The 57,671-nt window shown below is 60.9% G+C and carries 49 protein-coding genes, 2 tRNA genes and 2 pseudogenes (2 of these 53 running past the window's edge); 14 read left to right on the top strand and 39 right to left on the bottom strand.

All coding sequences use genetic code 11. The features are described from left to right. Positions 1–1,620, bottom strand: the 5' portion of a protein-coding gene (locus JBE38_RS09510) for an AsmA family protein (protein ID WP_090367099.1). The gene continues 450 nt to the left of window position 1, outside the view; only the first 1,620 of its 2,070 coding nucleotides appear in the window; its start codon is at positions 1,618–1,620; its stop codon lies beyond the left edge, outside the window. Between the two features lie 356 nt (positions 1,621–1,976). On the opposite strand from JBE38_RS09510, the gene JBE38_RS09505 reads away from it, so the two are divergent. Beyond that, positions 1,977–2,348, top strand: a complete 372-nt coding sequence (locus JBE38_RS09505) for a hypothetical protein (RefSeq protein ID WP_060755070.1) — start codon at positions 1,977–1,979, stop codon at positions 2,346–2,348. A 152-nt stretch (positions 2,349–2,500) separates the two neighbouring features. Next, a complete protein-coding gene (locus JBE38_RS09500) occupies positions 2,501–3,133 on the top strand; it encodes a TetR family transcriptional regulator (protein ID WP_090367101.1) in 633 nt (210 codons plus the stop codon). Between the two features lie 5 nt (positions 3,134–3,138). On the opposite strand, the gene JBE38_RS09495 is transcribed toward JBE38_RS09500, so the two are convergent. Continuing rightward, positions 3,139–3,636: a C40 family peptidase gene (locus tag JBE38_RS09495; RefSeq protein ID WP_205344180.1), complete on the bottom strand. Its 498-nt coding sequence runs from the start codon at positions 3,634–3,636 to the stop codon at positions 3,139–3,141. A gap of 277 nt (positions 3,637–3,913) precedes the next feature. Here JBE38_RS09495 and ureE point away from each other — a divergent pair, with 277 nt between their 5' ends. The 5 genes from ureE to JBE38_RS09470 all read left to right on the top strand — a co-directional run bounded on the left by ureE (position 3,914) and on the right by JBE38_RS09470 (position 7,595). Further along, positions 3,914–4,414 carry an urease accessory protein UreE gene (gene ureE / locus JBE38_RS09490; RefSeq protein WP_060755073.1) on the top strand — a complete coding sequence of 167 codons (501 nt, stop codon included), beginning with the start codon at positions 3,914–3,916 and terminating at the stop codon, positions 4,412–4,414. Continuing rightward, positions 4,411–5,085 carry an urease accessory protein UreF gene (locus JBE38_RS09485; protein ID WP_090367105.1) on the top strand — a complete coding sequence of 225 codons (675 nt, stop codon included), beginning with the start codon at positions 4,411–4,413 and terminating at the stop codon, positions 5,083–5,085. The genes ureE and JBE38_RS09485 overlap by 4 nt, the downstream gene beginning before the upstream one ends. Positions 5,086–5,109: 24 nt before the next feature. After that, positions 5,110–5,724: an urease accessory protein UreG gene (ureG, locus tag JBE38_RS09480; protein WP_003188109.1), complete on the top strand. Its 615-nt coding sequence runs from the start codon at positions 5,110–5,112 to the stop codon at positions 5,722–5,724. A 22-nt stretch (positions 5,725–5,746) separates the two neighbouring features. Then, positions 5,747–6,319, top strand: a complete 573-nt coding sequence (locus tag JBE38_RS09475) for a HupE/UreJ family protein (protein WP_104995367.1) — start codon at positions 5,747–5,749, stop codon at positions 6,317–6,319. A gap of 157 nt (positions 6,320–6,476) precedes the next feature. Then, complete coding sequence (locus tag JBE38_RS09470; RefSeq protein WP_205344179.1) at positions 6,477–7,595, top strand: AGE family epimerase/isomerase; 1,119 nt, start codon at positions 6,477–6,479, stop codon at positions 7,593–7,595. Here the strand turns inward: JBE38_RS09470 and JBE38_RS09465 are convergent. The 9 genes from JBE38_RS09465 to amaB form a co-directional block, all read right to left on the bottom strand. Further along, positions 7,567–8,472: a cation diffusion facilitator family transporter gene (locus JBE38_RS09465; protein ID WP_060755077.1), complete on the bottom strand. Its 906-nt coding sequence runs from the start codon at positions 8,470–8,472 to the stop codon at positions 7,567–7,569. The genes JBE38_RS09470 and JBE38_RS09465 overlap by 29 nt on opposite strands. A 197-nt stretch (positions 8,473–8,669) precedes the next feature. Continuing rightward, positions 8,670–9,434, bottom strand: a complete 765-nt coding sequence (locus tag JBE38_RS09460) for an SDR family oxidoreductase (RefSeq protein WP_090367112.1) — start codon at positions 9,432–9,434, stop codon at positions 8,670–8,672. A 783-nt stretch (positions 9,435–10,217) separates the two neighbouring features. After that, a complete protein-coding gene (locus JBE38_RS09455; RefSeq protein ID WP_060755079.1) occupies positions 10,218–10,934 on the bottom strand; it encodes an ABC transporter ATP-binding protein in 717 nt (238 codons plus the stop codon). Next, complete coding sequence (locus JBE38_RS09450) at positions 10,931–11,806, bottom strand: ABC transporter ATP-binding protein (RefSeq protein WP_060755080.1); 876 nt, start codon at positions 11,804–11,806, stop codon at positions 10,931–10,933. Before JBE38_RS09450 ends, JBE38_RS09455 begins: the two co-directional genes overlap by 4 nt. Next, a complete protein-coding gene (gene livM / locus JBE38_RS09445) occupies positions 11,803–13,080 on the bottom strand; it encodes a high-affinity branched-chain amino acid ABC transporter permease LivM (RefSeq protein WP_060755081.1) in 1,278 nt (425 codons plus the stop codon). Before livM ends, JBE38_RS09450 begins: the two co-directional genes overlap by 4 nt. Before the next feature lie 2 nt (positions 13,081–13,082). Beyond that, on the bottom strand, positions 13,083–13,997 hold the full coding sequence (locus tag JBE38_RS09440) for an ABC transporter permease subunit (protein ID WP_126870625.1): 915 nt from the start codon (positions 13,995–13,997) through the stop codon (positions 13,083–13,085). 200 nt (positions 13,998–14,197) lie between these two features. Further along, positions 14,198–15,334: a branched-chain amino acid ABC transporter substrate-binding protein gene (locus tag JBE38_RS09435; RefSeq protein WP_205344178.1), complete on the bottom strand. Its 1,137-nt coding sequence runs from the start codon at positions 15,332–15,334 to the stop codon at positions 14,198–14,200. A gap of 374 nt (positions 15,335–15,708) precedes the next feature. Then, positions 15,709–16,992, bottom strand: coding sequence for an L-pipecolate oxidase (amaA, locus tag JBE38_RS09430; RefSeq protein WP_205344177.1), 1,284 nt, complete (start codon positions 16,990–16,992; stop codon positions 15,709–15,711). Between the two features lie 172 nt (positions 16,993–17,164). Then, positions 17,165–18,655 carry an L-piperidine-6-carboxylate dehydrogenase gene (amaB, locus tag JBE38_RS09425; RefSeq protein WP_060755083.1) on the bottom strand — a complete coding sequence of 497 codons (1,491 nt, stop codon included), beginning with the start codon at positions 18,653–18,655 and terminating at the stop codon, positions 17,165–17,167. 154 nt (positions 18,656–18,809) lie between these two features. On the opposite strand from amaB, the gene JBE38_RS09420 reads away from it, so the two are divergent. The 3 genes from JBE38_RS09420 to nadE all read left to right on the top strand — a co-directional run bounded on the left by JBE38_RS09420 (position 18,810) and on the right by nadE (position 21,954). Next, positions 18,810–19,700 (top strand): LysR family transcriptional regulator, encoded by an 891-nt coding sequence (locus JBE38_RS09420; protein WP_060755084.1) that lies wholly within the window; start codon positions 18,810–18,812, stop codon positions 19,698–19,700. Between the two features lie 208 nt (positions 19,701–19,908). After that, positions 19,909–21,123: a nicotinate phosphoribosyltransferase gene (pncB, locus tag JBE38_RS09415; protein ID WP_060755085.1), complete on the top strand. Its 1,215-nt coding sequence runs from the start codon at positions 19,909–19,911 to the stop codon at positions 21,121–21,123. Positions 21,124–21,126: 3 nt separating this feature from the next. Next, positions 21,127–21,954, top strand: coding sequence for an ammonia-dependent NAD(+) synthetase (gene nadE, locus JBE38_RS09410; protein WP_090367120.1), 828 nt, complete (start codon positions 21,127–21,129; stop codon positions 21,952–21,954). A gap of 121 nt (positions 21,955–22,075) precedes the next feature. Here nadE and azu read toward each other — a convergent pair whose 3' ends face one another. Continuing rightward, positions 22,076–22,522: an azurin gene (gene azu, locus JBE38_RS09405; RefSeq protein WP_060755087.1), complete on the bottom strand. Its 447-nt coding sequence runs from the start codon at positions 22,520–22,522 to the stop codon at positions 22,076–22,078. Positions 22,523–22,854: 332 nt separating this feature from the next. On the opposite strand from azu, the gene JBE38_RS09400 reads away from it, so the two are divergent. Then, the gene (locus tag JBE38_RS09400) at positions 22,855–23,037 is read left to right on the top strand and encodes a hypothetical protein (RefSeq protein WP_060755088.1); all 183 of its coding nucleotides are present in this window, start codon (positions 22,855–22,857) and stop codon (positions 23,035–23,037) included. A 46-nt stretch (positions 23,038–23,083) separates the two neighbouring features. Here the strand turns inward: JBE38_RS09400 and JBE38_RS09395 are convergent, their stop codons facing one another. From JBE38_RS09395 to rnr, 13 genes are all read right to left on the bottom strand, one after another. Then, complete coding sequence (locus JBE38_RS09395) at positions 23,084–23,974, bottom strand: transglutaminase family protein (protein ID WP_060755089.1); 891 nt, start codon at positions 23,972–23,974, stop codon at positions 23,084–23,086. Then, positions 23,974–26,460 carry a circularly permuted type 2 ATP-grasp protein gene (locus JBE38_RS09390; RefSeq protein WP_205344176.1) on the bottom strand — a complete coding sequence of 829 codons (2,487 nt, stop codon included), beginning with the start codon at positions 26,458–26,460 and terminating at the stop codon, positions 23,974–23,976. Before JBE38_RS09390 ends, JBE38_RS09395 begins: the two co-directional genes overlap by 1 nt. Before the next feature lie 95 nt (positions 26,461–26,555). Beyond that, the gene (locus JBE38_RS09385) at positions 26,556–29,846 is read right to left on the bottom strand and encodes a transglutaminase family protein (RefSeq protein WP_205344175.1); all 3,291 of its coding nucleotides are present in this window, start codon (positions 29,844–29,846) and stop codon (positions 26,556–26,558) included. A 187-nt stretch (positions 29,847–30,033) separates the two neighbouring features. Then, a complete protein-coding gene (locus JBE38_RS09380; RefSeq protein ID WP_090367128.1) occupies positions 30,034–30,483 on the bottom strand; it encodes a hypothetical protein in 450 nt (149 codons plus the stop codon). After that, positions 30,480–31,412 carry a hypothetical protein gene (locus JBE38_RS09375; protein ID WP_060755093.1) on the bottom strand — a complete coding sequence of 311 codons (933 nt, stop codon included), beginning with the start codon at positions 31,410–31,412 and terminating at the stop codon, positions 30,480–30,482. The genes JBE38_RS09380 and JBE38_RS09375 overlap by 4 nt, the downstream gene beginning before the upstream one ends. 211 nt (positions 31,413–31,623) lie before the next feature. Further along, entirely contained in the window at positions 31,624–33,927 is a 2,304-nt protein-coding gene (locus JBE38_RS09370; RefSeq protein ID WP_060755094.1) for a YgiQ family radical SAM protein, read from the bottom strand. Positions 33,928–34,037: 110 nt separating this feature from the next. Beyond that, complete coding sequence (gene dnaB, locus JBE38_RS09365) at positions 34,038–35,435, bottom strand: replicative DNA helicase (RefSeq protein WP_060755095.1); 1,398 nt, start codon at positions 35,433–35,435, stop codon at positions 34,038–34,040. Between the two features lie 110 nt (positions 35,436–35,545). After that, on the bottom strand, positions 35,546–35,992 hold the full coding sequence (rplI, locus tag JBE38_RS09360) for a 50S ribosomal protein L9 (RefSeq protein WP_003171376.1): 447 nt from the start codon (positions 35,990–35,992) through the stop codon (positions 35,546–35,548). A gap of 18 nt (positions 35,993–36,010) precedes the next feature. Continuing rightward, positions 36,011–36,904 carry a hypothetical protein gene (locus JBE38_RS09355; protein WP_060755096.1) on the bottom strand — a complete coding sequence of 298 codons (894 nt, stop codon included), beginning with the start codon at positions 36,902–36,904 and terminating at the stop codon, positions 36,011–36,013. 36 nt (positions 36,905–36,940) lie between these two features. After that, positions 36,941–37,171: a 30S ribosomal protein S18 gene (gene rpsR / locus JBE38_RS09350; protein WP_002551829.1), complete on the bottom strand. Its 231-nt coding sequence runs from the start codon at positions 37,169–37,171 to the stop codon at positions 36,941–36,943. A gap of 28 nt (positions 37,172–37,199) precedes the next feature. After that, the gene (gene rpsF / locus JBE38_RS09345) at positions 37,200–37,622 is read right to left on the bottom strand and encodes a 30S ribosomal protein S6 (RefSeq protein ID WP_003236224.1); all 423 of its coding nucleotides are present in this window, start codon (positions 37,620–37,622) and stop codon (positions 37,200–37,202) included. Positions 37,623–37,932: 310 nt separating this feature from the next. Then, positions 37,933–38,688 (bottom strand): 23S rRNA (guanosine(2251)-2'-O)-methyltransferase RlmB, encoded by a 756-nt coding sequence (rlmB, locus tag JBE38_RS09340; RefSeq protein WP_090367130.1) that lies wholly within the window; start codon positions 38,686–38,688, stop codon positions 37,933–37,935. Then, positions 38,685–41,315, bottom strand: a complete 2,631-nt coding sequence (gene rnr / locus JBE38_RS09335; protein ID WP_090367132.1) for a ribonuclease R — start codon at positions 41,313–41,315, stop codon at positions 38,685–38,687. The genes rlmB and rnr overlap by 4 nt, the downstream gene beginning before the upstream one ends. Positions 41,316–41,539: 224 nt before the next feature. Here rnr and JBE38_RS09330 point away from each other — a divergent pair. Next, positions 41,540–41,626, top strand: a tRNA-Leu gene (locus tag JBE38_RS09330). A gap of 177 nt (positions 41,627–41,803) precedes the next feature. Further along, positions 41,804–41,890, top strand: a tRNA-Leu gene (locus tag JBE38_RS09325). A gap of 124 nt (positions 41,891–42,014) precedes the next feature. Here the strand turns inward: JBE38_RS09325 and JBE38_RS28000 are convergent. From JBE38_RS28000 to JBE38_RS09265, 13 genes and pseudogenes are all read right to left on the bottom strand, one after another. After that, positions 42,015–42,530, bottom strand: a pseudogene (locus tag JBE38_RS28000) (methyl-accepting chemotaxis protein); the annotation flags it as partial. Positions 42,531–42,872: 342 nt separating this feature from the next. Beyond that, positions 42,873–43,070, bottom strand: a pseudogene (locus JBE38_RS27995) (HAMP domain-containing protein); the annotation flags it as partial. A gap of 1,018 nt (positions 43,071–44,088) precedes the next feature. After that, on the bottom strand, positions 44,089–45,378 hold the full coding sequence (locus JBE38_RS09315) for an adenylosuccinate synthase (RefSeq protein WP_060755100.1): 1,290 nt from the start codon (positions 45,376–45,378) through the stop codon (positions 44,089–44,091). A gap of 54 nt (positions 45,379–45,432) precedes the next feature. After that, a complete protein-coding gene (locus JBE38_RS09310; protein ID WP_060755101.1) occupies positions 45,433–46,620 on the bottom strand; it encodes an ATP phosphoribosyltransferase regulatory subunit in 1,188 nt (395 codons plus the stop codon). A gap of 293 nt (positions 46,621–46,913) precedes the next feature. Beyond that, entirely contained in the window at positions 46,914–47,780 is an 867-nt protein-coding gene (gene hflC / locus JBE38_RS09305) for a protease modulator HflC (protein ID WP_060755102.1), read from the bottom strand. Then, positions 47,780–48,955, bottom strand: coding sequence for an FtsH protease activity modulator HflK (hflK, locus tag JBE38_RS09300; RefSeq protein ID WP_090367136.1), 1,176 nt, complete (start codon positions 48,953–48,955; stop codon positions 47,780–47,782). The genes hflC and hflK overlap by 1 nt, the downstream gene beginning before the upstream one ends. 96 nt (positions 48,956–49,051) lie before the next feature. Beyond that, on the bottom strand, positions 49,052–50,353 hold the full coding sequence (hflX, locus tag JBE38_RS09295) for a ribosome rescue GTPase HflX (protein WP_090367139.1): 1,302 nt from the start codon (positions 50,351–50,353) through the stop codon (positions 49,052–49,054). A 12-nt stretch (positions 50,354–50,365) separates the two neighbouring features. Continuing rightward, positions 50,366–50,626 carry an RNA chaperone Hfq gene (gene hfq, locus JBE38_RS09290; protein ID WP_126851502.1) on the bottom strand — a complete coding sequence of 87 codons (261 nt, stop codon included), beginning with the start codon at positions 50,624–50,626 and terminating at the stop codon, positions 50,366–50,368. 94 nt (positions 50,627–50,720) lie between these two features. Continuing rightward, positions 50,721–51,692, bottom strand: a complete 972-nt coding sequence (gene miaA, locus JBE38_RS09285) for a tRNA (adenosine(37)-N6)-dimethylallyltransferase MiaA (protein WP_060755105.1) — start codon at positions 51,690–51,692, stop codon at positions 50,721–50,723. Continuing rightward, the gene (gene mutL, locus JBE38_RS09280; protein ID WP_060755106.1) at positions 51,692–53,605 is read right to left on the bottom strand and encodes a DNA mismatch repair endonuclease MutL; all 1,914 of its coding nucleotides are present in this window, start codon (positions 53,603–53,605) and stop codon (positions 51,692–51,694) included. Before mutL ends, miaA begins: the two co-directional genes overlap by 1 nt. Continuing rightward, positions 53,605–55,026 (bottom strand): N-acetylmuramoyl-L-alanine amidase, encoded by a 1,422-nt coding sequence (locus tag JBE38_RS09275; RefSeq protein ID WP_205344174.1) that lies wholly within the window; start codon positions 55,024–55,026, stop codon positions 53,605–53,607. The genes mutL and JBE38_RS09275 overlap by 1 nt, the downstream gene beginning before the upstream one ends. Before the next feature lie 15 nt (positions 55,027–55,041). Beyond that, positions 55,042–55,512 carry a tRNA (adenosine(37)-N6)-threonylcarbamoyltransferase complex ATPase subunit type 1 TsaE gene (tsaE, locus tag JBE38_RS09270; protein ID WP_090367145.1) on the bottom strand — a complete coding sequence of 157 codons (471 nt, stop codon included), beginning with the start codon at positions 55,510–55,512 and terminating at the stop codon, positions 55,042–55,044. After that, entirely contained in the window at positions 55,500–56,360 is an 861-nt protein-coding gene (locus JBE38_RS09265; protein ID WP_090367148.1) for an NAD(P)H-hydrate dehydratase, read from the bottom strand. The genes tsaE and JBE38_RS09265 overlap by 13 nt, the downstream gene beginning before the upstream one ends. A gap of 63 nt (positions 56,361–56,423) precedes the next feature. Between JBE38_RS09265 and queG the strand changes: the two genes are divergently transcribed. Beyond that, positions 56,424–57,506, top strand: a complete 1,083-nt coding sequence (gene queG / locus JBE38_RS09260) for a tRNA epoxyqueuosine(34) reductase QueG (protein WP_060755110.1) — start codon at positions 56,424–56,426, stop codon at positions 57,504–57,506. On the opposite strand, the gene JBE38_RS09255 is transcribed toward queG, so the two are convergent. After that, positions 57,485–57,671, bottom strand: partial view of a trimeric intracellular cation channel family protein gene (locus JBE38_RS09255; protein WP_060755111.1) — the final stretch only. Its footprint extends 428 nt past the window's final position; the window shows 187 of its 615 coding nt (coding positions 429–615); the start codon falls outside the window, past its right edge — the gene reads right to left on this strand; it ends in the stop codon at positions 57,485–57,487. The genes queG and JBE38_RS09255 overlap by 22 nt on opposite strands.

The raw sequence follows: 57,671 nt of genomic DNA, 5'->3' as shown, positions 1-57,671 counted from the left end.
AAGCCCGGCGATCTCCATCAGGCCACGGCTGATGGCGCCATCGTTGATCAACATCTTCAAGTCGCCGTTGGAGGTGCCCAGCAGCGCCGCCACGGAGTTGCCGCGCCCGGCGATATCCGCGTCGCCGTTGAGTTCACCAAAGCTGGTTTTCATCGGTTCGAAGGTGGGGAATAACTGCTTGAGCTTGAAGTTGCGCGCGGTGAGTTTGGCGCGGCCTTCCATCGGTGTGGTGCGGCCGTTCAGGCGAATCTGCGCATCCAGCTTGCCGCCCGCCACGCCGAAACGCAGGGGTTCGAGGCTGAGCTGGCCGTCATTGAGCACCAGATGCGTATAGAGGTCGGTGAAGGGCAGCTCGGCACTGTGCACGATGCGTTTGCCGGTGAACTCCACGTCGGCATCCATATCGTGCCAGCGGTCGGTGCGGAACTCTTCCACCGGCAGGACCTTAGTTGCCGGCTGCTTGCTCGCGCCGCCACGGGCTTTCTGCTTGGCATTGGAGTCCGCGCCGATCAAGGGCGCGAGGTCGGCCATCAACAGTTGGTTGGAGAGCAAAGTGCCCGTGAGCTTTGGCCGTGGCTGGCTGGCTACATAGCCCAGGTCGCCGTGGATATCGCTGTTGCCGATCTTGCCGTTGAAGTTTTCGTAGCGAAAGGACGCGCCGCTGGCTTCATGCAGCTTGGCGATCAGGTGACCGTCGGTGGAATAGGCCGGGGAGTCCGGCAGGGTTACGCCGGTCAACGGGTACAGGTTGCCCAGGCTGCTGCCGGAGAGTTTCAGGCGCAGGTCAAGGGCGCCGAGGTTCAGCGGATCGGTGAGGGTGCCGGCCAGCGCTATACGGGTGTCGGCCACCTGCACCTGGGCCTGCAACGGGAATGGCTTGGCGGCGTCCTGCAACGCCAGCAGGCCACCGATCTTGCCGGTGCCGTCGAGTTTCTGGCCGTGATACTGGCCTTTGACCTTGAGCCCGAACGCATAGTCCTGGGGCGCCGAGCCTTTTTCCAGGGCCTTCTTGGCATCGGCATCGCCGACAATCTCACCGAAAGGGATGGGTTTACCCAGTGGATCGATGATGACGTCCAGCTGGGTCTTGAGGGTTTGGTCGTCAAGGGTCACATGACCTTTGTCGAAGCCGATGGCACCGATGTCCACCACCCAGCTCGAAGGTTCGGCATTCGGATCCTTGGGGTCGAACTTGAACGTCCAGTTGGCGCGGCCATCGGCCAGGCGTTGCAAGTCGGCACTCGGCTCAGTGAGGTCGATACGCGGGATCACCACGCGCTGCACCAGCAACGCCAGCGGCGAAATACGCAACTCGACTTTCTTGAGCGTGACCATCTGCGGCTTTTTCGACCAGTCGGGGTTGCCCAGGGTCAGGTCTTCGGCGATCACATGAGGCCACGGTACCCAGGCGCGCCAACCACCTTCATCGGGCTCACGCTGCCACACCACCGCGAGGTTGCCGTTGATGGCGAACGGGCGATGCAGTTCTTCGGAGACTTTGGCATTGAGGGGCGGCTTGATACGGTTCCAGTCAAAGAATGCCAGGACCACTACCACCACGGCGATTAACAGAACGAAGCTGGCGCAGCTCCAAACCACAATTTTACGAGTGCGCGTCATTGCACAGGACTCCTGAATACGACTGGCAAGGCAGCTCCTTTGGAGCCGCTTATAAAGCTGTGACTGGCAAACCGCCTGGGGGTTTAACCGGTCTGCGGTTTTAGCCGCAAAAAGCTATTTTTCTGACCGAACAGACAATTTCCATCATCAACGGCGCACCATTGTTACCCGTGTTCGTGTCGAAAATACCCACCACGGTGCAAAAGCGCGGGCTGGAGAGGCCCGCGCTAGAGCCTCTGCACGGAACAATCAATTCCGTTGATTATTACCATTGTGTTTATGAACTTTTATATCGACTTATCAAGAGTAGCATTAGCCCTGTACCCAATTTATCGCCCTCCCAAGGAGCAACTATCATGAAACGCCAAATACTCGCTACCGTACTGCTGTCCGTCCTGGCTTCCAGTGCTTTTGCCTTGCCAGCCGCCGAACAAGCGACTCCACAGAACAAAGCCCAAGCGGTGCAATCCAGCCAAACCCTGGCCCGCAGCGGTTCGCAAGAAGACGAAAATCGCGACTACGCCAAAGGCGCTGTGGCTGAAAATGGTTCGGAACACGCCAACAAACGCGCCTACACCGAAGGCGTTGCTGAAGGTGGCTATGATCGCCTGCAAGAGAAAGGTTTGGTAGAAGGCGGCGCAGAGCAAGCCAACAAACGTGCTTACACCGACGGCGTTGCTGAAGGTGGTGCAGACCGTCTGCAAGAACTGCATCAAGCACAGAGCTAAGCCCGTGGTGGCCCAGAAAAAAGCCCGATCAGCCGATCGGGCTTTTGCTTTTATATAGACCGCGTCACGCATTGTTCTCGCCAAGTTCGACGCCGGCAAAGCGCTTTTGCTAGAGTGCGTCGCTGTACTTGCCGACTTAAGCCCTCCCGCCCATGCTGCCCCGCGCCGAACAGAAGCAACAGACCCGCCTAGCCCTGATGGACGCAGCCCGCCATCTGATGGAGGGTGGCCGAGGGTTTGGCAGCCTGAGCCTGCGCGAAGTGGCCAAGAAGGCGGGGATCGTGCCTACCGGCTTCTACCGTCACTTTGCCGATATGGACCAGCTAGGCCTGGTGTTGGTGAGTGAAGTGGGCCAGACCTTCCGCGCCACGATTCGCCTGGTACGCCACAACGAATTCGTGATGGGCGGCATTATTGACGCCTCGGTACGTATCTTTCTGGACGTGGTGTCGGCCAATCGCTCACAGTTCCTGTTTCTGGCACGCGAGCAATACGGTGGTTGCCTGGCCGTGCGCCAAGCCATCGGCGCACTGCGCGAAGACATCACCCGCGACCTGGCGGCGGACCTCACCCTGATGCCCAAGCTGCAACACCTGGATGCCGAAGGCTTGCATGTGATGGCCGACTTGATCGTCAAGAGCGTCTTCGCCACCCTGCCCGACATCATTGACCCACCCGCCCATGCGTTGCCCGCGCACCTCACGCCCCAGGCAAAAATCACCCAGCAATTGCGCTTTATCTTTATCGGCTTGAAGCACTGGCAAGGCCTGGGCAGCACCGAATGACGCCATCAGCCCGCTGAGTGAAAGCGCTTGGCCGTGGTGTAGTTCTTGTTCCAGTAGCGGTTGCTCAACGAGTCGATGCGGACGTTCTTGCCGGTGCGCGGTGAATGGATGAATTTACCCTCGCCTATATAAAGGCCGACATGGCTGACCTGACCGCGCCCATTGCCTTTGAAAAACACCGCGTCGCCAGGCTTGAGGGCGTTGCGTTTGATGGTTGGAGCCGAGGAGCGGTGCATCGCGGCCGTGGTGCGGGGTATCTGGATCTGGGCTTCTGTCTTGAACAGGTAGACCAGGAAGCTGCTGCAATCGAAGCCCTGTTGCACTGACGTGCCCCCCCATTTGTACGGCGTGCCCAATAGTTCATGAGCGCGGTCGACGATATCGTCGATTGCCGTTTCCTTCAGCGAGGTACTGAAGCTGGGGTGGGGCTGCAACGAAGCCGAAGCCGATGAGATGACAAAAGACAGGCTGATGAGTACTAAACAACACAATGATCTAAACATAATGAACGTCGCAGTGGATTAAACACGACGCACAGCCTAATGATCATGTCGGTAACGTCTTGAACGGCAAATCCTGAGTACCTGTAGGACAAATCCGAAAACGCCCATGACGGGTGCGCCAAGCCTATCAACGCACCAAATTGGACCACTCTCAGAATATTCCGACGCCCTATTAGGTGGCGCCGCCGTACTTACCTACAGGCAATTCCTACTTCCCATCCAGGTTGGCAAGCCCCTTGCTCTAGCTGTTTCATCGCTCTTAGCCGGAAGCTTTCTGATGCTGGTGATCCACCGCCGAATCGCCCCCCAAGCCCTCTGGGCCGCCGAGTTGCTGCTGAATTTTGAAGCGCGCAGCAAAAGCCGCCTGCGCTGTTTCAGTGCCGACGGTGAAGACGTCGGCCTTTTCCTGGAGCGTGGACAGCCACCGTTGCACGATGGCGAATTCCTGCAGGCCGAAGACGGACGCGTCGTACGCGTGTGCGCCAGGCCTGAACAACTGCTGCACGTCACCTGCAGCAGTGCCTTTGAACTGACGCGGGCGGCTTACCACCTGGGCAACCGCCATGTGGCGCTGCAGGTCGGGGACGGCTGGTTGCGCCTGCTCGACGACTACGTGCTCAAGGCCATGCTCGAACAACTGGGGGCGCAGACGCAAACCATCGAAGCGCCCTTTCAGCCGGAGCACGGTGCCTACGGCGGTGGCCACCACCACTCGCGCCATGGCGATGAGGATTTCAACTACCCGCCCAAACTGCACCAGTTCGGCGTGCGCCCATGAACCCAGCCTGGGCCTTGCTGCGCCTGGCCAGTCCGCAATTGCCGATTGGCGGCTACAGCTATTCCCAGGGCCTGGAAATGGCCGTGGAAAATGGCCGGGTGAAGGATGCGGCCAGCGCCCAGCGATGGATCAGCGACCAGTTGCTGCTCAACCTCGCCCGCTTCGAAGCGCCGCTGCTGCTCGCCCATTGCAACGCCGCCGCCGCACAGGATTGGTCGCGCCTCACGCAGCTATGCGAAGAACATCGCGCCAGCCGTGAGACCCGCGAGCTGTATCAGGAAAGCCGCCAGATGGGCTATTCCCTGCAACAACTGCTCAACGGCCTGCCCGAGCTGGATGCCGCCGCTCGTACATTTCTTGAGCCGTGCGCCGAACCGCATCTGGCCCTGGGCTGGGCGCTGGCGGCACGCGCCTGGCACATCAGCCCCGACGACGCCCTCGCCGCCTGGCTGTGGAGCTGGCTGGAAAACCAATTGGCCGTGCTGATGAAAACCCTGCCCCTGGGGCAGCAGGCCGCTCAACGCCTGACCAGCGAACTGCTGCCGTTGCTGCAACAAGCCCAGCAGGATGCCACGCATATCGACCCCAACCACTTCGGCAGCGCCGCGTTCGGCCTGTCCCTGGCGTGTATGGCCCACGAACGCCAGTACAGCCGCCTGTTCCGTTCCTAGGAGCGGTTTATCTTGGAGAGACACATGAACACACAACCCCTGCGTGTCGGTATCGGTGGCCCGGTGGGCTCCGGCAAGACCGCGCTGACCCTGGCCCTGTGCCTCGCGCTGCGCGACCGCTACAACCTGGCGGTGGTCACCAACGATATCTATACCCGCGAAGACGCCGACTTCCTGGTACGCAACCAAGCCTTGGCGCCTGAGCGCATCATCGGCGTGGAAACCGGCGGCTGCCCGCACACGGCGATTCGTGAAGATGCCTCGATCAACCTCGAAGCGGTGGACCAGCTCAACCGTCGCTTTCCTGGCCTGGACCTGATCCTGGTGGAGTCCGGCGGCGACAACCTGTCGGCGACCTTCAGCCCGGAACTGTCGGACCTGACCATCTATGTCATCGATGTGTCCGCCGGCGACAAACTGCCGCGCAAAGGCGGGCCGGGCATCTGCAAATCCGACTTGCTGGTGATCAACAAGATCGACCTGGCGCCGCTGGTGGGCGCCTCGCTGGAACTGATGAACAGCGACACCCAGCGGATGCGCAACGGTAAACCCTTTGTGTTCAGCAACCAGAAAACCGGCGTCGGCCTGGATGACATCGTCGCCTTTATCGAGCGTCAGGGTTTGCTGACCGCCGCCTGATCATCCCTTTAAGGAGCCTTATATGAGCCTCAAGAAACTTTTCGCCGCCGCCAGCCTGCTGCTGGCCCCCGCCCTCGCCTTCGCCCACCCGGGCCATGGCGACAATGGCCTGGTGGCCGGCATCAGCCACCCACTGGGCGGTATCGACCATTTGCTGGCCATGGTTGCGGTCGGCTTGTGGGCGGCGCAGCAAACAGGCAATGCGCGCTGGGCACTGCCTTGTACCTTTGTCGGCACCATGCTGATCGGTGGCTTGCTGGGCTTCGAAGGACTGCAGTTGCCGGCATTGGAAAGCGGGATTGCCGCCTCGGTGCTGGCATTGGGCCTGGCCGTTGCCTTGGCGGTGCGGCCGCCATTGTTCGTGGCCGTGGGGGCGACGGCGCTGTTTGCGTTGTTCCATGGCGTGGCGCATGGCTTGGAACTGCCGGATATGTCCAGCCCTTGGGCGTATGCGGCAGGGTTCGTCGGTGCAACCGCTGCCCTGCACGCTGCCGGTTATGCGGTGGTGCGCTTCCTGCCGGCGGCGGCCGCGCCGTTGGTGCGAGTCGCCGGTGCGGCATCGGCGGCGACGGGGGTGTGGCTGCTCGCCGGCTGAATATTGCAGTGCCTGTAAAGGCGCTATCGGGAGCAAGCCCCCTCCCACACTACCGCTAAGTGTGGGAGGGGGCTTCCCGATAGCGGTAGACCGGACACCACAGAACCCAAGCCTGCTACCATGCGCGCCTACACCCCTGCCGTGACGACGCCAGCTGATGCCCATCGCTTCCCAACCCTCCTTGAATTCTGTGCTCGCGCACTTCCATGACCTGATCGTGCCACTCTGGCAAGGCCCGGGCTGGAATGCCGACCTGGCGCTGCCCTACGAGGCGCTGGACGCCGATCACCGGCCACTGCCCCCGCAACGCTACCGCGCCATGGCCTGTGCCCGGCAGTTGTACCTGTTCGCCAGCCTGATCGGCGAGCCGGGCGCCGCCTTTGCCCAAGAGCGTGCAGCGGCGCTGTTCCGCTCCCTGCAACGGCATTTCCATGACGCCGAGCACGGTGGCTGGTTCTACAGCATCGACCCGACCGGCCAGCCGCTGGACAAGCGCAAAGACCTCTACACCCACGCCTTCATCATCTTCGCCTGCGCCCACTACTGGGCCAAGGTGCGCGAGCCGTTGGTCGAATCCGTGCTGGACGCCGCCCTGTCAGTGGTCGCCGAACGTTTCGCTACCGGCGACGGCCTGTACGACGCGGTCTTGGAGCGCAACTGGTCATCCCTCAAATCCGGCCCGTTGCAAAACCCGCTGATGCACCTCGCCGAAGGCTTCCTCGCGACGCTGGCGGTGCGTGAAGATGCAGTCACCCAAGATGCGCTGCTGGACTTGGCAGGTGCGCTGCACAAGCGCTTTATCGATCCTCAGCACGGCGTGATGATGGAAAAACCGCTGGGCGCTGTGGATAACTGGTTTGAGCCGGGGCACCAGTTCGAATGGTTCTTTTTGCTGGAGTCTTCACCCTTGCTGCGCGGCACGCCGCTGCATGCAGCATTGTCGCGGGCATTTGCCTACGCCGAACTCAAGGGTGTGGATAAAGCCAGCGGCGCGGTCAGCGGCATGCTTGCCCTCGACGGCTATGTGCGCGACGGCACCCAACGGATCTGGGCCCAGGCCGAATACCTGCGGGCACTGACCCTGCGACCGGGCAGTGAGGCAGTGTTGCAACGCCAGTTGCTGGCGCTGCAACAACGCTTCCTGCATGACAAAGGCTGGCATGAATGCCTGGACGCCAAGGGCGACGTGAGCCGACGGGACATGCCGTCGACCACGCCCTACCACTTGGCGACCTGCTACCAGGGCCTCATGCAATCCACTTGCGATCTGCGGTAAAGCTGATCGTCAGCCAGCGCGCCGCATCCGGCGTGCCGAGCCCTGTGGATATCTCTTCGCGCAGCCGATCCAGCGTCGCGATGTTATCCACCGGGTAATCCGCCGGCAGTACCACATGAATCTCGATAAACCGTGCACGCCCGTGCTTCTGTACGTAAGACACGTAGTCGTCGAAACCATGTCGGGCCTGCGCCGCGTCCATCACTTCGCGCACGGTGTCGTCCAACTGGTCCGGGGCGATCCCCAGCACCTCGCGCAGCGCCGGGCGCAGGATCTTCAAGGCCGGGGCCAGCATGCTAAGGGCCAGCAGGATCAGAATCAATGGGTCGACATACACCGCCCACTCGCCATAGCCCTGGGACTTGAGCAACAGGGCAGCGAGAAAGCTGATCAACAAGCCCACCGACAGCATCGCGTCCACCAGCCAACTGATGTTATCGAACTGGATCAGTGACGATTTCAGCCGGCGATTGCGATAGCGCACGTAAAAAAAGTAGGCGAACTCGACGACGGTAAACACCGCCGCATAGAGGATCACCAGCCCCAACTCGATCTCACGCCCGCCATTGATAATGCCGAACACACCGTTGAGAAACGCGTAGATGGCGATCAGCAGCAGGAAGCTGCCTTCGATCAACAGCACCATCGGCTCCAGGTGCCAATAACCGAACTGGAAACGCTCGTTGCTTTTTTTCGCGATCAGCTTGGCCGTGATCAGCATCAACACCTTGATGGCGGTGGCGATCAGCGAGAAAAAGCCGTCGAATAGAATGGATTGGGCGCCAGAAATCACACCCGTGACAATCCCGGCGATCGCAACGGCGAACATCAGGATGGTCGATTGTTTGAGCAGTGCCTGCTCACCTCGGTTACTCACATTTCCTCCCGTCAAAACCTTTAAACCGCACAGTGCGGAGGGGTTTTCAGGGGTGGAGTGTACCTTATGTCGTGTTTTGGCCGATTTGACGCCATCGGGGGCAAGCCCCCTCCCACATTCGACTGAGTTTCAACTTTGAAATACGGTCAAGTGTGGGAGGGGGCTTGCTCCCGATAGCCGCGACACGGTCTAACGCCTTACTTGGCCCCGCGCTCAATCGCAAAACCCGCCCAGGTCTGGCTCACCGGCATCAGCTCCAGGCGGTTGATGTTCACATGCGCCGGCGTGTTCAACACCCAGAAAATGGTATCGGCAATGTCCTGCGGCTGGATCGGCTCGGCACCCGCATAGGTAGCGTCGTACCGTGCCTGGTCACCGCCGAAGCGCACCAGCGAGAACTCACTCTCACACAGGCCCGGCTCGATGTTGGTCACACGCACGCCAGTGCCTTGCAGGTCGCAGCGCAGGTTCAGCGAAAACTGCTTCACGAATGCCTTGGAACCGCCATACACATGGCTGCCCGGGTACGGGTAGTTACCGGCGATGGAGCCCAGGTTGATGATGCCGGCGCCACGCCCGTAGGCAATCAAGCGTGGCAACAGCAGGTTGGTGGTGGTCAACAGGCCTTTGATGTTGGTGTCGACCATGGTTTCCCAATCGTCGAGGTTGCACTTGGGCGCAGGATCGGTGCCCACGGCCAGGCCGGCGTTGTTGATCAGCCCGCGCAGCTTGGCGAACGACGGCGGCAGGTTGGCGATGGCGTCTTCCATGCCCTTGCGGTCCCGTACGTCCACCACCAGGCCATGTACTTCAGTCTGCTTGGAAAGCTCTTCGACCAGCGCGTTCAAGCGGTCGGCACGACGCCCCGTGAGCACCAGTTTCCAGCCGGCGTCGGCAAAACGACGGGCACAAGCTTCGCCAAAACCTGAAGTGGCGCCGGTAATAAACAGCGTGTCGGACATGGTGTTCTCCTTGCGGGCATCGGGGAAAAAGTTGCCAGCAGAATGCCCTTACCCCGACGTTGCAGCAACCATTAAGCAAACAACTTCACGCACAGCTGATCACTTTTTAACCAAACCCAGCAAACCCTTACAAACCGTGGCCTGCAGCCATATGCACGCAGGTTATCCACAACTGCACCCACAGTCTTTGGGGGCAAGTAAAAAACCGCTCGGGCCGCTCAATACAAGGGCTCCAGGGAGTTTTAGAAAGTTTTTTGCTTGACCTGGGCCAAGGCGTATGTAGGCCCTGGTTGAAGGAAAAAGTTCGAGCGATGGCTCCAGGCCAGTCATTTCGGCCTCTGCGGCGGTCTTTCCAGAGTTTAATCACAGACTTATCCACAGGTTTGATCAACACAAAACGGTCATATACCTGTGTCTTTAAACAGGTTGACAAACCCCTTGGGCGGTCGCGAAAAAGTCCCTGATCAAAAAACAATCGACGCGCTGCAGGCCACGCCGTTAAAGGCTTTCAGCCAGCTACTCCCACGTTACCCACAGCCGGTTCCACAGCCGATGGGGACAAGTCAAAACTGTGACAAAACAGGGATTTGCGGCGGCTATATGTCGCGCTTTGGGAGGTGGCTGGATTTGTTTTCCACAATTTGGTCGAGTGCCTGTGGACACCTGATCGTTCCCACGCTCTGCGTGGGAATGCATCCGAAGACGCTCCGCGTCCAAAGCGTGACGCAGAGCGTCACAAGAGGCGCTCCCACGCGGAGCGTGGGAACGATCAGATGACGGGGATCAGTGCCCGCCCAGGTAGGCGTTGCGCACTTCCTCGTTCACCAACAGCTCTTTACCGGTACCTGTGAGGCGAATCTCCCCATTGACCATCACATAGGCCCGGTCCGACAGGCGCAACGCATGGTTGGCGTTCTGCTCCACCAGGAAGATAGTCATCCCGGTGGACGCCAGCTCGCGCAGGGTGGAGAAGATCTGCTTCACCACAATCGGCGCCAGGCCCAGGCTCGGCTCGTCGAGCAGCAACAGCTTGGGCCGGCTCATCAGGGCGCGGGCGATGGCGAGCATTTGTTGTTCACCACCCGACATGGTCATGGCGCGCTGGTTACGGCGCTCCTTGAGTCGCGGGAACAGCTCGAACATGCGCTGCATATCTTCCTGCGCGTACTTGTCGCCAATCGGGATAGTGCCCATCAGCAAGTTTTCCTCGACGGTCATGTCGGGGAATACCCGCCGCCCTTCCGGCGACTGCGCGATGCCGTTGGAGGCAATGTAGTGCGAGGACTTGTGGGTAATGTCGACGCCGCTATAAAGAATCTGCCCCGACTCGGCCCGTGGCTGGCCGAAGATCGACATCAGCAGTGTGGATTTACCCGCACCGTTGGAGCCGATCAGGCTCACGGTTTCGCCTTCGTTGATGTGCAGCGAGACTTTCTTGAGGGCCTGGATCGGGCCGTAGTAGACGTCCAGGTCCTTCATTTCGAGGATGGGTGCGCTCATGCCAGTTCCTCCTCGTCGGCGCCCAGGTAGGCGGCAATCACTTTCGGGTCGTTGCGGATCGCGTCCGGCCCACCTTCGGCAATCACGTTACCGTGGTCGAGCACCACGATGTGGTCGGAAATGCTCATCACCATGCCCATGTCGTGTTCGATCAGCACCACCGTGAGGTCGTGTTCGTCGCGCAGCAGGCGAATCATCGCGCTGAGGGCTTCGGTTTCCTGGGGGTTGAGGCCGGCTGCCGGTTCGTCCAGGCAGATGATCTGCGGCCGTGTGCACATGGCGCGGGCGATTTCCAGGCGGCGCTGCTGGCCATAGGAAAGTTCGCCGGCCAGGCGGTTGGCGCAGTCCACCAGGTCCACCACTTCAAGCCAGTAGAACGCATGGTCCAACGCGTCGCTTTCGGCCTTGCGGTAGCCCTTGGTGTTGAGGATGCCCGCGAGCATGTTGCGGTTGACCCACATGTGCTGGGCCACCAGCAGGTTTTCCACCACCGACATTTCCTTGAACAGACGAATGTTCTGGAAAGTCCGCGCCAAACCTGCGCGGTTCACCAGGTGGGTGCCACCGAACATCTTGTAGTACACCCGGCTGAAGAAGCTTTTCGGCGATACGAAGTCGACAGGCTGGAAGCGCTCGCCGAGCAACTGGATGACGTTGGTCTGCTTGCCACGCACGTTGAGTTCGATCTTGCCGCCGCTGGCTTTATAAAAGCCGGTGAGGCAGTTGAACACCGTGGTCTTGCCCGCACCATTGGGGCCGATCAGGGCGAAGATCGAGTTGCGTTCGACCTTGAGACTCACATCGCTCAAGGCCTTGATGCCACCGAAGTGCATCATCAGGTTTTCCACGGACAGCACGATTTCCTTGCTCATGGTGCGACCCCCTTGCGTGGCGTCACACCCGTGCGGCTGATCCGTATCAGGCCGCGTGGCCGCCAGATCATCATCACCACCATCAACACGCCAAACAGCAGCACGCGGTATTCGGAGAAGCTACGCAGCAGCTCCGGCGCGACCGTCAGCACGAACGCCGCGATGACCACGCCCACCGTCGAGCCCATGCCGCCCAAGACCACGATGGCCAGGATCAGCGCCGACTCGAAGAAGGTGAACGACGACGGGTTGACGAAGCCCTGGTAGCTGGCAAAGAACACGCCGGCCAAACCGGCCGTGGACGCACCGATGGTGAACGCCGAGAGCTTGACCAGTACGTGGTTCAGGCCCATCGAGCGGCAGGCGATCTCGTCTTCGCGCAAGGCTTCCCAGGCGCGACCGACCGGCATGCGGGTCAGGCGGTGCTTGATGTACAGCACGGCCAGCACCACCAGAAACAGCACGATGTAGATGAACATGAACTTGATGTTGGCGTTGTAATCGATACCGAAAAACTCGTGGAACGGAACCCCGCCGTCCTTCGCCTTGCGGCCGAACTCCAGGCCGAGGAAGGTCGGTGATGGCACCGGCATGCCGTTCGGGCCACCGGTGAACGACAGCCAGTTGTTCAGCACCAGGCGGATGATTTCACCGAAGCCCAGGGTCACGATGGCCAGGTAGTCGCCGTGCATTCGCAACACCGGGAAGCCGAGAATGCACCCCGCTAATGCCGCCGCGATAGCCGCCAGTGGCAGCACCGACCAGAACCCCAGCCCCAGGTATTGATAACCCAGCGCCAAGCCATAGGCACCGATGGCGTAGAACGCCACGTAACCCAGGTCGAGCAGACCGGCCAGGCCCACCACGATGTTGAGGCCCAGGCCCAGCAATACGTAGATCAGCCCGAGGATCACCACGGTCAGCAGGTACTTGTTGGCGAAGATCGGGAACACGATGGCAATCACGATCAGCGCCGGGATGATCCAGCGCAGCCGCGACTTGTAGTCCGGCGCCAGCACGTGCACGCCGGAACCACTGGTCTCGAAGCCCTGCAGAATCTTCAGGCCCTTGGAGGTTTGCAGGAACAGGCTCATGGCGAAGCGGCCGACCATCACAATGGCGACCAGCAAGCCCACGCGGGCCGGTTCCAGGTTGAAGCTGTAGCCGTCGAGGACCACGCCGACGATGGGGCCGAACACAACCAGCGCAATCAGCCCGGCAAGGACCGTATCGACCACGCTTTTCTTGATATCGATAGATTTGGCAGCAGACATGTTTACACCTTCGCCACAAGTGGGCGACCAAGCAGGCCCTGAGGACGGAAAATCAGAATCACCACCAGCAGGGAGAAACTGAACACGTCTTTGTAGTCAGAGTTGATCAACCCCGAGAACAACGACTCGGAGATACCGAGGATGATCCCGCCCAGCATCGCCCCAGGCAGGGAGCCGATGCCGCCGAGTACCGCTGCGGTGAACGCCTTGATGCCGATGATGAAGCCGGCATAGAAGTCGAAGGTGCCGTAATTGAGCGTGATCAGCACGCCGGCCAGCGCGGCCATGGCGGCGCCGATGACGAACACGTAGGAGATCACCCGGTCGGTGTTGATGCCCAGGATCGAGGCCATCTTGCGGTCTTGCTGGGTGGCGCGGCACATGCGGCCGAGCTTGGTGTACTTGATCACATAGGTCAGCAGGGCCATGCCCGCGAAGGCGGCGACCAGGATGAAGACCTTGGTGTACGTGAGCTGGACGAACCCGCTGCCGATGTCGACACGCCAGGCCCCGGCCAGCAGGGTGGGAACACCTTGTTGCTTGGCGCCCTGGGCGATCTGCGCGTAGTTCTGCAGGATCAGGGAGATGCCGATAGCGCTGATCAGCGGTGCCAGGCGGGTGGAGTTACGCAGGGGTTTGTAGGCGACACGCTCGATGACCCAACCGTACACGCCGGTGACGACCACGGTGAAGATCAAGGTGCCGAGAATGAGCAGCGGAAAGGATTCGATGCCGAAGTAAGCCAGCAGTGCCAGACTGATCGCCGCGAGGTAAGCGGAAATCATATAAACCTCGCCGTGGGCGAAGTTGATCATGCCAATGATGCCATAGACCATTGTGTAGCCGATGGCGATCAGGCCATAGACCGACCCGAGGGTCAGGCCGTTGACCAGTTGCTGCAGGAAAATACCATCCATAACGCAATCTCACGCGGTGAGCACCTGCACACCGTTGGGTGTGCGGCACTTCTGGAGGAAAAGACAGATCTTGATGACAACACCACTCCCTGTGAGAGGGGGCTTGCTCCCGATGGCGGTGGATCAGGTTTGAACAGGCTGACTGACACACCTCGATCGGGAGCAAGCCCCCTCCCACATTGGAACTGTGGTGCTAATGCTTACTTCTGTTTTTCCAGCTGGTGGTATTTGCCGTCTTTATCCCACTGGTAAACCACGTAGTCGGAGACTTTCAGGTCGCCCTTGGCATCCCAGGCTTTTTCGCCCATGACGGTTTTCACCGGGTGAGCCTTGAGCCACTTGGCGGCGTCTTCGCCCTTGTTGGACTTGGCACCGTTGAAACCGGCAGCCAGGGCCTGGATCGAGGCGTAGGCATACAGGGTGTAGCCTTCTGGCTCGGTGCCGTTTTTGCGGAACTCTTCCACCACTGCCTTGCTGTCTGGCAGCAGGCGCGGGTCAGCGCCAAAGGTCATGTACACGCCATCGACGTATTGCTTCCCGCCGGCGGTAGCCACGAGTTCGTCGGTCACTACGCCGTCATCGGACATGAATTTGACGTCCTTGAGGCCCGCTTCACGAATCTGGCGAACCAAAGGACCGGCTTCCGGGTGCAGGCCGCCGAAGTACACGACATCAGCCCCGGTGGAGCGGATCTTGGTCACCAGGGCGCTGAAGTCTTTCTCGCCACGGGTCAGGCCCTCTTCCAGCACAGGCTTCACGCCGCGCTTGGTCAACTGGGCGGAGGTAGCGTCGGCCAGGCCCTTGCCGTAGGTATCCTTGTCGTTGATGACTGCGACTTTCTTGCCCTTGAGCACGTCGACGATGTAGTCGCCGGCGACGATACCTTGCTGGTCGTCCCGCCCGCACATGCGGAACATGGCGCCCAGGCCGCGTTCGGTCACTTGTGGGTTGGTGGAGCCTGGGGTGATCGCGATGATGCCCGCTTCGTCGTAGACCTCGGAGGCCGGGATGGTGTTGGACGAGCAGAAGTGCCCGACCACGCCGATCACTTTATCCTGGTCCGCCAGGCGGTTGGCCACGGCCACGGCCTGCTTGGGTTCACAGGCGTCGTCACCGGCGACCAGCTTGATCTGTTCGCCGTTGATACCGCCCGCCTTGTTGATCACATCGGCCGCCGCTTGGGCACCCTTCATGTACTGCTCACCGAAAGCTGCGTTGGCACCCGTCATCGGGCCGGCCACGCCAATCTTCACATCAGCTTGAACAAACGTAGAAACACCCAGCGCCGCTGCGACGGCGAGAGCCAGGAAACCTTTCTTGTAAAACGTCTGGGACATGAGTGGTGCTCCGATATTTTTGATTTTTGGCACGACAACTTGCATTCAAACTTTCCACTGAAAGCCCAGAGCAAGGCGCGTGCCATTACGTTTTTATTCTTCAAAAAGACACGGTGTCATTGTTATCACGGGTGTTTCGCCGCCTTTCGCCAGGACGTGCAACCGTCTAGCGTCAGGAGGTGCAACCTTTCACCGCAAAAAGTACAACCCGAGCAGGTCGCACCTGCAACCAGACGGATAAACGACAGTTCCTACACCTGTAACAACGTGCGTAACGGAACTGCACATTTACAGTGCGCGATTGCTACGACTTGCACCAATACAGATTAGTAGCCGGCTAAGAAAATGCAGGCTTTTGACAGGTATCTCGCCGATCAGATCACGATCCGCAGGCACTGCCCCGCGTGATACAGCGAGAATCCGGCCTCATACAGGCAACTGCGCAGGCCCCCCCCGACCAACGGCTGCATCGGCGCAAAGGGAATCGGCAACGCCTGGGGATCCTGGTGACATAAATAGTCGGCGAACGCCTTGCCGACCACGCTACCGGTGGTCACACCACGCCCGTTATAACCCGTGACGGCCACCAGGCCCGGCGCAGGCTCGAACAGGCGCATCAAATGGTCCGGGGTGAAGGCAATACAGCCAGTCCAGGTGTATTCCCACTGCACCGATTTGAGGTACGGGAAGTAATGCTGCTGCACCCGATCGGCCCACGCCTTGAGGAACCACGCCGGCTTCTGATTGCCGTTGCCCAGGCTGCCGAGCAACAGGCGGCCGTCGGCGTCACGGCGGATACTGCTCAACACCTGGCGGGTGTCCCATGAACCTTGCCCACCGGGCAGAATCTGCTCGGCAGCGGCGTCGGTCAGCGGCGCGGAGGCGACCTGATAGTAGTAGCCGGGGAAAAAATTGCGCCGCAGCTCAGTCCACTCACCTTCGGTGTAGGCATTGGAGGCGATCACCACCTGTGCAGCCTGCACAGAGCCCTGCGCGGTCTGCACCGACCAGTGTGAACCTTGGCGCTCGAGCTGGGTGACCGGGGAATGGTCGAACAACTGCCCACCCAGGCCAACCGCGGCATTCGCCAATCCGGTGGTATAGGCCATTGGATTCAAGGTGCCAGCACGCCGATCCAGCAGCGCGGCGGCAATCTTGCGGGTGCCCGTAGCCTGCTCGCACGCCTGCCCGGTGAGCAGCTCAACCGGCGCGCCACGGCGCTTCCATTGTTCTTCACGACTGCGCAAATCCGCCTCGCCACGCGCGTTGTGCGCCATGTGCAAGGTGCCCTCGCGGCGCAATTGGCAATCGATGTTGTATTTGTCGACCAGGCTGAACACCAGGGACGGTGCTGCGCCCAGCATGCGGTTGAGCTGGCTGCCTACCGCTTCGCCGAAACCGGCTTCGATTTCGTCCGGAGGAATCCACAAACCGGCGTTGACCAACCCGACGTTACGCCCCGAACCACCATGGCCGGTGCGATGGGCCTCCAGCACAGCAACGCTCTTACCCTGTTCCAGCAAGTGAATGGCGGCCGACAAACCCGTGATCCCGGCGCCGATCACACACACATCCACCTTGACCTCGCCCTTGAGCGCGGCACGATCCGGCCGGCCGGGGGTGAGGTATTCCCATAAACATGTTTCGCGTAGTGCCATTGCCAGACTCCGATGAGACCCAACAAACAACAATTTTGATATGTAAATACACACAACTGTGGGAGGGGGCTTGCTCCCGATAGCGGTGTGTCAGTCAGCCTATTCCAACCTGATCCACCGCCATCGGGAGCAAGCCCCCTCCCACAGTTCTATCTCACTGCGACTTGAGGTATCAGTCGAAGGTGATGCCCTGTGCCAACGGCAATTCCAGCGAGTAGTTCACGGTGTTGGTCTGGCGACGCATATAGCCGCGCCACGCATCCGAACCCGACTCACGCCCGCCGCCGGTTTCTTTCTCACCGCCAAACGCGCCGCCGATTTCCGCGCCGCTCGGGCCGATGTTGACGTTGGCGATCCCGCAATCACTGCCCACCGCCGACATGAACTGTTCGGCTTCACGCACATCCGTGGTGAAGATGCACGACGACAACCCTTGCGGCACGGCGTTGTTCAGGCGCAGGGCCTCGTTGAAGTCGCTGTAGCCGATCACATACAGGATCGGCGCAAAGGTTTCGCTGCACACCACGTCGCTCTGCTCGGGCATTTCCACGATGGCAGGCGATACGTAATAGGCGTTGGGGAACTTGTCCTCCAACTGACGCTTGCCGCCGAACACCTTGCCGCCTTCGCTCAGGGCCTGCTCCAGCGCGTCCTGCATATTTTCAAAGCTGTGTTTATCAATCAGCGGGCCGATCAGGTTGCCTTCCAGCGGGTGGCCGATGCGCACTTTGGCATAGGCAGCCTTGAGGCGGGTGACGATTTCTTCCTTGACCGACTCATGGGCGATCAGGCGGCGCAAGGTGGTGCAACGCTGGCCGGCGGTGCCGACCGCACTGAACAGGATGGCGCGCACGGCCATGTCCAGGTCGGCGCTCGGGCCGAGGATCATCGCGTTGTTGCCGCCCAGTTCGAGAATGCTGCGGGCAAAGCGTGCGGCGACTTTGGGCGCCACTTCGCGGCCCATGCGGGTGCTGCCGGTAGCGCTGATCAGAGCCACGCGCGGGTCATCCACTAACGCGGCGCCCGCATCGCGGCCGCCGATGATGACTTGGCTCAGGTACGGCGGCGCATCGTTGAAATGCTTCAGGACGCGCTCGAACAGCGCCTGGCAGGCCAGGGCGGTGAGCGGGGTCTTTTCCGATGGTTTCCAGATCACCGCGTTACCGCACACCAACGCCAGGGCCGTGTTCCACGCCCACACCGCCACCGGGAAGTTGAACGCGCTGATCACTCCGACCACGCCCAGCGGGTGCCAGGTTTCACGCATGTGGTGGCCGGGGCGCTCGGAGGCAATGGTCAAGCCGTACAGCTGGCGGGACAGGCCGACGGCGAAATCGCAGATGTCGATCATTTCCTGTACTTCACCCAAGCCTTCCTGGGTGATCTTGCCCGCTTCCCAGGACACCAGTTCGCCCAGGTCGGCCTTGTATTCGCGCAGCACGTCGCCGAACTGGCGCACCAGCTCGCCACGACGCGGGGCCGGCACCTTGCGCCAGGCTTCGAATGCATGCTCGGCGCGACTGACCTGTTGCTCCACCTCGGCGGCACCTTGCCAATGCACGCTGCCGAGACGGCTGCCATCAATCGGCGAATGCACGGGTTGTTTACCCGACTGGTACAACGCCGGGTCTACCCCGAGGCGATCAAGCAATGCGGCAACCATGGGTCGCTCCTTCAATCTGCAGACAGAAAATTCGCGCCGCGCCCAGCACGGCAATCCAGAGCTTATTTGTAGCTGGCCCAAGACTTGCCAACAAACGACGATTAGGCGAGATATCATTCCGTTTATTCATGCAAAGCATCAGACGAGGCGTGCCGTGCTGAACAAAAGACATTTGCCTTCGATCACCGCCCTGCAGTGTTTCGAAGCCGCCACCCGCCATTTGAGCTTCACCCGCGCCGCCGAGGAGTTGAACCTCACGCAGAGCGCGGTGAGCAAGCAAGTGGCGCAACTGGAAGAACTGCTGCAACACCTGCTGTTCCGCCGAGTGCGCCGCCGCCTGCAGATGACGCCGGCAGGGGATCTGTACCTGGTGGAAGTGCGCAAGATCCTCACGCAGGTGGAGATGTCCACCCATTACCTGCGCTCCTACGGCGGCGAGACCGAGGTATTGCGCGTGTCCACGCCGTACACCTTTGGCGCACGCTGGCTGGTGCCACGCCTCAAGGGCTGGCGTTTGCGTCACCCGCAAATCCACCTCGACCTGTGCAACGAGCAGGCCCCCGATGAACTGCTGCAAGGCAAGGCGGACATGGCCTTTTACTTCGGCCAGGGCTCACGCGCCGGCACCGAGAGCCTGAAGCTGTTCAGCGAGGAATTGGTGCCGGTGTGCGCGCCGGAGAGCCTGCCGGCCAAGCCGTTCAGCGATCCGACCCAACTGAGCGAGCTGGTACTGCTGCAAAACGCCTCACGCCCCCAAGGCTGGCACGACTGGTTCGCGAGCCAAGGCTACCAGACCGAACACAGCTACCACGGGCCGCGTTTCGACACCTTCTATATGTGCATTCGTGCGGCACAGGTGGGCTGTGGCGTGGCGCTGCTGCCGCGGTTTCTGGTGGAGGAAGAGCTGGCCGAGGGCAAGCTGGTGATTCCCTGGCAGCATGCGATGCCAAGCCAGGACGCGTATTACCTGGCTTATCCCGAGCACTCGGCAGAGGTGCCCAAGGTGCGCGAATTCGTGAAATGGATGATGGAGCAAGTGGCTTAGTACCCGGGATACCGCAATCGGGAGCAAGCCCCCTCCCACACTTGGAATGCATTCCAACCTGTGGAAGGGGGCTTGCTCCCGATGAGGCCAGTCGTCACACCCGAAAAAATCACTGGCAAAACCCCATGGGTCTATGCGCCACTAGCGCCATTCCTTAATCGTGCGTAACGGCCGGCGCCCCTCGCCGACCCGTCTGGAGATTCCCATAATGAGCGAGAGTGTGTTTGCCGATCGCATCGTGCAGAACCTGCTCGACACCGACTTCTACAAGCTGACCATGATGCAGGCGGTGCTGCACAACTACCCCAACGTGGAAGTTGAATGGGAATTCCGTTGCCGTAACAGCGAAGACCTGCGCCCGTACCTGGCGGAAATCCGCTACCAGATCGAGCGTCTCGCCGAACTGAGCCTGAGCGCTGACCAACTGAGTTTCCTGGAGCGCATCAGCTTCATGAAGCCGGACTTCCTGCGTTTTCTCGGGTTGTTCCGCTTCAACCTGCGTTACGTGCAAACCGGCATCGAGAACGGCGAGTTGTTCATCCGCCTGCGCGGGCCGTGGCTGCATGTGATCCTGTTTGAAGTGCCGATGCTGGCCATCGTCAGCGAAGTGCGTAACCGCTACCGTTACCAGACCGTGATCCTGGAACAGGCCCGCGAGCAGCTGTATCGCAAGTTCGACTGGCTCACCGACAACGCCAGCAGCGACGAGCTGTCGGAGTTGCAAGTAGCCGACTTCGGCACGCGTCGACGCTTCTCGTACCGGGTGCAGGAAGAAGTGGTCAATGTGCTCAAGCATGACTTCCCCGGGCGATTCGTCGGCACCAGCAACGTGCACCTGGCCCGCGAGCTGGGCATGAAACCCCTGGGCACCATGGCTCACGAGTGGATCATGGCGCATCAGCAACTCGGCCCGCGCCTGATCGACAGCCAGATCGCCGCGCTCGACTGCTGGGTCCGCGAATACCGTGGCCTGCTGGGTATTGCCCTGACCGATTGCATCACCACCGACGCGTTCCTCGGCGACTTCGATTTGTACTTCGCCAAGCTGTTCGACGGCCTGCGCCACGATTCCGGCGACCCCGTGCAGTGGGCCGAGAAAGCCATCGCCCACTACCACAAGCTCGGTATCGAGCCGATGAGCAAGACCCTGGTGTTCTCCGACAGCCTGACACTGCCCAAGGCCCTGGAGATATTCCGTGCGCTGCGCGGTCGGATCAATGTGAGCTTCGGCATCGGCACCAACCTGACCTGTGATATCCCAGGGGTTGAGCCGATGAGCATCGTGCTTAAAATGACGGCCTGCAATGGCCAGCCGGTGGCGAAGATCTCTGATGAGGCGGGCAAGACCCATTGCACCGACCCGAATTTCGTCGCCTATTTGCGTCACGTTTTCAAAGTACCTGCCCTATCCAGCAAGGAGTGAATCATGCAAGCCGTACAGCGTGAGATTGCGCAGCAGCTCAAGGTCCAAGCGCCGTTCAAAGACCCGGCCGCCCTTGAGGCCGAAGTGGCTCGCCGCGTGGCTTTTATCCAGGATTGCCTGCGCAATTCCGGGCTCAAGACGTTGGTGCTGGGCATCAGCGGCGGCGTCGACTCCCTGACCGCGGGCCTCCTGGCCCAGCGCGCAATGAAGGAGCTGCGTGCCACCACCGGTGACCAAGCCTACCGCTTTATCGCCGTGCGCCTGCCTTACGAAACCCAGTTCGACGAACACGATGCCCAGGCTTCGGTGGACTTTATCGAGCCGGACGAGCGCCACACCGTAAACATCGGCCCGGCAGTGAAATCCCTGGCCAATGAAGTGGCAGCGTTTGAAGGCAAGGCGGCGGTCTCCCGCGATTTCGTACTGGGCAACACCAAGGCGCGCATGCGCATGGTCGCGCAATACACCATCGCGGGGGCTACGGGTGGGCTGGTAATCGGCACTGACCATGCGGCGGAAGCGGTCATGGGCTTTTTCACCAAGTTCGGTGACGGGGCCTGTGACCTGGCACCGCTGAGCGGGCTGGTAAAGCATCAGGTGCGAGCGATTGCGCGGCACTTTGGCGCGCCGGAGTCGTTGGTGGAGAAGGTGCCGACGGCCGACCTGGAAGACCTGTCACCGGGCAAGCCGGACGAGGCGTCCCACGGCGTGACCTATGCCGAGATCGATGCGTTCCTGCACGGCGAGCCGGTGCGTGAGGAAGCGTTCAAGATCATTTGCGATACGTATCGCAAGACCGAACACAAGCGGGTGATGCCGTTTGCGCCTTGAGGCGAACCCGATAGTGTTGGGTTGATTTGCAGAATGTCATCGGGGGCAAGCCCCCTCCCACACTTGGAATGCATTCCAACCTGTGGGAGGGGGCTTGCCCCCGATGAACGATGACGCGGTCTTACTTGACGGTCACAGTGCCTTTCATCATCGAGATGTGGCCCGGGAACGAGCAGAAGAACGCATAGTCGGTACCCGCTGCCAGCTTCGACACATCGAAGGTCACCGAGTCTTTCTCGCCGGCACCGATGATCTTGGTGTGGGCGATGATGCGGGTGTCGCCGTCTTTCAGGTAGTTTTTGTCGAGACCGGCGGCCATGCCGTCGCTGGCGATACCTGGCATGTCGGCAGCGGAACTCAGCACCCAGTTATGGCCCATGACGTTTTTCGGCAAGCTGCCGGAGTGGGTCAGCTCGACGGTGAACGTCTTGCAGCTTTTGTCGATTTCAATGGCCTTGGTGTTAAAGGACATTTGATCAGTGGAGTCGACGGTGACCTTGCACTCTGCAGCAAGCAACTGGCCGCTCGCCAGAGTCAGCAGGGAAACAGCAACGAGTTTGGCAAACATGTGAATCTCCAAGGCAGGGTTTAAAAAACGCGGATTGCGACAAGGGTGCCTCAAGCAGGCAGGAATTCTTATGATCTGAATCAACAGATTGTATACAACTTTAGGCTATCAGCCGTATCAACACAATCTACCAGCCAAAGTACTACGACCTGTCTATGATCGGCCCATCACCCAACGGAGTCCGAGCCATGCACCTCAATCAACTGTTCAACGGCCTGTTCGCGGCCTACGCCTGCGGTAAGTGAAGGCCAAGCGCGCGGCTAAGCTGCTACCATGGCAGCCCAAGGCAGCCGAGCGCCGCCACCCTCACCTTCGACCCTAGAGGATCGCCCATGGCCAAACCTAATTACTCCTTCGCCAAACGTCAGAGAGACTTGGCCAAGGAGCAGAAGAAAGAGGAAAAACTGCAACGCAAGAAAGCCGCCGCAGAAGGAGAAGCGAACGCGCTGAACCATGATGTGGATGGTGAAGAGACGAACGACGAGGCTGAAACACCAAAGGATCCGGCGCAATAAATTGCTTTGTGGTGAGCAGGCCCGACCGGCTCACCACAATCCAGGGTCATTGCAGCGGCATCACCGTCACCCGCACCTCCGGGTCATGGCTCCCCCCTCCCAGAATCACCCCTCGCAACGGCGATACATCCGAGAAATCCCGGCCCCAGGCCAGGGTGATGTGCTCCAGCGCCGGCTGCACGTTGTTCGTCGGATCGAAATCCACCCAGCCCGACACCGGGCAATACACCGAAACCCAGGCATGGGACGCGTCCGCGCCGATCAGTCGTGGTTGCCCGGGCGGTGGCTGGGTCAGCAGGTAGCCGCTGATGTAGCGCGCCGCCAGGCCCCGCGAGCGCAGGCAGGCGAGCATCAGGTGGGCAAAGTCCTGGCAGACGCCGCGGCGGCGCTCCAGCACTTCCACCAGGGGCGTGGCGACCTGGGTGGCTTCGGCATCGAACGTGAACTCACTGAAGATCTTCTCCATCAACGCTTGCGTCCCCAGCAGCAACGGCATGCCTGGGGGGAAACAGCTTTCGGAGAACTCAACGAAGGTTTTCTTCAAGTGCACGTAAGGCGATTCAAAGCGATAGCGGCAGGCTTCGATCAGTGGCGCCGACATCGGCTGGCTGCTGTAGGTCAGGCTGTCACGGGTCTGATCCCAGGCGGGTGACTGCTCAAAGTCCAGCGCCGGCCGCGCCAGCACCTCCACGGTCAGCCCGGCATTCACCAGCAGCTCGTCATGAGGCCGCTCGAACGCGAGACGGGTGATCGGGTTGCCGAACACGTCCAGCTCATCCCGCCGCGAAGACGGCTGCGGGCTGATATCCAGTTGCTGCGAACTGCAGCGCTGCCAGGCGCAGGGCCTGGGCCACAAGTGTGCCAATTGCTGGGCCAGGGACACCGGGCTGTCATAGTGGTAATGGGTATCATGGAAAATCTGGTAGCGCGCACTCATCACACCGACACCGTTTGTTGGCTGACATCATCCACATGGGCAAAGTGACGCAACGCCAGGCGATCCGACACCTGCCCACTCTCATCGGCCACCGCCTGCAGCAGGTCGGCCAGGCCATCCAATGCGGCGCGTACGCTGGACTCGCCGAACAGCGGGTTCTCCAGGCAGCCCAGGTCAAAACGCGTCAGGCGCTCCACCAGAGGCCCGAGGCCGGTTTCCCGTGGCACCCCGAAGTCATCGTTGAGACGGCGCAGGGTACGGCTCACCAATTTGAGCTGGAACAGCACGGCATGGGGGTTCTGCTCGTCCAGCAGCAACAAGTCGAGCACCGGAATCAATTGCGGCACCGCCAGGTAGCGAGAACGATAGGTGATGCTGCTGTTACCCAGCTCCAGCAACCACTCCAGCCCCGCCTGATCGAACACCGCCATACCGCGCAGGAACGCCGCGAGGCTGCTGCTCAGAAATTGCAGGCGCTCGATGCGCCGCCCCATCATCAAGAAGCGCCAGCCTTCGTCGCGAGTCATATCGTCCAGGGCAAACCCGGACAGCGCCGCCAGCGACATCACCAAACGGTTGAGGAAGTCCAGCAGCTCGCCAAAGTCCGGCACTTCGCTTTCCAACTCCAGCGCTTCGCGTTGCAGCTCCACCAACGCCTGCCAGTTTTCCCGCGACAACTTACCGCGCACCTGGGACGCCGCCCACTGCAAACGCTGCAGATTGGCGCGCAGGCTCGACGGCCAGTCATCGCCCAGCAAGGCCGCCAACAGGCGTTCAGGCAACTCGCCCTCCTCCGGCAACAAGTGCAGGCTGTCACCCAGCTCGACCGCCGCCTGCAACGCCCGCGGATCGTCACCGTCGACATAGCGCGCCAACACGATGCGCAGCCAGCGCGCGCTGTTATCACAGCGCTCGCAATAACGGCCAAACCAGAACAGGTTCTCCACCACCCGCGATGGCAGATAAGGGTCGCGGCGCACCAGGTCATGCACACCGATCGCACGCTGCGCGCGCCAATGCTCGCCCCCGGCGGCGCGTTCGCCGAGCACCCAGGTGTCTTTGCTCGCGCCACCGCGCTGCATCGACACCACTTCGGCATCCGCCTCGGCCGCCACGCGGGTCAGCCCGCCCGGCAGCACGCGATAACCTTCCTCACTCGCCACGGCGTAGACGCGCATGCCAATGGCGCGGTGTTGCAGGTGGTCATCCACGGTATGCCACACCGGAGCCTGGGACAGTTGCGCCAACTCCTGGGCGACATACGCGTAGGGCCGCGCACGCATGCGTTCGGCCAGGGCTTCGCGTTGTTCGTCGTTCAAATCACGCCCGAAGACCGGGGTGAAACTTTGCGAAGGAAACGCCGGTTTGATCAACAGTTCCGGGAGTTTCTCCAAGGCTTTTGCGAGCACCGGCGCCTCACCGCACCACCAGGTGGCGATGGACGGCAGGATCAATGCTTCGCCAAATAAAAACTCGTTGATCTTCGGCAAAAAGCCGAGCAGGCCCGGGGACTCCAGCACACCGCTGCCCAACGCATTGGCGACCAATACGTTGCCCTGGCGCGCGGCATCCAGCAGGCCGGGCACGCCGAGGGCCGAGTCGGTGCGCAATTCCAGCGGGTCGCAGAAGTCGTCATCCAGCCGACGCATGATGGCGTGCACCCGGCGCAGGCCACTGAGGGTTTTGAGGAACACCGTGCTGTCACGCACGGTGAGATCACCGCCCTCCACCAGCGGGTAACCGAGCTGGCGCGCAAGGTAGAGATGTTCGAAATAACTTTCGTTGAAGCGCCCCGGCGTGAGCAACACAATCAGCGGCGGCTGGTCATCGCCAGGCGCCTGGCGAGCCAGGGTTTCCTGCAGGGTGCGAAAGAAACCGGTGAGGTGCTGCACTTGCAGATCGCGGTACAGGTCCGGGAACGCACGCGACACGATAGTGCGGTTTTCCAAGGCATAACCCGCACCCGACGGCGCCTGGGTGCGGTCGGCGGTGACCCACCAGCGGCCATCCGGCGTACGCGCCAGGTCCACCGCATACAGGTGCAGGAACGTCCCCTGCGGCGGCTGGATACCCTGGCACGGCCACAGGAAGTTGTTATGCCCGAACACCAACTCGGCCGGCAGCAAGCCTTCCTTGATCAAGCGTTGCGGGCCGTAGAGATCGGCCAGCACGGCATTGAGCAAACGCGCACGCTGGGCGATCCCCGCAGCGAGGTGCTGCCATTCATCGGCAGCCAGCACATGGGGCAGCAGATCCAGCTCCCACGGGCGGTCGGCGCCCTTGGGGTCGGCGTAGACGTTGTAGGTCACGCCGTTTTCCTGGATCTGCCGGGTCAACAGCGCCTGACGCTGGGCCAGTTGCGCAGGCGTACTGCGTTGCAAGTGGTCGAGCAGGCGCTGCCAATGGGCACGCACCGCGCCGCTGTCATCCAGCAGTTCGTGATAAGTGCCCGCAGTCAGCGGGTAACGGTCGAGCAAGTCGGACATGGAACGCTCGGCAGGGCAAAGGGGGTCAAAGTCACCGCAGTTTAATGTGGACAAGCGCCCTGGTCACAGAAGCGCCGTCTCATAGTTGATCCGCGTCAGTCATTTTTATTGGGAAAACGCCGCAAATCCAGGGTCATCGGTAACTCATCGTTGATGACCACCGGCGGTACAGGGAGCTTGCCCGGACTATGGCCAAGACGGAAAAACCGCGCCATGCGCCGGCTCTCGGCTTCGTTGGCGTTCACCGGCAAGCTGTCGTAATTACGCCCGCCCGGGTGGGCCACATGGTATTGGCAGCCGCCGAGGGAGCGTTGCATCCAGGTGTCGAGCAGGTCGAACACCAGCGGCGCATGCACCGGGATGGTCGGTTGCAGGCAGTTGGCCGGTTGCCAGGCGCGGTAACGCACGCCGGCGACAAATTCACCGACACGCCCGGTGGCTTGCAGCGGTACCGCCATACCGTTGCAGGTCAGCAGGTAGCGTTGCGGCGCCAACCCGGTGAGTTTCACTTGCAGGCGTTCCAGCGACGAATCCACATAGCGCACCGTACCGCCCGCCGCACCCTCTTCGCCCAGCACGTGCCAGGGTTCGAGGGCCTGGCGCAGTTCCAGCTCGATGCCACCGACCGCGTAGTCGCCGACCTTGGGGAAACGAAACGCCAGATGCGGCGCAAACCATTCGGCACGCAGCGGATAACCGGCGGCATTCAGCTCGACGATCACATCGGCAAAGTCCTGCTCGATAAAGTGCGGCAACAGGAAACGGTCATGCAGCTCAGTACCCCAGCGCGCCAGTTTCGGCGGCGCATAAGGTTCGCGCCAGAAACGCGCAACCAAGGCGCGCAGCAGCAGTTGCTGGGTCAAGCTCATGCGCGCATGGGGCGGCATCTCAAAAGCGCGCAGCTCCAGCAGGCCCAGGCGGCCGGTGGCACCGTCGGGTGAGTAAAGTTTGTCGATGCAGAATTCCGCGCGGTGGGTGTTACCCGTCACGTCGATCAACAGGTTGCGCAGCAGGCGATCGACCAGCCACGGCGGGCACTCTTCGCCGGGCGCCGGCATTTGGGCGAAAGCGATTTCCAGCTCGTACAGCGCGTCGTTACGCGCCTCGTCGACCCGCGGCGCCTGGGAGGTCGGGCCGATAAACAACCCGGAAAACAGGTAGGACAGCGAAGGGTGGTTGTGCCAGTAGCTGATCAGGCTGCGCAGCAGATCCGGCCGGCGCAGGAACGGTGAGTCCTTGGGCGTTGCGCCGCCCATGACAAAGTGGTTACCGCCACCGGTGCCGGTGTGGCGCCCGTCGATCATGAACTTTTCGGTGGTCAGGCGGGTTTGTCGCGCCTCTTCGTAGAGGAATTCAGTGCGCTCCACCAGCTCGTCCCAGGTGGCGGACGGTTGCACGTTGACCTCGATCACACCCGGGTCCGGCGTGACGCGAAAGTTGCTCAGGCGCATGTCAAACGGCGGCTCGTAACCTTCCAGCAGTACGGGGCAATGCAACTCTTCGGCGGTGGCTTCGATGGCGGCCACCAGCTCCAGGTAATCCTCGACGCGCTCCAGCGGCGGCATGAACAGGTACAGGCGCCCGCCCCGCGCCTCAGCACACAGCGCGGTGCGGGTCAGCCAATCGGCGGATTCATCCACTGTGGGCACGCGCTCGTCGCCAGGCGCGGGCTCGTCGTGACTCTTCAGTTGCGCAGGTGTCGGCAGCTCCGGTTGATCCTGATTGGGGTCAACCGGATGCACGAAGGGATACTCCGCCGCGCTCACCCATGGCTGCGACGCCAATGGCAGGCGGTAGCCGAGCGGCGAATCCCCCGGCACCAGCCGACAGTGGTTATCGCGCAAGTACCAGCGCCCGCTCTGCCAACGATCATTGGCCGCCGTGCGCGCCAGCGGCAGCACGTGGCCGATGACTTTATCCAGGCCCTGGCTGAAGACTTTGCGCAGGCGTTCGCGCTCCAGCTCATCGCTCAGTCGCGGGTCCTGGGCGGTGACGTTTTGCGGCAGCGCGCCCTCGCGCCACAGGTAGTAGAAGTTGTCTTCGAAGGCCGGGAACACGAAACGCGCAGGCAGCTTGAGGCGCTCGGCGACGCTGGCCAGGAAGCGTCCGGCCAGCGCGTCGTCGGCGCCGTAGTCCTGCTGTTCATCGGCGATCAGCGCAGGGTTGTGCCAGATCGGCACCCCGTCGCGGCGCCAGTAACAGTTGAGTGACCAGCGCGGCAGTTGCTCGCCGGGGTACCACTTGCCCTGCCCGAAGTGCACCAGCCCCGTCGGCGCATAGTGCTTGCGCATGCGCTGGAACAGCTCGGCAGACAGGCGCCGCTTATTCGGCCCCAGCGCGGCGGTGTTCCACTCGGCACCGTCGGGGTCGTCGATGGAGACGAAGGTCGGCTCGCCACCCATGGTCAGGCGCACGTCATCCTTGAGCAGGTCACTGTCGATCTGACGGCCCAGCGCCTGGATCGCCAACCACTGCTCTTCGGTGTAGGGCTTGGTCACCCGTGGCGCTTCCCAAATGCGCTCCACCGACATTTCATGGGTGAATTCGCACTCGCACGGTTCCACCAGCCCACTGATCGGCGCGGCAGAGGATGGGTCGGGACTACAAGCCAAAGGAATATGACCTTCACCGGCGAACAACCCGGAAGTGGCATCCAGGCCGATCCATCCTGCACCGGGCAAATACACTTCGCACCACGCATGCAGGTCGGTGAAGTCCACGTCGGTGCCGGACGGGCCGTCGAGGGCTTTGACGTCGGCGGTCAGTTGGATCAGGTAGCCGGACACAAATCGTGCCGCCAGCCCGAGGTTGCGCAGCAATTGCACCAGCAGCCAGGCCGAGTCGCGGCACGAACCGGAAGCGTTTTCCAGGGTGAACTCCGGGGTTTGCACCCCGGGCTCCATACGGATCAGGTAAGCGATGTCGCTAGCCAACCGCTGATTGAGCGCCACCAGGAAGTCCACCGCCGGCAGCGGCGTACGGTCGATGCCGGCCAGGTAGGCGGCAAACGTCGGCGTCAGCGGCAGGGTTTCCAGGTACGGCGCCAACTCGCGCTGCTCGTCGGCGGCGTAGCTGAAAGGGATTTTTTCGGCATAGGGCTCAAGGAAAAAGTCGAACGGGTTGAACACTGCCATCTCGGCGACCAGGTCGACTTCGATACGCAGCTCGTCAGTTTTTTCCGGGAACACCAGCCGCGCCAGGTAATTGCCCTGGGGGTCTTGCTGCCAATTGATGAAATGCTGCTCGGGCAGCACTTTCAGCGCGTAGGACAGTATCCGCGTGCGGCTATGGGCCGCCGGACGCAAACGCACGATCTGCGGGCCGAGTTCTACCGCACGGTCGTAGCGGTAATGGGTGACGTGGTGCAACGCGACATGAATCGACACGGCGGCCTCCTGCGAGCCAGGGCATGGAAACAAAGCGCGCAAGACTTATGCCAGAGCAGCGGTCATTGCGCTTTATCGTAGGACCCGGTGCAGTACAGCACCAAAACGGCGCCCAGGTGAGTGCCGTGGTGCGAGGCTCGCACATAATTGTGGCGAACCTGCGAAGACAGGTGGCGAATCTACCCAGTCAATGGGTTTTGCGTTGGGCGATCATGGTTTCACGCAGGTGACGGACCTCGACCAGCTTCTGGCGCATTTCACGGTGGCGTTTGCTGTTGAGCAATAACAACCCCATCAGCGGGAAAAATACTCCCGAGCCGTAAGCCAGCGCATGAAGGTGATACTGAATCATCGGCAATACAAACAGCAGACAGCCGCCCAGGTAAACCGCCACCAGGCCAGTGGCCCAGGTGCGTCCGCGCGCAATCATGACGTTGCTGAATACGATCACGACTACCAGCAGCAGGATCAGCAGCCCGGAGTAGCTGGACTTGAGCGCCGGATCAGCGTCGCGCCAATAAGTCACCCCTGCCATGGACACAGCAGACGAACCGGAAAAGATCGCCATGAAGATCGTGCCCATGAAAACCGGAAAATAGCGGCGCAGGAAGGCCGCCCTGTCGGGAAAGCCGCTCATTCCGTCAGGTCCTCGTACAAGCCGATCGCCAGGGTACTGGCGGTGCCCACGTTACCGCTGCGATAGCTGCCCACGATCCCCAGCAGGCCGCCCAGTGCATCCTTCATCTGGGTGAGGGTGGCGTGACGAATTTCGGTGGACGTATAGCTCTTGGTCAATTTGCCCGCGCGCTGCTGCAACTTGAGCAACTTGGGCGTGAGGCTGGGATCGCGCAGGCTTAACAGCTCCTTGGTCAGCTTTTTACGCTCCTGACGGCTCAAGCCCTTGAGCAACTGGTACCAACTCTTGCCAAGCGCGGCGGCCTTGTTGGCCTTGAGCAGTTTCACGGTTGTGAGCGCGCCGGTCCCGATACCCACCAATGAGACCGCATCGAGCACGGGGGAAACGGCGTTGTACCACTCGGTATCGTCCAAGCGATCGTTAGCGTCGGGGTCAAGAATCTCGTTGTAGGTGCGCGCTACACCGAACCCACATTGCGCACTGCCGGCCAGCGCCGCCGTCACGCCAATGCCGACCACAAAAGCGCTGGCACCCGCCGTGAACGGCACAGCAACGCTACCGCTGAACACCACAATCCAGCCGATCACGGCGGCGCCGCAGGACAAGCCCATGTCGAACACCTCCTTCCTCAGGCGCTCTTCTCGCGGGTCGGTCTTCACCTGCTCGACAAACTGAGCTGGCGCGATGTACTTCTGCGCCTCACGGATAATGACGCGCTTGGGCTTGATGCTGCAGATGGGCTTGAATTCACGCAGGGTCACGACATTAAAGTCGGCGTCGATGTACACGACACCCGCGCCGACAATGCCGGGGTCGGCGTCAATGGCCGCAAACAGGCGCGGCAGGTTGATCTGGCTTTCGATGCGCTGGCGGGCCATGAACTGGGAGCGGTTGAAGTCCATGCCGATGCTGGCCAGGGGGTTGCCCATGGGTGTTCTTCCTTGAAAAGAGGGGGGTGACTGGACTGACGCTATCGGGGGCAAGCCCCCTCCCACCCTTTGATGTGTGAACCCGATCCAATGTGGGAGGGGGCTTGCCCCCGATGACGGTTCTATGGGCGACACCTTAACAAACAGGCTACCCAGCGACTAGAAAGCAAAACGCCAGCACGAGGCTGGCGTTTTGCGTTTCAGGCTGCGATCAACGCGGCACGACCGGCTTGCGGGCAGGCTTCTTGCCTTTGCCCTTGGCCGCATCGGTGCGCTCCTTGGCGGCTTGCTTGTTGCGCGCCTGGGCTGCGGCCTTGGCTTGCTCGCGCTTGTCCCATGGGTTGCTGCCGTCGCTGCCACGCGGTGGCAGGCCGGTGTGCTGGGTCAGGACCCTGGTGGTGGTGTCCTTGGCGACCTTGTGGCTGCCTGCCGGTGTCGAGTTCTTGCGACGGGCGCTCTGGTAGCTGTCGGTAGCCGGTTGATGCAGCGGGATCAGTTGGTCCTTGCCCGGCCCGATCAGGTCGGCACGGCCCATGCGGGTCAATGCCTCACGCAGCATCGGCCAGCCTTTCGGGTCGTGGTAACGCAGGAACGCCTTGTGCAGGCGGCGCTGCTCCTCGCTCTTGACGATGGTCACCGCGTCGCTCTTGTAGGTGACCTTGCGCAGCGGGTTCTTGCCCGAGTGGTACATCGCCGTCGCGGTGGCCATCGGTGACGGGTAGAACGCCTGCACCTGGTCGGCGCGGAAGCCGTTGCCCTTGAGCCACAGGGCCAGGTTCATCATGTCTTCATCGGTGGTGCCGGGGTGAGCCGCGATGAAGTAAGGAATCAGGTACTGCTCCTTGCCCGCTTCCTTGGTGTACTTCTCGAACATGCGCTTGAACTTGTCATAGCTGCCAATGCCCGGCTTCATCATCTGGTTGAGCGGACCTTCCTCGGTATGCTCCGGGGCGATCTTGAGGTAGCCACCGACGTGATGGGTGACCAACTCCTTGACGTACTCCGGCGACTCGACGGCCAGGTCGTAACGCAGGCCGGAGGCGATCAGGATCTTCTTCACACCCGGCAATGCACGGGCGCTGCGGTACAGCTGGATCAACGACGAATGGTCGGTGTTCAGGTTCGGGCAGATGCCCGGGAACACACACGATGGCTTGCGGCACGCAGATTCGATTTCCGGGCTCTTGCAGGCGATGCGGTACATGTTCGCGGTCGGGCCGCCGAGGTCGGAGATCACTCCGGTAAAGCCGGGAACCTTGTCGCGGATCTCTTCGATCTCGCGAATGATCGACTCTTCGGAACGGTTCTGGATGATGCGACCTTCGTGCTCGGTGATCGAGCAGAACGTGCAGCCGCCGAAGCAGCCACGCATGATGTTCACCGAGAAACGGATCATGTCGTAGGCCGGGATTTTTTCCTTGCCATACGCCGGGTGCGGGATACGTGCGTAAGGCATGCCGAACACGTAGTCCATTTCTTCGGTGGTCATCGGGATGGGCGGCGGGTTGAACCACACGTCCACTTCACCGTGCTTCTGCACCAGGGCGCGGGCGTTGCCCGGGTTGGTCTCCAAGTGCAGCACGCGGTTGGCGTGGGCGTAGAGCACGGCGTCGTTGCGCACCTTTTCCACCGAGGGCAGGCGGATCACGGTCTTGTCGCGGGTCATCTTCGGGCTGGCCAGGATCTGCACGACCTTGGCCTCCGTCGGATCTTCAACCGGCCCCTTTTCCTGCTCGATGGCGCAGGCCTGGGTGTCCTGGGTGTTCACGTACGGGTTGATGATCTTGTCGATCTTGCCCGGACGGTCGATACGGGTGGAGTCCACTTCGTACCAGCCCGCCGGTGTATCACGGCGTATGAATGCGGTGCCGCGTACGTCGGTGATGTCTTCGATCTTGTGGCCCCACGACAGGCGCTGGGCAACCTCGACGATCGCCCGCTCTGCGTTGCCGTACAGCAGGATATCGGCGCTGGCGTCGATCAGGATCGAGTTGCGCACACGGTCCTGCCAGTAGTCATAGTGGGCGATGCGGCGCAGGGACGCTTCAATGCCGCCGAGCACAATCGGCACGTGCTTGTAGGCTTCCTTGCAACGCTGGCTGTACACCAGGCTTGCACGGTCCGGGCGCTTGCCGGCCATGCCGCCGGGAGTGTAGGCGTCGTCGGAGCGGATTTTCTTGTCGGCGGTGTAGCGGTTGATCATGGAGTCCATGTTGCCGGCCGCGACGCCGAAGAACAGGTTCGGCTCGCCGAGCTTCATGAAGTCGTCTTTGGACTGCCAGTTCGGCTGGGCAATGATCCCGACGCGAAAGCCCTGGGACTCCAGCAGCCGGCCGATGATCGCCATGCCGAACGACGGATGGTCAACGTAGGCATCACCGGTGACGATGATGATGTCGCAGGAATCCCAGCCAAGCTGATCCATCTCCTCCCTGCTCATCGGCAGGAACGGCGCTGGACCGAAACACTCGGCCCAGTACTTGGGATAGTCAAATAACGGCTTGGCTGTTTGCATGACGGTGACCGGTGTTGAGATGAAAAAACTGCGATGAAAAATCGCGGGCGCGAAATATAGCACAAATTTTGACCAATTCCGACGATAACGGTCGGAATTGAGCAGATGGCTTATTCGTCGTCGTCGAAATTGTAGCTACCCGGCGCGAGGTTCTCGAAGCGGGTGTATTTGCCGATAAACGCCAGGCGGATAAATCCGATAGGACCGTTCCGCTGCTTGCCGATGATGATCTCGGCAATGCCCTTGTGCTCGGTTTCCGGGTGATACACCTCGTCGCGGTAGACGAACATGATCACGTCGGCGTCCTGCTCGATCGCTCCGGATTCGCGCAAGTCGGAGTTCACCGGACGCTTGTTGGGACGTTGCTCCAGGGAGCGGTTGAGCTGGGACAGCGCCACCACCGGGCAGTTGAATTCCTTGGCCAGGGCTTTCAAGGACCGGGAGATTTCAGAAATCTCATTGGTACGGTTGTCGCCGCTGGAGCCTGGGATCTGCATCAACTGCAGGTAGTCGATCATGATCAGGGCGATGTCACCGTGTTCACGCACCAGGCGCCGCGTACGCGCACGCATCTCGGAGGGGCTGATGCCCGCGGTGTCGTCGATGAACAGCTTGCGATCGTTGAGCAGATTGACCGCCGAGGTGAGGCGTGGCCAATCGTCATCTTCCAGCTGGCCGGAACGTACCTTGGTCTGGTCGATACGCCCCAGCGACGAGAGCATCCGCATAACCAGCGATTCGCCTGGCATCTCCAGGGAATACACCAGGACGGTCTTGTCGCTGCGCAACACGGCGTTTTCCACCAGGTTCATCGCAAAGGTGGTCTTACCCATGGACGGACGGCCGGCGACGATGATCAAGTCGGCCGGTTGCAGGCCGCTGGTTTTCTCGTCGAGGTCGGTGTAGCCGGTGGAAATACCGGTAATGGCGGCATCGGTATTGAACAGGGTGTCGATGCGATCGATGGCCTTGGTCAACAGCTCGTTGACGCCTACCGGGCCGCCGGTCTTGGGGCGTGCCTCAGCAATCTGGAAGATCTGGCGCTCGGCCTCATCCAGAATCTCTTCGGCGGTACGCCCTTCGGGGTTGAACGCACTGTCGGCGATTTCGGTGCTGATACCGATCAATTGACGCAGAGTGGCCCGCTGGCGAACGATCTGGGCATAGGCCTTGATGTTGGCGACGGACGGCGTGTTTTTCGCCAGCTCACCCAGGTAACCGAGGCCGCCGACCTGGGAGGTCTGGCCTTCCTTGTCGAGTTGTTCGGCCAGGGTTACCACGTCGATCGGCGAGTTCTGATCGGCCAGCTTGGCGATGGCGCGGAAGATCAAGCGGTGGTCATGCCGATAGAAATCACCGTCCGAGACTTGATCCAGCACGCGTTCCCAGGCGTTGTTGTCCAGCATCAAGCCACCGAGCACGGCCTGTTCGGCCTCGATGGAATGCGGCGGCACCTTCAGGGCAGCGGTTTGCAGATCGTATTGCTCAGGAGCTGAAATATCGTTCATGGCCACTTGGAATTGGGGGTCTGTAGAAAAACAAAAGGCACGACCTGTAAACAGGATCGTGCCCGATGTTAACCGCCCGGCACACGAGGTGCCAGCCAGTTAGGTGCGACTTAAGCTGCTACCACGACAACGCGTACGGTGGCTTCAACTTCAGCGTGCAGGTGCACGGCTACGTCGAATTCGCCTACGTTGCGGATGGTGCCGTTCGGCAGACGAACTTCGCTCTTCTGCACTTCAACGCCCGAGGCGGTCAGTGCATCAGCGATGTCGTGGGTGCCGATCGAACCGAACAGCTTGCCTTCGTCACCGGCGGTGGCAGTGATAGTCACTTCCAGCTCAGCCAGTTGGGCAGCGCGAGTTTCAGCCGAAGCTTTTTTGTCTGCTGCTGCTTTTTCCAGCTCAGCACGACGCTCTTCAAACGCAGCCAGGTTGGCAGCGGTTGCAGCGGTGGCTTTGCCGTATGGCAGCAGGTAGTTACGACCGTAGCCGGCCTTAACGTTCACTTTGTCGCCCAGGTTGCCCAGGTTGGCGACTTTTTCCAGAAGGATCAGTTGCATGTGAAAATCCTCTAACTTTTAACCTTCACCGTTCGCGTTATCGGCGTCTTTCGGCGCCAGACGACCGCGAAAATCAATCAGGCCGTCGACAATGGCCAAGACCACGAGTAACGGATAGATCAGCTGCATGAACAGCAACAGCGTGACGTACAACCCCACCAGCCAGAACCTGGCCAGGCGCTTTCGCGCAACAAGCCCATGAATCAGGGCCAGTCCGGCAAACACCAGCGGTACGCTGCAAATCGGCGCCAGCAAGGCCATCTGAGGACCGAAGTTCGGTCCGACAACCATGCACGCCAGCAGCAACATCGCCGGCCCCGTCGGGATTCTGATACTGCGAAATTCGCGACCAAAACCACCCGGGTTGTACAACAACGCCTGCCAGTAACGCCCAAGAATCAGGCTCATAACGCTGACAACCTGCAACAATGCCGCAATCAGGCCGGTCAGGACCGGGGCAATCAGTGACACAAACCGCGCTCGCTCATCTACCGACAATTGCTGGTAGATATCCCCGAGGGCCAGCGGCAGGATCTTGACGATCTCTTGTGCCAGCGCCTCGATCTGTGGGCGGAAAGCCGCGCCAAGCATCACCGAGTACACCAAACCCAATGCCACGCTGACCAGCAGCGTACGGACCCAGGACTCACTTGCGCGCAAAACCAACGCAAGGCTCGATGACCCCAGCAGTACCAGAAGTACCCGTGGATCACCCAATTGCAGCCACCAGATCAAGGCCGGCAACAATCCCAGGGCAAGAACGCCAACGGCGTCCTTCAAACCGCGCCGCAGGAGCACAAGGCAGCCTGCAGCAGCACCCAACCAATAAAACAACGGCAATGCCGCAAAGCCAGCCACTACCAGAGTGGCCTGCACACGGCCGCGCATGATGAACTCAGCTAAGGCGCGCATGCATTCAATCCCTTACTACTTGTCGACTGCCCGGTCTCAGCGGCCGTGGCTGTCGGTGTAGGCCAGCAGGGCCAGGAAGCGGGCGCGCTTGATAGCGGTGGCCAGCTGACGCTGATAACGAGCTTTGGTACCGGTGATACGGCTTGGAACGATTTTGCCGGTCTCGGATACGTAGGCTTTCAGAGTGTTGAGATCTTTGTAATCGATCTCTTTCACGTCTTCAGCGGTGAAGCGGCAGAATTTACGACGACGGAAGAAACGTGCCATTTGATAGGCTCCTTAAAAGGTCCGTGGATTACTCGTCAGCGTTATCGCTGTTGTCGCTGTCATCACTGTCAGCGCTATCAGCGCCTTCGTGCTCAGGACGGTCGCGACGCTCACGGCGCTCACTGCGGTTTTCTTCAGCCTTGAGCATCTCGGATTGGCCGGTAACGGCTTCTTCGCGACGGATGACCAGGTTACGGATCACTGCATCGTTGTAGCGGAAGTTGTCTTCCAGCTCGGCCAGGGCCTTGCCGGTGCACTCAACGTTCAGCATCACGTAGTGAGCCTTGTGAACATTGTTGATTGCGTAGGCCAGTTGACGACGGCCCCAATCTTCCAGACGGTGGATTTTGCCGCCGTCTTCTTCGATCAGCTTGGTGTAACGCTCAACCATGCCGCCGACTTGCTCGCTTTGATCCGGGTGGACCAAAAAGATGATTTCGTAATGACGCATGAATGCTCCTTACGGGTTGTAGCCTGCCGCTCAAAAACGGTCAGACAAGGAGTGAATGACACTTATGGATCTTGCCGCACGGAGGCACATCGGTGCCTGCCAGGAAGGCAAGGGGCGCAATTGTAGAGAAGGGGGAGAAAGCGCGCAAGGTGATTGGTGATTATTTGAACAATCTTCCATACACCCCAGAATAACTGTGGGAGGGGGCTTGCTCCCGATGACAGAGTATCAGTCACTGCATCTGGCGACTGTCACACCGCTATCGGGAGCAAGCCCCCTCCCACAGTTTGGATGCAGGCCCGGCTCGAGATTACTTCTTGGCTTTAGCCTTCGCGCCACGCTGACGCTGGGCCTCGAACAGGCACACACCTGTCGCGACCGACACGTTAAGACTGCTGACGCTACCGGCCATCGGCAAATGCACCAGGTAATCGCAATGCTCACGGGTCAGGCGGCGCATGCCCTTGCCTTCGGCGCCCATGATCAAGATGGTCGGGCCGGTGAGGTCCTGGTCATAAATACTGACCTCGGCCTCCCCTGCCGTACCCACCACCCACAGGCCACGCTGCTGGAGTTTTTCCAGGGTACGCGCCAGGTTGGTCACGGCCACCAGCGGAATCACTTCCGCCGCGCCACAGGCGACTTTACGCACGACCGGCGTCAAGGTAGCCGACTTGTCCTTAGGCACGATCACCGCCAGCGCACCGGCGGCATCTGCCGAGCGCAGGCAAGCGCCGAGGTTGTGCGGGTCGGTCACGCCGTCCAGCACCAGCAGCAGCGGCGCACCTTCAGTGCGGTCGAGCAGTTCATCCAGCATCGCTTCGCCCCAGACCTGGCTCGGACTGACGTCCGCGACCACACCCTGGTGCACACCTTCCACCCACGCGTCCATCTCACGACGCTCAGCCTGGCCGATGGCGACGCGGTTTTCGTTGGCCAGCTCGACCAGCGTTTGCACACGCGGCTCACTGCGGCCTTCGGCCAGCCACACTTGTTTGACGCGCTTGGGATGGTGACGCAGCAGTGCTTCTACGGCGTGCACGCCGTAGATTTTTTCCAGACTCATGACTTGGCCTTAGGTTTGCGCGACCCACTGCTTTTTGCAGGAGCCGAACCCGTTTTGGACGGGCCTTTACGATGTTTACTGGTCTTGCTCGACGAGCTTTCCGGCCCGCGCGACTTACCGCCCGACGCCGGTTTACCACCGCTTTTGGCTTCGTTGAGCAACTGCTGCTTCAACTCGCGACTCTTGCGCACCTCAGCGTTTTTAGCCGCGGCATCGCTTGGGCGGTAGGCTTCGGAGACCTTGTCCTTGCTGGAAGAACGACGGCCGGCCTTGGCGGGCTCAGGCTCGGCGGCTTTCGCAGGAGCACTTTTGCCTTTGGAGGCTGGCGCCGGGGTATCACCCCCACGTTTTTTGCGACTGCCCGGTGATTCGGCGGGCTTGTCAGACATGCCGAAGTCGATCTTGCGCTCGTCGAGGTCGACGCGCATGACCTGCACTTCCACGGTGTCGCCCAGACGGAAACTGCGACCGGTACGCTCACCCGCCAGGCGGTGATGCACAGGATCGAAGTGATAGTAGTCACCCGGCAAGGCAGTCACGTGCACCAGGCCCTCGACATAGATGTCGGTCAGCTCGACGAACAAACCAAAACCGGTCACGGCCGTGATCACGCCAGGGAACGACTCGCCCACGCGATCCTTCATGAACTCGCACTTGAGCCAGTTCACCACGTCGCGGGTCGCTTCATCGGCACGACGCTCGCTCATGGAGCACTGCTCGCCCAACTGTTCCAGGGCCGCTTCGTCGTACGGATAGATGCGCGCCTTCGGAATGGTCATCGCACCGGCGCGCTTGACGTGCGGGGTGTTCTGCTTGGAGTGGATCACGCTGCGGATCGCCCGGTGCGTCAGCAGGTCCGGGTAACGGCGGATCGGCGAGGTGAAGTGGGTGTACGCCTCGTAATTCAGACCGAAGTGCCCCTGGTTGTCGGCGCTGTACACCGCCTGACTCAGCGAGCGCAGCATGACGGTCTGGATCACATGGTAATCCGGACGATCTTTGATGCCGGCCAGCAAAGCCTGGTAATCCTTCGGCGTCGGGCCGTCCTTGCCTTTATGCAGGGACAGGCCTAGCTCACCGAGGAACGCGCGCAGTTTTTCCAGACGCTCAGGTGGCGGGCCATCGTGCACACGGTACAACGCAGGGATTTCATGCTTTTTCAGGAATTCGGCGGTGGCCACGTTGGCCGCCAGCATGCATTCCTCGATCAGCTTGTGCGCATCGTTACGCGTGGTCGGGGTGATCGCGGCGATCTTGCGCTCGGAACCGAAGACAATCCGGGTTTCCTGGGTTTCAAAATCGATCGCGCCACGGGTATGACGTGCGCCCAGCAACACCTTGTACAGCGCATACAGCTGCTTGAGGTGCGGCACCACGCCAGCGTATTCGGTACGCAAAGCCTTGGCTTCGCTGGTCTTCGGTGTTTCCAGGATGGTGCTGACCTTGTTGTAGGTCAGGCGCGCCTGGGAATGGATCACCGCTTCGTAGAACTGGTAATCGGTCATTTCGCCGGTTTTCGAGATAGTCATCTCGCACACCATGGCCAAACGGTCGACTTTCGGATTCAGCGAGCACAGGCCGTTGGACAGCTGCTCAGGCAGCATCGGGATCACGCGCTCGGGGAAGTACACCGAGTTGCCGCGCACCTGGGCTTCATTGTCCAGCGCCGAGCCGATCTTCACATAGCTGGATACGTCGGCAATCGCCACGTACAACTTCCAGCCGCCGGAGAACAGACGCAGCTTGCCGGGCTTGGCTTCGCAGTAGACCGCATCGTCGAAGTCGCGGGCATCTTCGCCGTCGATGGTGACGAACGGCAGATGGCGCAGATCGATGCGTTTCTCTTTGTCCTTTTCTTCCACTTCAGGCTTGAGCTTGCCGGCTTCCTTGAGCACAGCCTCAGGCCAGACGTGAGGAATATCGTAGGTACGCAGCGCGACATCGATTTCCATGCCCGGCGCCATGTAGTTGCCGACCACTTCAACGATATCGCCCTGCGGCTGGAAGCGCGCCGTTGGCCAGTGGGTGATTTTCACCTCGACGAACTGACCGACCTTGGCGGCGCCATTGCGGCCCGGGGTAATCAGCACTTCCTGCTGAACCTTCGGGTTGTCCGGTACAACGAAGCCGATACCGCCTTCTTCGAAATAACGGCCGACGATGGACTCGTGGGCACGCGATACGACCTCGACGATCACGCCTTCACGGCGACCGCGACGGTCCAGCCCGGACACGCGCGCCAGGGCACGGTCGCCATCGAATACCAGACGCATTTGCGCCGGGCTCATGAACAGGTCGTCGCTGCCGTCATCCGGGATCAGAAAGCCGAAACCGTCACGGTGGCCGGCAATACGGCCCAGGATCAGGTCGAGCTTGTCCACCGGCGCGTAAGTACCACGGCGGGTGTAGATCAGTTGTGCGTCGCGCTCCATGGCACGCAAGCGGCGGCGCAGCGCTTCGAGTTGGTCTTCGGTGGTCAGACCGAACTCTTCAACCAATTGCTCGCGGCTGGCAGGCGAACCCCGATCGGCGAGATGCGCCAGGATCAGTTCGCGGCTAGGAATAGGGTTTTCATATTTTTCCGCTTCACGAGCGGCCTCGGGATCGAGGGACTGCCAATCGGCCATTAGAGAGTTTTCACCTTGTCTATATGAGGGTTAGTTTGGCATACGCGTATTGAAACGGGAAATTTCAGGCATCCACAAGCGTTTAAAAGCCTTTCGCAGCCCCTGAGGGGCACCTTGCACGACCACTGGCGAAATTTTCCAGGTTTTTTTCATCGCAGGGGTTTACAGCCAAAAAATCGCTCCGTATAGTGCGCGCCATCGACGACGGCAACGTTGTTGATGCTGCCCAGGTGGTGAAATTGGTAGACACGCCAGCTTCAGGTGCTGGTGATCGCAAGGTCGTGGAAGTTCGAGTCTTCTCCTGGGCACCAATTTCAAACTCAAGGTTGAACCTTGAGTCTCCAAAAACCCGCGAAAGCGGGTTTTTGCGTTTCAGGCCTTTGATTTTTAACGGGAATATTGATTTATATTTTTGTTATCAGGGGTTTACAGATCAAAAAGCCCTCCGTATAGTTCGCTCCATCAACAGCGCAAGCGCTGCTGATAATGCCCAGGTGGTGAAATTGGTAGACACGCCAGCTTCAGGTGCTGGTGACCTTACGGTCGTGGAAGTTCGAGTCTTCTCCTGGGCACCAAATTCAGATCAAACCCGCGAAAGCGGGTTTTTTCGTTTCTGACGTTCGAAAACATTCCCAACAGCTCATTCTCCAGTGCCGGGGTGCCAGCATCTGCGCTGACGCCCCGGATGCACCTGAGCCACTAGGCCCGGAACTGCCCCAGGCTCGCCTTCAATTGCGCCGCCAGCCCGTCCAGCACCTTGCCGCTGGCGGTGGTTTCTACCACTGCCTGCGCGGCGCGCTCCGCCTGCGCATGGATCACCTCGACCCGCCCCCGTACCGCATGAGCACCCTGGGCCTGGTGCTCGGCCGCACGTGTCGCCAAACCGATCGCCGCATGCACCTGCTCAACCGACACCTGTACGGTCTGCTGCAAGCGCACACTGTCGCGCAACACCAGCAGCCCTTCGCTGGCCTGGCGCCCGGCCTTGCCGATGGTTTCCACCGCCTCACGCGCACCCTGCTGCAACGCCACGATATGAGCCTGGATGTCACCGGTGGAGCTTTGGGTTTTACTGGCCAATGCCCGCACCTCATCTGCCACGACCGCAAAGCCGCGCCCGGTCTCTCCGGCCCGCGCCGCCTCGATTGCGGCGTTGAGCGCCAACAGGTTGGTCTGCTCGGCAATCCCGTGGATCACCGTCAACACCACTTCGATCTGTTCACTCTGCTGCGCCAATCGCTCGATCACCTGGGAGCCGGCCTGCACTTGCCCCGCCAAGGCCTCGATCAAGTTGCCGACTTGCGCGGAAGTCCGCGAGTTTTCATCCGTGGCCTGACGAATATCCACCACCTGCTGCAACGCTGCCTGCATCGCATGGCTTTCGGCCTGAGCCTCGTCCGCCATCTGCGACAGCGCGCGCAAGCTCTCGGCCACTTCGTCGCGCTGCAAACCAGCCGCCGCATCAGCACCGGCATTGCGCTGGGTCATGGCCCCGATTTCCACGCCGGTTCGCTGAGCCACATCGCCCGCCTCGCGCACAATCGGCTGCAACTTGTCGACAAAGCGATTGACCGCCGAGGCCATGGCGCCGATTTCGTCCTGGCTATTGATTTGCACACGCTTGGTAAGATCCCCCTCGCCCGCCGCCAAGTCATCCATGGCCGCAATCAGCAACTTCAAGCGATTGACCACACGACGCCCCAGCACGATAGCGATCAGCAGCAACACGCCGAAACCAACCAGCGCCAAGCCCATGCCGATGCGCCAGCGCAAGGTGCCGGCGGCGTCCTGTACAACGCTGGCGGTGTTGGCGCTCATCTGGGTGGCCGTGGCTTGCGCGGATTGCAAGCGGGCCCCCATGGCGGCAGCGCTATCAGCCGCCGCCCCTTTGAGACTGTCGCCCACCAACTGGTCGCCACTGGCGATCAGGGCTGCGAAGCGCTTATCCAGCGCAGCCAGATCCGCCTCCACTGCGGCGGTGGAAACCCCCATGCGCACCTTGCCGATTTCCACGCCATTGGGGCTGATGGACGCTTCGACATAGAACACTGACGGATCATCTTTCGCCGCATCCAGCACTTTATCCAGCGCGCGCTCACCCTTGCCCTTTTCCAGCAGCGCCTGGTTGATCGGGTTTTCGCGATTGAGGTAGCGGGTCAAATGCTCGCCCGCCGCGTCGTCATAGACCACGAACAGTACGTTGGGATTGCGCTGGGCACGCCGGGCGAACTCCGACAGGGTCGGCACGTCACTGTCCCACATGGCGCGGGGCGCCACTGAGGCCAGCAGTTGCGCCATGTCATTGGCGGAATCCTTCAGGTCTTTTTCCAGAGTCGCACGCAGCTGCTTCTGCTCTTCCTGCAGTCGGGTTGAAAGCCCCACTGTCAGGCGCTGACGGGTATTGGTCGACAAGCTGTCCAGGCTGGACGTGACTTCCTTACCGGCCTGGGCCAACTCGCCAGACAGCTTCTGGCTATCGACCCCCAGCCGATTGCCCAAATCAGCCTCAAGCGCAGTGACGGTGCTCCGCGTCAGAGCGACGGCCACCAGCACTTGCACCAAAAGAGCGATACCAAGAGTAACGAACACCGGCCGCAACAGACGGCTTTGTAACAATGAGAGAACGGCAGACATCGAGAATCCCTCCACCCTGGGTGCCATTAATCTGATGGCGCCGCGAAAGGAAGAAGCAAAGCAAGGGCCGTGCCGTTCGCCCGTCACAAACGACAAAGGGCTCCCGAAGGAGCCCTTTGCTTTTTACATCAACAGCTTATTAAGCGAACGGATGACGCAGAACGATGGTTTCGTTGCGGTCAGGGCCCGTCGAAATAATGTCGATCGGTGCGCCAATCAGCTCTTCCACGCGCTTGATGTAAGCGCGGGCATTGGCCGGCAGCTCTTCCAGGGTCTTGGCACCCACGGTCGATTCGCTCCAGCCCGGCACTTCTTCGTACACCGGCTGCAGGCCCACATAGCTGTCGGCGTCAGTCGGGGCAACGCTATTGCCATCTGCATCTTTGTAGCCAACGCAGATATTGATGGTTTCCAGACCATCGAGTACGTCCAGCTTGGTCAGGCAGATGCCCGAGATGCTGTTCACGTCGATAGCGCGACGCAGGATAACGGCATCGAACCAGCCGCAACGACGGGCACGCCCGGTGGTCGCACCGAACTCGTGACCTTGCTTGGCCAGGTGTGCACCGACTTCGTCGAACAGCTCAGTCGGGAACGGACCCGAACCGACACGCGTGGTGTAGGCCTTGGTGATGCCCAGGATGTAGTCCAGGAACATAGGCCCCACGCCCGAACCCGTTGCAACGCCACCTGCGGTGGTGTTGGAACTGGTCACGTACGGATAGGTACCGTGGTCGATGTCCAGCAGCGAACCCTGGGCGCCTTCGAACATGATGTCTTTACCGGCGCGACGCAGCTCGTGCAGCTCGGCAGTCACGTCCAGCATCAACGGCTTGAGCAGCTCGGCGTATTCCTTGCACTCAGCCAGGGTCTTGTCGAACTCGATCGCCGGCTCTTTGTAGTAACCCACCAGCATGAAGTTGTGGTAATCCACCAGCTCACGCAGCTTGTCTTCAAAGCGCGGCATGTTGAGCAGGTCGCCCACACGCAGGCCACGGCGTGCGACCTTGTCTTCATAGGCCGGGCCGATACCGCGACCGGTGGTACCGATCTTCAGCTCGCCACGCGCCTTTTCACGGGCCTGGTCCAACGCAACATGGAAGGACAGGATCAGCGGGCAGGACGGGCTGATACGCAGGCGCTCGCGCACCGGTACGCCTTTTTCTTCCAGCTTGGTGATCTCACGCAGCAAGGCGTCAGGTGCAACCACCACACCGTTGCCGATCAGGCACTGCACGCCTTCGCGCAGGACGCCCGACGGGATCAGGTGCAAGACGGTTTTTTCGCCATCGATGACCAGAGTGTGGCCAGCGTTGTGGCCACCTTGGTAGCGCACTACGGCGGCAGCATGTTCGGTCAGCAGATCAACGATCTTGCCTTTGCCCTCATCACCCCACTGGGTGCCCAGGACTACGACATTCTTACCCATAACACTTGTCCTCATTCGCGCAAACTTGGTGCCGGCAATAGCCGGCAGGAAAACTCAAGAAGCCAGTGGCGATACTTGCCAAAGCCCGTTCTGCAGAATCAATTGCCGGTCACAGTCCGCTTCACGGGCGGCGGCCAATGGCTGCCCAGGCAACGCCTGGACGACACGCTGACCCTCACCGCGCAACTGGCAAACCTGCTGCCAGAGTGCTGCGTCCGTACTGTCGGGCATCCAGATGCCACCAGACGGCAGCTCGACCTCAGCACGCCCCAGGGTCACCAGGGTTTTCAAATCGGTAGAAAAGCCAGTCGCCGGGCGGGCTCGACCGAAGTCGGCGCCAATGTCGTCATAACGACCACCCTGGGCGATGGCCTGGCCAACACCCGGGACAAATACGGCGAACACTACACCGGTGTGGTAGTGGTAGCCGCGCAATTCACCCAGGTCGAAGTACAGCGGCAACTGCGGGAAGCGCGCCGACAACTGCTCGGCAATTGCCAGCACGTCGTCCAGTGCAGCCAGTACGGGCGCCGGCGCATTGGCCAGGCGCTCACGCGCAGCCACCAGCACTTCACGGCCACCGCACAGGTTCACCAGCGCACGCAGCATGTCGGCCAGGTCGGCAGGCACGCCAGCGGTCAGGGCAATGACTTCATCGATAGCCTTGCGTTGCAGGGCATCGAACAACTGTTGTTCCACTTCACCGGACAAACCGGCCGCACGGGCCAGGCCACGGTAGATACCGACATGCCCCAGGTCCATGTGGACATCCGGCACATCAGCCAGTTGCAGCATGGCCAGCATCAAGCTGATCACTTCAACGTCGCTGCTTGGGCTGGCATCGCCGTACAACTCGGCACCCAGCTGGATCGGGCTGCGGGAAGACGACAAGGCACGAGGCTGCGCATGCAGCACGCTACCGGCGTAACACAGACGGCTCGGGCCTTCGCGACGCAGGGTGTGCGCATCGATACGCGCCACTTGCGGCGTGATGTCGGCACGGAAACCCATTTGCCGGCCTGATTGCGGGTCGATGACCTTGAAGGTGCGCAAATCCAGGTCCTGGCCCGCGCCGGTCAGCAGGGATTCCAGGTACTCGATATGAGGGGTGACGACAAACTCGTAACCCCAGCTCTGGAACAGATCCAACACCTGGCGACGCGCTACTTCAATGCGCGCAGCTTCCGGTGGCAGTACTTCTTCGATGCCATCTGGCAGCAGCCAGCGGTCTACCGTTGCCATTACGCCATTCCCCTATGATCCGGGCGGCCAGCCCTCGGCCGAGCCTTGAGTGAAGCAGAAAATACCCGCCGCCTGCATAAACCACGCGCAAGAGCGACGTGACGATCGGCCTGCCAGCGGCCTCGTCGGGCACTTTCCTCGAAAAACCTGTCACGCCTGCCGAATCAAACATGCAGACGCAAAAAAGCCGGGAATTTCCCGGCTGCCGCATCATACACCCGTTTTCTGAAAGGATCACCCCGCCAGGCGTTTTAGCCGCCCGACGGAGTAAGTCCTACACAGCAACGCGCTGATTACTTGGCTTTTTCCAGGTAGCGGAAGAACTCGCTACTTGGGTCCAGCACCATGACGTCGGTTTTGTTTGCGAAGCTTTCACGGTAGGCACGCAGGCTACGGTAGAACGCGTAGAACTCCTGGTCCTGCCCATAGGCCTTGGCGTAGATCGCCGCGGCTTGAGCGTCGCCATCACCGCGGGCCTCTTCAGACTCGCGATAGGCTTCCGCCAACAGTACACGGCGCTGACGGTCGGCATCCGCACGGATACCTTCGGCCAACTCGTTACCCTTGGCACGGTGCTCGCGGGCTTCACGCTCACGCTCGGTGCTCATGCGCTCGAACACGCTGCGGTTCACTTCCTTCGGCAGATCGATGGCCTTGACCCGAACATCGATCACTTCAATGCCCAGCTCTTTTTCCGCCATCGTGTTCAACGAGCGCGTGATATCAGCCATCAGCGCATCACGTTCACCGGACACCACCTCGTGCAGGGTGCGCTTACCAAACTGGTCACGCAGGCCCGATTCCAGGCGGCGCGACAAACGCTCGTCGGCAATCTGCTTGAGGCCGGAGGTCGCAGTGTAGAAACGCTCGGCATCCTTGACGCGCCACTTGGCATAGGCGTCAACCATCACGGCTTTCTTTTCCAGGGTCAGGAAGCGTTGCGTCGGTGCATCCAGGGTCATCAGGCGGGCGTCGAACTTGCGCACCTGGTTGACGTAAGGAACCTTCACATGCAGACCTGGCTGGACGTCCGCCTGCACCACGCGACCGAATTGCAGCAACACCGCACGCTCGGTCTGAGACACGATGTAGAAGCAGTTCCAGGCAGCGATGACCACGACGACGCCCACAATCAGGGCGGTCAGCGATTTATTGCTCATCAACGACTCTCCCTGGTACGTGTTTGCTGTTGCAGCAAGTCAGCGGCCGAACGGGCGCTCGCTTCGTTGGCAGCAGCCGTCGAACCGGTAGACGGCGCGTTGGTGCCGCTACGGCCACCTTCGATCATCTTGTCCAGCGGCAGGTACAACAGGTTGTTCTGCCCACCTTTGTTGCCGGTCACGAGAACCTTGCTGGTGTTGCTGAAGACTTCCTGCATGGTGTCCAGGTACAGACGCTCACGCGTGACTTCCGGAGCCTTGCGGTACTCGGCAACCAGCTTGGTAAAGCGATCTGCCTCACCCTTGGCGCGGGAAACCACTTCGTCACGGTAACCGTTGGCATCCTCAAGGATACGCTGGGCCTGACCACGGGCTTCCGGCACGACGCCATTGGCATAGGTTTCAGCCTGGTTGCGCGAACGCTGCTCGTCTTCACGGGCGCGGATCACGTCGTCAAAGGCTTCCTGCACTTCACGCGGTGCCGCTGCGCTCTGCACGTTCACCTGAGTGACGGTGATACCGGTGCGATAGGTATCGAGGAACCGTTGCAGGCGCTCCTTGATTTCGCTGGCCATCAACTCACGCCCTTCGGTCAGCACCTGGTCCATCGCAGTGGACCCCACCACATGGCGCAGGGCGCTTTCGGTTGCGTGCTGCAGGCTGATCTCAGGCTGGTCGACGTTCAGCACGAAGTCCTGCAGGTTGCTGATCTTGTACTGCACGGTCAGCGGCACTTCGACGATGTTCTCGTCTTCGGTCAGCATCTGGCCCTGCTTGGTGTAGGCACGCTCACGCGTGACGTTCTCCATGTACTTCTTGTCGATCGGCGGGAAGTAGATATTCAGGCCCGGCCCTACCGTCTCGTAGTACTTGCCGAAGCGCAGCACGACGGCCTGCTCCTGCTCGTCGACTACGTAGACCGCGCTGTACAGCCATACGGCCGCCAGCACGACAAGACCCAGGCCCAGCAGGCCATAGCCGCCACCCTTGCTTGTGCGACCGCCGTCGTCACCACCACTTTTTTTCCCACCACCGAACAACCCATTCAGGCTTTCCTGCAGCTTTCGGAAGGCCTCGTCGAGATCCGGCGGCCCCTTGCGGTCGCCATTATTGCGGCGCTTACCACCCCAAGGATCCTGATTATTCGAGTTGCCACCCGGCTCATTCCAAGCCATAGCGCTCTCCATCTGATAAAGCAAAGACGCGCCCACGGCGCGCCGACCAATGCTACAGAATGCCTGCTACTGCGACACAACCGCTTTCTCAGGCTTTTATTGCAAAGTGTGTTGTTCGATGAACTCCGCCGGTACGACGCCTTCACGGCTGACCAGCCGATTCAGTTCCGAGCGCGGCAATCGAACGGCCAGCAAGCTGACACCTTCGTCGTCATGTTCTTCTTTCTGCACTGCGCCCAACTCGAAAAACTGTGCACGCAGTCGAGCAAAACGCTGCGGCAAGCGCAAGGTGCCGATAAACAAATCGCTGCCCAACAGCTCGGCAATAGCTTGTTCGAGTAATTCCAAACCACTGCCATCACGCGCTGACAGCCATACCCGCTGGGGCTTGCCGTTCTCGTCGCGTTGAATTTGTGGCTCTACGCCTTCAAGCAAATCGAGTTTGTTATAGACCTCGAGGATCGGCAAGTCCTGTGCACCAATCTCGCCCAGTACCAACATCACCTGTTCAATCTGCAACATGCGATCCGGTTCGGCCGCATCGATCACGTGCAACAACAGATCCGAGTTGCTCGACTCTTCGAGCGTAGACCGAAACGCTTCGACCAGCTTGTGGGGCAAGTGACGAATAAAGCCCACCGTATCCGCCAGGACAATCGGCCCCAGGTCATCCAGGTCCAGACGGCGCAAGGTCGGGTCGAGGGTGGCGAACAGTTGGTCGGCCGCGTATACGTCGGACTTCGTCACGTTATTGAACAGCGTGGATTTACCGGCGTTGGTGTAGCCCACCAGGGAAACGGTAGGAATATCCGCACGGGAACGGCCACGGCGCGACTGTTCGCGCTGGCTACGCACTTTCTCCAGGCGGCCCTTGATCTGGCGCAGGCGAACCCGCAACAGGCGTCGGTCGGTTTCAAGCTGGGTTTCACCCGGGCCGCGCATACCGATACCACCACCCTGGCGTTCAAGGTGAGTCCAGCCGCGAACCAGCCGGGTGCTCATGTGGTCAAGCTGGGCCAGTTCAACCTGGAGCTTGCCTTCATGGGTACGGGCGCGCTGGGCAAAGATATCGAGAATCAGACCGGTACGGTCGATCACGCGACACTCGAAGACACGTTCGAGGTTACGTTCCTGACTGGGTGTGAGGACGTGATTGAAGATCACCAGATCGGCTTCTTCGGCGTGCACCAGGTCGCGCAGCTCCTCGACCTTGCCGCTGCCAATCAGGAATTTGGCGGTTGGCCGATGACGCGGCACGTTAAAAAACGCAACGGTCTCGGCGCCGGCCGAATTTGCCAACTCCTGAAACTCCTGCGGATCTTCGCGCGCCTCAGGGTCCTGTCCATCCAAGTGAACGAGGATGACTCGCTCACCACCACCGTGGCGCTCAAAGAACAAAGGAGACTCCTATCAGGCGTTACCTGGCTCAGCGTCAGCTGCATCTTCACCAACTGCGCTAGGCAGACGGATTGGACGAACTGGAACAACTGTCGAGATAGCGTGCTTGTAGACCATCTGGCTGACGGTGTTCTTCAGCAGGATCACGAACTGGTCGAACGATTCGATCGTACCTTGCAGTTTGATACCGTTCACCAGGTAGATGGAAACCCCCACTTTCTCTTTACGTAAAGTATTCAAGTAAGGGTCTTGTAGCGAATGCCCTTTTGACATGTGTCGCACTCCTATAAGGATCAATAATAAAAAAGCGGAAAATAGATAGCTTATGGCCGTCACACCCCCAAGGATAGACGGCAATTGCAAGGACTCAGCTCAATATGGAGACCGTTCCCAAGTATTTCAAGGCGCGTGACAGATTGTCGCTGTCCAGGCTGTCCAACCAGTGCAAATCGCTCCAGCTGCGCAGCCAGGTGAACTGGCGTTTGGCCAATTGGCGCGTGGCGATGATGCCGCGCTCCTGCATTTCGGCCCACGTCAGCTTGCCATCCAGATGATCCCAGACTTGGCGATAGCCTACAGCACGTATGGAAGGTAGCCCGGAATGCAGGTCACCTCTTGAACGCAGTGCTACGACCTCGTCCACAAACCCCTGTTCCAACATAATTGTGAATCTTTGTGCAATTCGTTCATGCAGCACCTGGCGATTTGCCGGAGCAATCGCCAGATTCGCCACAGTATAGGGCAATTGTGACTGTCCAGATGCGTCTGCATCAGCACTTTGCGCAGTTTGTTTCAGCCTGTGTTCAGTCATGGTCTGGCCGCTCACACGCCAGACTTCCAGGGCGCGTGTGAGGCGCTGGGGGTCATTGGGGTGAATGCGCGCGGCAGAGACCGGGTCAACCGCCGCCAACTGATCGTGCAGCGCTTGCCAACCAAGGCGTGCAGCCTCCTCTTCAAGCTCGGCGCGCACCTGGGCATCAGCCGGCGGCATATCCGCCAGGCCTTCCTGCAAAGCCTTGTAGTAGAGCATCGTACCGCCCACCAGCAGCGGAATATTGCCCCGCGCGGTGATCTCAGCCATGGCAGCCAGAGCGTCGGTACGGAAATCCGCCGCAGAATAGCTTTCGGCCGGGTCGATAATGTCGATCAACCGGTGCGGATATTGGGCCAATAGCGCTTTTGAGGGCTTGGCCGTACCGATGTCCATGTCCCGGTAAACCAGGGCAGAGTCGACACTGATCAGCTCGCACGGCAACACTTTGGTCAGCTCGATGGCCAGGTCGGTCTTGCCGGCTGCCGTGGGGCCCATCAGGAAGATGGCGGGGGGCAAGGCACTCATCAACGGCCGCGCAGGAACAGTTTGTCCAGATCGTCCAGGCCCATCTGGGTCCAGGTCGGTCGGCCATGGTTGCATTGCCCGCTGCGCTCGGTGTTTTCCATGTCGCGCAGCAGCCCGTTCATTTCCGGCAGGGCCAGGCGGCGATTGGCGCGGATGGCGCCATGACAGGCCATAGTGCCAAGCAGCTCATTGATGTGCGCCTGGATACGATCGCTGGTGCCGTACTCCATCAGGTCCGCCAGCACATCAGCGACCAGGCGGTTGGCTTCAGCCTGCTTGAGCAGCGCAGGAATCTGGCGGATCGCCAGGGTTTCCGGCCCAAGGCGCTGCAATTCGAAGCCCAGTTTCTGGAACACGCCGTGATGCTCTTCGGCGCAATCGGCTTCCCGCTGGCTGACCGCCAGAGACTCGGGCACCAACAGCGGCTGGCCGCTGAGACCTTCGCTGGCCATGGCGATCTTCAAGCGCTCGTACATGATCCGCTCATGGGCGGCATGCATATCGACCAGCACCAGGCCGTGGGCGTTTTCCGCCAGGATGTAGATGCCTTTGAGTTGCGCCAACGCATAACCCAGCGGTGGAATATCCCCCCCACCCTCCGGCAACGCAACGGCGCCCGGCTCGGCACCCGGCAATGGCGCAAAAAACTCGCGATAAGCCGCCTTGGCCTCCGCCACCGGCACTGTCGACTGCGGACGCGGGGTGTATTGGTACTGATAACCCGCGCCCGAACCGGAACCCGGCGCGGTGTATGACGGCTGTGGTTGCGGCGATTGCAACAAATTGGCCGCCAGGCTCATTTCGCCCTGTGGGCCGAACTCGCCGGCCTCCGGACCGCTCGGCCGTACCACCGCCGTCACGATCGGCGCAGACAACTGATCATCCGGCCGCACATCGCCCAAGGCACGGTGCAACGTGCCATAGAGGAAGTCATGCACCATGCGCCCGTCACGAAAACGCACTTCATGCTTGGTCGGATGCACGTTGACGTCGACCACTGACGGGTCGACCTCAAAAAACAGCACAAACGTGGGGTGCCGCCCATTGAACAGAACGTCGCGATACGCCTGGCGCACCGCATGGGCCACCAACTTATCGCGTACTGCACGACCATTCACGAAGAAATACTGCAGGTCCGCCTGACTACGGGAGAACGTCGGCAACCCGACCCAACCCCACAGGCGCAAGCCATTGCGCTCGATCTCAATCGGCAGTGCCTGCTCCAGGAAACCCGACCCGCAAACAGCGGCCACACGCCGTGCACGGGCAGCGTCGTCATTGGCTTCATGCAGGCTGAGGATGGTCTTGCCGTTGTGGCGCAGATGAAAAGCCACGTCGAAACGGGCCAACGCCAAGCGCTTGATGACTTCCTGCAGGTGATCGAATTCGGTTTTTTCAGCCTTGAGGAACTTGCGGCGCGCCGGGGTATTGAAGAACAAGTCGCGCACTTCCACCGAAGTGCCCACCGGGTGCGCAGCCGGCTGGACACGAGGCGCCATGTCACGGCCTTCGGTTTCTACCTGCCAGGCCTGGTCGGCACCACGGGTCCGCGAGGTCAGGGTCAGGCGGGCCACGGAGCTGATGGAGGCCAAGGCCTCACCGCGAAAACCCAGGCTCATCACCCGCTCAAGGTCTTCCAGATCGCGAATCTTGCTGGTGGCGTGACGCGCCAGAGCCAGCGGCAGGTCATCGGAGGAGATGCCGCTACCGTCGTCGCGCACGCGCAGGAGCTTGACGCCGCCCTGCTCCACATCGACATCGATACGCTTGGCGCCTGAGTCGATACTGTTCTCCAGCAGCTCCTTGATCACCGACGCCGGACGCTCAACCACTTCGCCCGCGGCAATCTGGTTGGCCAGGCGCGGGCTGAGCAGTTCGATGCGTGCGCCGCTGTTCAACTGTGATTCGCTCATTACTGCGCCGCCAATTCAGTGCCGGGAATGGTCAATACCTGGCCGACTTTCAATTCATCGGTTTTCAGGCCATTGGCACTGCGCAACGTGGCAGGCGAAACCTGGAAGCGCACGGCCAGCATGGCCAGGGTGTCGCCGGGCTGCACGCGGTGGTCACGCGGGCCCTGGGCGATTTTCCCGGAGTCGCGCAGCCAGGCAATGTAAGTGCCCGGCGGCGGGTTCTGCTGGAAGAACTGGCGGATACCGGCGCTGATCGAACGCGCCAGCGCCTGCTGGTGGCTGGTACTGGCCAGCTTGGAGGCTTCGTTGGAATTGGAGATAAAGCCGGTTTCCACCAGGATCGACGGGATATCCGGCGACTTCAACACCATGAACCCAGCCTGCTCGACACGCTGCTTGTGCAGCGAAGTGACCCGGCCGATATTGCTCAGCACTTTCTGGCCGACATTCAGGCTGGAAGTCAGCGAAGCAGTCATCGACAGGTCGAGCAGCACGCCGGCGAGCATTTTGTCCTTGTCATCCAGAGACACGTTGCCGGCCCCGCCGATCAAGTCGGAACGGTTTTCGCTGTCGGCCAGCCAACGGGCAGTCTCGGAAGTCGCGCCGCGATCGGACAGGGCGAACACCGAGGCGCCGAAGGCGGCGGACGAGGGTGCGGCGTCGGCGTGGATCGACACAAACAGGTCGGCGCCTTTCTTGCGGGCGATTTCCGTACGGCCGCGCAATGGAATGAAGTAGTCACCGGTACGGGTCAGCTCGGCGCGATAGCCTTTCATCGCGCTGACCTGACGCTGCAGCTCACGGGCGATGGCCAATACCACGTCTTTTTCATGCTGGCCGCGCGAGCCGGATGCGCCCGGGTCTTCGCCACCATGGCCGGCATCGATCACCACAATAATGTCACGCTTGCCCGGCGGGGCCGGTGGGGGTGGCGGCAACTTGACCTGCGGCTGCGACGGGTTGACCGGCACGGCCGGTACCGTGGCAACACTCGGGGTCGGCACGGGCGTCGGGTTGGCATCGGCGGCATTGTCGAACAGATCGACCACCAGCCGGTTGCCGTACTGGGCATTCGGCGCCAGGGAGAAGCTTTTCGGGGTCACGGCCTTTTTCAGATCGATAACCACACGCAGATCGGTCGGCGTACGCTGGGCCGAGCGCATGGCGGTAATCGGGGTGTTGGCGGTGGACACCTTGAGCGGCGCGGCCAGGGACGCACCATTGATGTCGATCACCAGGCGATCGGGCGCCGTCAGGGTAAAGACACTGTGCTGGACCGGGCCAGACAGGTCGAACACCAGTCGCGTGTTATCCGGCGCTCGCCACAGGCGAACACTTTTCACCTGCGAAGCAGCCAGAGCATTGACAGTCATTGCCGCAAGCAATACCCCTACGACAGCAACCAACGCGCGAAAGCGCATACCTAACCCCACCAATTATTTGAATTCCAATGCCAAAGCAGCGCACCAGGACTGGCCGCGCACGCTTTGGGGCAACAACTTCAACTGACGTCCTGATTCATGCGGCGTAATGGTAATGGTCAGGTCCGGCTTTGGCAAAAAGCCTGTGCCTTTATCTGGCCACTCGATCAGGCACAACGCGTCTTCGTCGAAATAATCCCGGATGCCCATGTACTCCAGCTCTTCGGGATCGACCAGGCGATAAAGGTCGAAATGGAAAGCTCGCACCTGGCCAATTTCGTAGGGCTCTACCAGCGTGAACGTCGGGCTTTTAACCGCGCCAGTGTGGCCCAAGCCACGAATGATGCCGCGCGAGAGCGTGGTTTTGCCCGCCCCCAGGTCACCCTCAAGAAAAATCAGCCCGGTGCCCGCCGTCACTTGGGCGATACGATGGCCGAAGGCGACCATTGCGTCTTCATCTGCCAGAAACAGGGTTACTTCAGACACGGCGATTGCTCCTCCAGCAATTGACGAATGGCAGGAATCAGGTCACTGGCAGCCAGCCCGCGACCCAGTATGCCTTGGCGCTCTCCCGCCGCAGCGTGCAGCCACACGGCCAGACAGCCCGCCTCATAGGCCAGCATACCTTGAGCCAGCAGGGCGCCGACCAAGCCCGCCAGGACATCACCCAGCCCCGCCGTGGCCATCGCCGGATGACCACGATCACAGCGGGAAACCCGACCGTCCGGGCTGGCAATCAAACTGCCAGCACCCTTGAGGATAGCGACTGCATTGAATTTCTGGCTTAAAGCGCGCGCCACCTTAAGACGCTCGGCCTGAACCTCGGCTGTCGTGAGCCCCAACAAACGCGCCGCTTCGCCAGGGTGCGGGGTGATGACCGAGCCAACCGGCAAACTGACACCGCCCTTGGCCAGTTGATTCAACGCATCCGCATCCCAGACTTGCGGCTGCCGGGCGTTGGCGGCAGCCGACAGCAGGCTTTTGCCCCAGGATGCCTCACCCAGGCCAGGGCCAATGACAATCACCGAGATTTTTTCCAGCAACCCCATCAATTGGTTAGCCGAACTGACGCCGACGGTCATGACCTCCGGCAAGCGCGCCAGCGCCGCCGGCACATGCTCCGCCCGCGTCGCCAGGGACACCATGCCGGCACCACTGCGCAAGGCGCTTTCGGTACTCAGCAGCGCAGCACCGCCAAAGCCGTGGTCACCGCCGATGACCAGCAGGTGGCCGAACAAGCTTTTATGGGCCTGCGGAGGACGCGCAGCCAGTTGCGGCAAATGGCCGGGCAACAAAGGCTGAACGTCGGTTATTTCGTGTTTTGTCTGCGGCATGCGTCTTCAAGCTCCGATGTCTGGCAGAATTATACGCATCTCACCCGTGGTTTCCCGTGTCTCATGCCTGCTATTACCTCCGATCTGCCCGCCCTCGCCCAATCGATCAAAGACTGGGGCCGCGAACTGGGCTTTCAACAAGTCGGCATCAGCGGCCTGGACCTGGCCGAGCATGAACAGCACCTGCAACGCTGGCTCGCCGCGGGTTATCACGGCGAGATGGAGTACATGGGCGCCCATGGCAGCAAGCGCTCCCACCCGGATGAGCTGGTTCCGGGCACCTTGCGTGTGGTCTCGCTGCGCATGGACTACCTGCCCGGCGACACGCAAATGGCGCAATTGCTGGCCCAACCGGAAAAAGCCTATATCTCGCGCTATGCCCTGGGTCGTGACTATCACAAGCTGATCCGCAAGCGCGTACAGCAACTGGCCGAGCGCATTCAGGCACAGATCGGCCCGTTTGGCTTTCGCGCCTTCGTGGACAGCGCGCCCGTGCTGGAAAAAGCCATCGCCGAACAAGCCGGGTTGGGCTGGATCGGCAAGAACACCCTGGTACTCAACCGCAAGGCCGGCAGCTACTTCTTCCTGAGTGAACTGTTTGTCGACTTGCCACTGCCGGTGGACGCCCCCCATGACACCGAACACTGCGGCCGCTGCACCGCGTGCCTGGACATCTGCCCGACCAATGCCTTCGTCGGCCCCTATGTGCTGGACGCCCGACGCTGCATTTCCTACCTGACCATCGAACTCAAGAGCGCGATCCCTGAAGACCTGCGCCCGCTGATCGGCAATCGCGTGTTCGGCTGCGATGACTGCCAGATCGTTTGCCCGTGGAATCGTTTCGCCCGGCCTACCGCCGAGGGTGATTTCAAGCCACGCCACAACCTGGATAACGCCGAACTGGCCGAGCTGTTCATGTGGGACGAGGATAAATTCCTCAGCAGCACCGAGGGCTCACCGCTACGTCGCGCCGGTTACGAGCGCTGGCTACGCAACCTGGCAGTGGGCCTGGGCAACGCGCCGTCGAGCATCCCGGTGCTGGAGGCGTTGAAGGCACGCCGGGATTATCCGTCGGAACTGGTACGCGAACACGTCGAGTGGGCGCTGAACCAGCACGCTGGGCGTCAGTGCACGTCGTCGTTGTAGACGAACTTGGGCATTTCCCAGTGGAAACGGATCGCCAGCAACCGCAATAGAAAGCCGCTGAACAGCGTCAGCAAAATCGCTTGCTCGCTGGGCAGCTCCAGATACAGGCACAGCATGTAGAACCACGCGGCGAGGAACGAAACGCTGGCGTATAGCTCACGGCGG

It is taken from the genome of Pseudomonas sp. ICBG1301 (assembly GCF_016918385.1).
Classification (GTDB): domain Bacteria; phylum Pseudomonadota; class Gammaproteobacteria; order Pseudomonadales; family Pseudomonadaceae; genus Aquipseudomonas; species Aquipseudomonas palleroniana.
This window is presented reverse-complemented; position numbering and strand designations above follow the sequence as displayed.

Bases quoted from the DNA above. Each gene is read 5' to 3' on its own strand.
- JBE38_RS09505 (WP_060755070.1), top strand. From the start codon at position 1,977: ATGAAACGCCAAATACTCGCTACCGTACTGCTGTCCGTCCTGGCTTCC.
- JBE38_RS09500 (WP_090367101.1), top strand. From the start codon at position 2,501: ATGCTGCCCCGCGCCGAACAGAAGCAACAGACCCGCCTAGCCCTGATG.
- JBE38_RS09495 (WP_205344180.1), bottom strand. From the start codon at position 3,636: ATGTTTAGATCATTGTGTTGTTTAGTACTCATCAGCCTGTCTTTTGTC.
- ureE (WP_060755073.1), top strand. From the start codon at position 3,914: ATGCTGGTGATCCACCGCCGAATCGCCCCCCAAGCCCTCTGGGCCGCC.
- JBE38_RS09485 (WP_090367105.1), top strand. From the start codon at position 4,411: ATGAACCCAGCCTGGGCCTTGCTGCGCCTGGCCAGTCCGCAATTGCCG.
- ureG (WP_003188109.1), top strand. From the start codon at position 5,110: ATGAACACACAACCCCTGCGTGTCGGTATCGGTGGCCCGGTGGGCTCC.
- JBE38_RS09475 (WP_104995367.1), top strand. From the start codon at position 5,747: ATGAGCCTCAAGAAACTTTTCGCCGCCGCCAGCCTGCTGCTGGCCCCC.
- JBE38_RS09470 (WP_205344179.1), top strand. From the start codon at position 6,477: ATGCCCATCGCTTCCCAACCCTCCTTGAATTCTGTGCTCGCGCACTTC.
- JBE38_RS09460 (WP_090367112.1), bottom strand. From the start codon at position 9,434: ATGTCCGACACGCTGTTTATTACCGGCGCCACTTCAGGTTTTGGCGAA.
- JBE38_RS09455 (WP_060755079.1), bottom strand. From the start codon at position 10,934: ATGAGCGCACCCATCCTCGAAATGAAGGACCTGGACGTCTACTACGGC.
- JBE38_RS09450 (WP_060755080.1), bottom strand. From the start codon at position 11,806: ATGAGCAAGGAAATCGTGCTGTCCGTGGAAAACCTGATGATGCACTTC.
- livM (WP_060755081.1), bottom strand. From the start codon at position 13,080: ATGTCTGCTGCCAAATCTATCGATATCAAGAAAAGCGTGGTCGATACG.
- JBE38_RS09440 (WP_126870625.1), bottom strand. From the start codon at position 13,997: ATGGATGGTATTTTCCTGCAGCAACTGGTCAACGGCCTGACCCTCGGG.
- JBE38_RS09435 (WP_205344178.1), bottom strand. From the start codon at position 15,334: ATGTCCCAGACGTTTTACAAGAAAGGTTTCCTGGCTCTCGCCGTCGCA.
- amaA (WP_205344177.1), bottom strand. From the start codon at position 16,992: ATGGCACTACGCGAAACATGTTTATGGGAATACCTCACCCCCGGCCGG.
- amaB (WP_060755083.1), bottom strand. From the start codon at position 18,655: ATGGTTGCCGCATTGCTTGATCGCCTCGGGGTAGACCCGGCGTTGTAC.
- pncB (WP_060755085.1), top strand. From the start codon at position 19,909: ATGAGCGAGAGTGTGTTTGCCGATCGCATCGTGCAGAACCTGCTCGAC.
- nadE (WP_090367120.1), top strand. From the start codon at position 21,127: ATGCAAGCCGTACAGCGTGAGATTGCGCAGCAGCTCAAGGTCCAAGCG.
- azu (WP_060755087.1), bottom strand. From the start codon at position 22,522: ATGTTTGCCAAACTCGTTGCTGTTTCCCTGCTGACTCTGGCGAGCGGC.
- JBE38_RS09400 (WP_060755088.1), top strand. From the start codon at position 22,855: ATGGCCAAACCTAATTACTCCTTCGCCAAACGTCAGAGAGACTTGGCC.
- JBE38_RS09395 (WP_060755089.1), bottom strand. From the start codon at position 23,974: ATGAGTGCGCGCTACCAGATTTTCCATGATACCCATTACCACTATGAC.
- JBE38_RS09390 (WP_205344176.1), bottom strand. From the start codon at position 26,460: ATGTCCGACTTGCTCGACCGTTACCCGCTGACTGCGGGCACTTATCAC.
- JBE38_RS09380 (WP_090367128.1), bottom strand. From the start codon at position 30,483: ATGAGCGGCTTTCCCGACAGGGCGGCCTTCCTGCGCCGCTATTTTCCG.
- JBE38_RS09375 (WP_060755093.1), bottom strand. From the start codon at position 31,412: ATGGGCAACCCCCTGGCCAGCATCGGCATGGACTTCAACCGCTCCCAG.
- JBE38_RS09370 (WP_060755094.1), bottom strand. From the start codon at position 33,927: ATGCAAACAGCCAAGCCGTTATTTGACTATCCCAAGTACTGGGCCGAG.
- dnaB (WP_060755095.1), bottom strand. From the start codon at position 35,435: ATGAACGATATTTCAGCTCCTGAGCAATACGATCTGCAAACCGCTGCC.
- rplI (WP_003171376.1), bottom strand. From the start codon at position 35,992: ATGCAACTGATCCTTCTGGAAAAAGTCGCCAACCTGGGCAACCTGGGC.
- JBE38_RS09355 (WP_060755096.1), bottom strand. From the start codon at position 36,904: ATGCGCGCCTTAGCTGAGTTCATCATGCGCGGCCGTGTGCAGGCCACT.
- rpsR (WP_002551829.1), bottom strand. From the start codon at position 37,171: ATGGCACGTTTCTTCCGTCGTCGTAAATTCTGCCGCTTCACCGCTGAA.
- rpsF (WP_003236224.1), bottom strand. From the start codon at position 37,622: ATGCGTCATTACGAAATCATCTTTTTGGTCCACCCGGATCAAAGCGAG.
- rlmB (WP_090367130.1), bottom strand. From the start codon at position 38,688: ATGAGTCTGGAAAAAATCTACGGCGTGCACGCCGTAGAAGCACTGCTG.
- rnr (WP_090367132.1), bottom strand. From the start codon at position 41,315: ATGGCCGATTGGCAGTCCCTCGATCCCGAGGCCGCTCGTGAAGCGGAA.
- JBE38_RS09315 (WP_060755100.1), bottom strand. From the start codon at position 45,378: ATGGGTAAGAATGTCGTAGTCCTGGGCACCCAGTGGGGTGATGAGGGC.
- JBE38_RS09310 (WP_060755101.1), bottom strand. From the start codon at position 46,620: ATGGCAACGGTAGACCGCTGGCTGCTGCCAGATGGCATCGAAGAAGTA.
- hflC (WP_060755102.1), bottom strand. From the start codon at position 47,780: ATGAGCAATAAATCGCTGACCGCCCTGATTGTGGGCGTCGTCGTGGTC.
- hflK (WP_090367136.1), bottom strand. From the start codon at position 48,955: ATGGCTTGGAATGAGCCGGGTGGCAACTCGAATAATCAGGATCCTTGG.
- hfq (WP_126851502.1), bottom strand. From the start codon at position 50,626: ATGTCAAAAGGGCATTCGCTACAAGACCCTTACTTGAATACTTTACGT.
- miaA (WP_060755105.1), bottom strand. From the start codon at position 51,692: ATGAGTGCCTTGCCCCCCGCCATCTTCCTGATGGGCCCCACGGCAGCC.
- mutL (WP_060755106.1), bottom strand. From the start codon at position 53,605: ATGAGCGAATCACAGTTGAACAGCGGCGCACGCATCGAACTGCTCAGC.
- JBE38_RS09275 (WP_205344174.1), bottom strand. From the start codon at position 55,026: ATGCGCTTTCGCGCGTTGGTTGCTGTCGTAGGGGTATTGCTTGCGGCA.
- JBE38_RS09265 (WP_090367148.1), bottom strand. From the start codon at position 56,360: ATGCCGCAGACAAAACACGAAATAACCGACGTTCAGCCTTTGTTGCCC.
- queG (WP_060755110.1), top strand. From the start codon at position 56,424: ATGCCTGCTATTACCTCCGATCTGCCCGCCCTCGCCCAATCGATCAAA.